Source organism: Streptomyces sp. NPDC050147 (assembly GCF_040660195.1).
Lineage (GTDB): Bacteria > Actinomycetota > Actinomycetes > Streptomycetales > Streptomycetaceae > Streptomyces.
Map to the genome: position 1 here is coordinate 168,528 of NZ_JBFALJ010000013.1, position 56,618 is coordinate 225,145.

General features: G+C 69.8%; 50 protein-coding genes (2 of these 50 cut by a window edge). 25 read left to right on the top strand and 25 right to left on the bottom strand.

Going from position 1 to position 56,618, the window contains the following annotated elements:
• From AB0I94_RS21510 to AB0I94_RS21520, 3 genes are all read right to left on the bottom strand, one after another.
• Positions 1-3,637 carry the 5' portion of a DUF6531 domain-containing protein gene (locus AB0I94_RS21510; protein WP_363311173.1) on the bottom strand. 935 nt of this gene lie to the left of the window's left edge, so 3,637 of the gene's 4,572 nt are visible here — the first part of the coding sequence; the start codon lies at positions 3,635-3,637; its stop codon lies off the left edge, out of view.
• Between the two features lie 117 nt (positions 3,638-3,754).
• A complete protein-coding gene (locus tag AB0I94_RS21515; RefSeq protein WP_363311174.1) occupies positions 3,755-4,396 on the bottom strand; it encodes a hypothetical protein in 642 nt (213 codons plus the stop codon).
• Positions 4,397-4,474: 78 nt separating this feature from the next.
• Positions 4,475-4,753 carry a GntR family transcriptional regulator gene (locus AB0I94_RS21520; protein ID WP_363311175.1) on the bottom strand — a complete coding sequence of 93 codons (279 nt, stop codon included), beginning with the start codon at positions 4,751-4,753 and terminating at the stop codon, positions 4,475-4,477.
• A gap of 158 nt (positions 4,754-4,911) precedes the next feature.
• Here AB0I94_RS21520 and AB0I94_RS21525 point away from each other — a divergent pair, with 158 nt between their 5' ends.
• Complete coding sequence (locus AB0I94_RS21525; protein ID WP_363311176.1) at positions 4,912-5,199, top strand: hypothetical protein; 288 nt, start codon at positions 4,912-4,914, stop codon at positions 5,197-5,199.
• A gap of 514 nt (positions 5,200-5,713) precedes the next feature.
• On the opposite strand, the gene AB0I94_RS21530 is transcribed toward AB0I94_RS21525, so the two are convergent.
• A complete protein-coding gene (locus AB0I94_RS21530) occupies positions 5,714-6,196 on the bottom strand; it encodes a hypothetical protein (RefSeq protein WP_363311177.1) in 483 nt (160 codons plus the stop codon).
• Between the two features lie 204 nt (positions 6,197-6,400).
• Between AB0I94_RS21530 and AB0I94_RS21535 the strand changes: the two genes are divergently transcribed.
• From AB0I94_RS21535 to AB0I94_RS21585, 11 genes are all read left to right on the top strand, one after another.
• The gene (locus AB0I94_RS21535) at positions 6,401-7,084 is read left to right on the top strand and encodes a hypothetical protein (RefSeq protein ID WP_363311178.1); all 684 of its coding nucleotides are present in this window, start codon (positions 6,401-6,403) and stop codon (positions 7,082-7,084) included.
• Positions 7,081-8,106 carry a hypothetical protein gene (locus tag AB0I94_RS21540; protein ID WP_363311179.1) on the top strand — a complete coding sequence of 342 codons (1,026 nt, stop codon included), beginning with the start codon at positions 7,081-7,083 and terminating at the stop codon, positions 8,104-8,106. The genes AB0I94_RS21535 and AB0I94_RS21540 overlap by 4 nt, the downstream gene beginning before the upstream one ends.
• Before the next feature lie 370 nt (positions 8,107-8,476).
• The gene (locus AB0I94_RS21545) at positions 8,477-8,791 is read left to right on the top strand and encodes a hypothetical protein (RefSeq protein ID WP_363311180.1); all 315 of its coding nucleotides are present in this window, start codon (positions 8,477-8,479) and stop codon (positions 8,789-8,791) included.
• 1 nt (position 8,792) lies between these two features.
• Entirely contained in the window at positions 8,793-9,977 is a 1,185-nt protein-coding gene (locus tag AB0I94_RS21550) for an enoyl-CoA hydratase/isomerase family protein (protein WP_363311181.1), read from the top strand.
• Between the two features lie 11 nt (positions 9,978-9,988).
• On the top strand, positions 9,989-10,741 hold the full coding sequence (locus tag AB0I94_RS21555; protein WP_363311182.1) for a hypothetical protein: 753 nt from the start codon (positions 9,989-9,991) through the stop codon (positions 10,739-10,741).
• Between the two features lie 71 nt (positions 10,742-10,812).
• Positions 10,813-11,703: a hypothetical protein gene (locus AB0I94_RS21560; RefSeq protein ID WP_363311183.1), complete on the top strand. Its 891-nt coding sequence runs from the start codon at positions 10,813-10,815 to the stop codon at positions 11,701-11,703.
• Between the two features lie 253 nt (positions 11,704-11,956).
• Positions 11,957-14,062, top strand: coding sequence for a hypothetical protein (locus AB0I94_RS21565; protein ID WP_363311184.1), 2,106 nt, complete (start codon positions 11,957-11,959; stop codon positions 14,060-14,062).
• Positions 14,052-15,449, top strand: coding sequence for a hypothetical protein (locus tag AB0I94_RS21570; protein WP_363311185.1), 1,398 nt, complete (start codon positions 14,052-14,054; stop codon positions 15,447-15,449). Before AB0I94_RS21565 ends, AB0I94_RS21570 begins: the two co-directional genes overlap by 11 nt.
• Positions 15,450-15,953: 504 nt before the next feature.
• Positions 15,954-16,718 (top strand): hypothetical protein, encoded by a 765-nt coding sequence (locus tag AB0I94_RS21575; RefSeq protein WP_363311186.1) that lies wholly within the window; start codon positions 15,954-15,956, stop codon positions 16,716-16,718.
• Between the two features lie 143 nt (positions 16,719-16,861).
• Entirely contained in the window at positions 16,862-17,536 is a 675-nt protein-coding gene (locus AB0I94_RS21580) for a hypothetical protein (protein ID WP_363311187.1), read from the top strand.
• A complete protein-coding gene (locus tag AB0I94_RS21585) occupies positions 17,527-18,600 on the top strand; it encodes a hypothetical protein (protein WP_363311188.1) in 1,074 nt (357 codons plus the stop codon). Before AB0I94_RS21580 ends, AB0I94_RS21585 begins: the two co-directional genes overlap by 10 nt.
• A gap of 32 nt (positions 18,601-18,632) precedes the next feature.
• Here AB0I94_RS21585 and AB0I94_RS21590 read toward each other — a convergent pair whose 3' ends face one another.
• The 6 genes from AB0I94_RS21590 to AB0I94_RS21615 all read right to left on the bottom strand — a co-directional run bounded on the left by AB0I94_RS21590 (position 18,633) and on the right by AB0I94_RS21615 (position 22,995).
• Positions 18,633-19,196, bottom strand: coding sequence for a hypothetical protein (locus AB0I94_RS21590; protein ID WP_363311189.1), 564 nt, complete (start codon positions 19,194-19,196; stop codon positions 18,633-18,635).
• Between the two features lie 122 nt (positions 19,197-19,318).
• Positions 19,319-20,230: a hypothetical protein gene (locus AB0I94_RS21595; protein ID WP_363311190.1), complete on the bottom strand. Its 912-nt coding sequence runs from the start codon at positions 20,228-20,230 to the stop codon at positions 19,319-19,321.
• Positions 20,227-20,967 carry a hypothetical protein gene (locus tag AB0I94_RS21600; protein ID WP_363311191.1) on the bottom strand — a complete coding sequence of 247 codons (741 nt, stop codon included), beginning with the start codon at positions 20,965-20,967 and terminating at the stop codon, positions 20,227-20,229. The genes AB0I94_RS21595 and AB0I94_RS21600 overlap by 4 nt, the downstream gene beginning before the upstream one ends.
• Positions 20,967-22,283, bottom strand: a complete 1,317-nt coding sequence (locus AB0I94_RS21605) for a putative T7SS-secreted protein (protein ID WP_363311192.1) — start codon at positions 22,281-22,283, stop codon at positions 20,967-20,969. Before AB0I94_RS21605 ends, AB0I94_RS21600 begins: the two co-directional genes overlap by 1 nt.
• Before the next feature lie 2 nt (positions 22,284-22,285).
• On the bottom strand, positions 22,286-22,594 hold the full coding sequence (locus tag AB0I94_RS21610; protein ID WP_363311193.1) for a hypothetical protein: 309 nt from the start codon (positions 22,592-22,594) through the stop codon (positions 22,286-22,288).
• A gap of 98 nt (positions 22,595-22,692) precedes the next feature.
• Positions 22,693-22,995 carry a WXG100 family type VII secretion target gene (locus AB0I94_RS21615; RefSeq protein ID WP_190085684.1) on the bottom strand — a complete coding sequence of 101 codons (303 nt, stop codon included), beginning with the start codon at positions 22,993-22,995 and terminating at the stop codon, positions 22,693-22,695.
• A 331-nt stretch (positions 22,996-23,326) separates the two neighbouring features.
• On the opposite strand from AB0I94_RS21615, the gene AB0I94_RS21620 reads away from it, so the two are divergent.
• The gene (locus AB0I94_RS21620) at positions 23,327-28,045 is read left to right on the top strand and encodes an FtsK/SpoIIIE domain-containing protein (RefSeq protein ID WP_363311194.1); all 4,719 of its coding nucleotides are present in this window, start codon (positions 23,327-23,329) and stop codon (positions 28,043-28,045) included.
• Between the two features lie 40 nt (positions 28,046-28,085).
• On the opposite strand, the gene AB0I94_RS21625 is transcribed toward AB0I94_RS21620, so the two are convergent.
• Both AB0I94_RS21625 and AB0I94_RS21630 read right to left on the bottom strand, forming a co-directional pair.
• Entirely contained in the window at positions 28,086-29,777 is a 1,692-nt protein-coding gene (locus AB0I94_RS21625; protein WP_363311195.1) for a protein kinase, read from the bottom strand.
• A 114-nt stretch (positions 29,778-29,891) separates the two neighbouring features.
• The gene (locus AB0I94_RS21630; RefSeq protein WP_363311231.1) at positions 29,892-30,776 is read right to left on the bottom strand and encodes a menaquinone biosynthesis protein; all 885 of its coding nucleotides are present in this window, start codon (positions 30,774-30,776) and stop codon (positions 29,892-29,894) included.
• A gap of 336 nt (positions 30,777-31,112) precedes the next feature.
• Between AB0I94_RS21630 and AB0I94_RS21635 the strand changes: the two genes are divergently transcribed.
• A complete protein-coding gene (locus AB0I94_RS21635) occupies positions 31,113-31,316 on the top strand; it encodes a cold-shock protein (RefSeq protein WP_018528239.1) in 204 nt (67 codons plus the stop codon).
• A gap of 245 nt (positions 31,317-31,561) precedes the next feature.
• Here the strand turns inward: AB0I94_RS21635 and AB0I94_RS21640 are convergent, their stop codons facing one another.
• On the bottom strand, positions 31,562-32,143 hold the full coding sequence (locus AB0I94_RS21640; RefSeq protein ID WP_363311196.1) for an XRE family transcriptional regulator: 582 nt from the start codon (positions 32,141-32,143) through the stop codon (positions 31,562-31,564).
• Between the two features lie 121 nt (positions 32,144-32,264).
• Here AB0I94_RS21640 and AB0I94_RS21645 point away from each other — a divergent pair, with 121 nt between their 5' ends.
• Positions 32,265-33,029: an AzlC family ABC transporter permease gene (locus AB0I94_RS21645; protein ID WP_363311197.1), complete on the top strand. Its 765-nt coding sequence runs from the start codon at positions 32,265-32,267 to the stop codon at positions 33,027-33,029.
• Positions 33,026-33,340 (top strand): AzlD domain-containing protein, encoded by a 315-nt coding sequence (locus AB0I94_RS21650; RefSeq protein WP_363311198.1) that lies wholly within the window; start codon positions 33,026-33,028, stop codon positions 33,338-33,340. The genes AB0I94_RS21645 and AB0I94_RS21650 overlap by 4 nt, the downstream gene beginning before the upstream one ends.
• On the opposite strand, the gene AB0I94_RS21655 is transcribed toward AB0I94_RS21650, so the two are convergent.
• Positions 33,306-35,102 carry an AMP-dependent synthetase/ligase gene (locus AB0I94_RS21655; protein ID WP_363311199.1) on the bottom strand — a complete coding sequence of 599 codons (1,797 nt, stop codon included), beginning with the start codon at positions 35,100-35,102 and terminating at the stop codon, positions 33,306-33,308. The two genes, AB0I94_RS21650 and AB0I94_RS21655, sit on opposite strands and share 35 nt — an antisense overlap.
• A 154-nt stretch (positions 35,103-35,256) precedes the next feature.
• Between AB0I94_RS21655 and AB0I94_RS21660 the strand changes: the two genes are divergently transcribed.
• Positions 35,257-36,273: an AraC family transcriptional regulator gene (locus AB0I94_RS21660; RefSeq protein ID WP_363311200.1), complete on the top strand. Its 1,017-nt coding sequence runs from the start codon at positions 35,257-35,259 to the stop codon at positions 36,271-36,273.
• An 87-nt stretch (positions 36,274-36,360) separates the two neighbouring features.
• Positions 36,361-37,521: a lipase family protein gene (locus tag AB0I94_RS21665; RefSeq protein ID WP_363311201.1), complete on the top strand. Its 1,161-nt coding sequence runs from the start codon at positions 36,361-36,363 to the stop codon at positions 37,519-37,521.
• Between the two features lie 57 nt (positions 37,522-37,578).
• Here the strand turns inward: AB0I94_RS21665 and AB0I94_RS21670 are convergent, their stop codons facing one another.
• From AB0I94_RS21670 to AB0I94_RS21690, 5 genes are all read right to left on the bottom strand, one after another.
• Positions 37,579-38,445, bottom strand: a complete 867-nt coding sequence (locus AB0I94_RS21670) for an AraC family transcriptional regulator (protein ID WP_363311232.1) — start codon at positions 38,443-38,445, stop codon at positions 37,579-37,581.
• Between the two features lie 105 nt (positions 38,446-38,550).
• The gene (locus AB0I94_RS21675; RefSeq protein ID WP_363311202.1) at positions 38,551-38,802 is read right to left on the bottom strand and encodes a type II toxin-antitoxin system RelE/ParE family toxin; all 252 of its coding nucleotides are present in this window, start codon (positions 38,800-38,802) and stop codon (positions 38,551-38,553) included.
• Complete coding sequence (locus tag AB0I94_RS21680; protein WP_363311203.1) at positions 38,799-39,053, bottom strand: type II toxin-antitoxin system Phd/YefM family antitoxin; 255 nt, start codon at positions 39,051-39,053, stop codon at positions 38,799-38,801. The genes AB0I94_RS21675 and AB0I94_RS21680 overlap by 4 nt, the downstream gene beginning before the upstream one ends.
• A 47-nt stretch (positions 39,054-39,100) precedes the next feature.
• Positions 39,101-40,009 carry a hypothetical protein gene (locus AB0I94_RS21685; protein WP_363311204.1) on the bottom strand — a complete coding sequence of 303 codons (909 nt, stop codon included), beginning with the start codon at positions 40,007-40,009 and terminating at the stop codon, positions 39,101-39,103.
• A gap of 221 nt (positions 40,010-40,230) precedes the next feature.
• Positions 40,231-40,692 (bottom strand): ATP-binding protein, encoded by a 462-nt coding sequence (locus AB0I94_RS21690; RefSeq protein ID WP_363311205.1) that lies wholly within the window; start codon positions 40,690-40,692, stop codon positions 40,231-40,233.
• Positions 40,693-40,825: 133 nt separating this feature from the next.
• On the opposite strand from AB0I94_RS21690, the gene AB0I94_RS21695 reads away from it, so the two are divergent.
• From AB0I94_RS21695 to AB0I94_RS21705, 3 genes are all read left to right on the top strand, one after another.
• Positions 40,826-41,695, top strand: a complete 870-nt coding sequence (locus tag AB0I94_RS21695; protein ID WP_363311206.1) for a helix-turn-helix transcriptional regulator — start codon at positions 40,826-40,828, stop codon at positions 41,693-41,695.
• The gene (locus AB0I94_RS21700) at positions 41,692-41,943 is read left to right on the top strand and encodes a DUF397 domain-containing protein (RefSeq protein WP_363311207.1); all 252 of its coding nucleotides are present in this window, start codon (positions 41,692-41,694) and stop codon (positions 41,941-41,943) included. Before AB0I94_RS21695 ends, AB0I94_RS21700 begins: the two co-directional genes overlap by 4 nt.
• Before the next feature lie 100 nt (positions 41,944-42,043).
• Positions 42,044-43,384, top strand: coding sequence for a fibronectin type III domain-containing protein (locus AB0I94_RS21705; protein WP_363311208.1), 1,341 nt, complete (start codon positions 42,044-42,046; stop codon positions 43,382-43,384).
• A 52-nt stretch (positions 43,385-43,436) separates the two neighbouring features.
• On the opposite strand, the gene AB0I94_RS21710 is transcribed toward AB0I94_RS21705, so the two are convergent.
• Together AB0I94_RS21710 and AB0I94_RS21715 are read right to left on the bottom strand one after the other, a co-directional pair.
• Positions 43,437-44,096, bottom strand: a complete 660-nt coding sequence (locus AB0I94_RS21710; protein WP_363311209.1) for a DinB family protein — start codon at positions 44,094-44,096, stop codon at positions 43,437-43,439.
• A 165-nt stretch (positions 44,097-44,261) separates the two neighbouring features.
• Entirely contained in the window at positions 44,262-45,686 is a 1,425-nt protein-coding gene (locus AB0I94_RS21715; RefSeq protein ID WP_363311210.1) for an MFS transporter, read from the bottom strand.
• A 288-nt stretch (positions 45,687-45,974) separates the two neighbouring features.
• Between AB0I94_RS21715 and AB0I94_RS21720 the strand changes: the two genes are divergently transcribed.
• Positions 45,975-46,829, top strand: a complete 855-nt coding sequence (locus AB0I94_RS21720; RefSeq protein WP_363311211.1) for a helix-turn-helix transcriptional regulator — start codon at positions 45,975-45,977, stop codon at positions 46,827-46,829.
• Positions 46,830-46,874: 45 nt separating this feature from the next.
• On the opposite strand, the gene AB0I94_RS21725 is transcribed toward AB0I94_RS21720, so the two are convergent.
• The 3 genes from AB0I94_RS21725 to AB0I94_RS21735 all read right to left on the bottom strand — a co-directional run bounded on the left by AB0I94_RS21725 (position 46,875) and on the right by AB0I94_RS21735 (position 52,177).
• Positions 46,875-48,461, bottom strand: a complete 1,587-nt coding sequence (locus tag AB0I94_RS21725; RefSeq protein WP_363311212.1) for an alpha/beta hydrolase — start codon at positions 48,459-48,461, stop codon at positions 46,875-46,877.
• Positions 48,462-48,556: 95 nt separating this feature from the next.
• Positions 48,557-50,464, bottom strand: coding sequence for an AMP-dependent synthetase/ligase (locus tag AB0I94_RS21730; RefSeq protein WP_363311213.1), 1,908 nt, complete (start codon positions 50,462-50,464; stop codon positions 48,557-48,559).
• Positions 50,465-50,827: 363 nt separating this feature from the next.
• On the bottom strand, positions 50,828-52,177 hold the full coding sequence (locus AB0I94_RS21735; protein ID WP_363311214.1) for an acetyl-CoA C-acetyltransferase: 1,350 nt from the start codon (positions 52,175-52,177) through the stop codon (positions 50,828-50,830).
• 72 nt (positions 52,178-52,249) lie between these two features.
• Here AB0I94_RS21735 and AB0I94_RS21740 point away from each other — a divergent pair, with 72 nt between their 5' ends.
• Together AB0I94_RS21740 and AB0I94_RS21745 are read left to right on the top strand one after the other, a co-directional pair.
• Positions 52,250-53,575, top strand: a complete 1,326-nt coding sequence (locus tag AB0I94_RS21740) for a 3-oxoacyl-ACP reductase (protein ID WP_363311215.1) — start codon at positions 52,250-52,252, stop codon at positions 53,573-53,575.
• 738 nt (positions 53,576-54,313) lie between these two features.
• Positions 54,314-55,162, top strand: a complete 849-nt coding sequence (locus tag AB0I94_RS21745; protein ID WP_363311216.1) for a MaoC/PaaZ C-terminal domain-containing protein — start codon at positions 54,314-54,316, stop codon at positions 55,160-55,162.
• 10 nt (positions 55,163-55,172) lie between these two features.
• Here the strand turns inward: AB0I94_RS21745 and AB0I94_RS21750 are convergent, their stop codons facing one another.
• Complete coding sequence (locus tag AB0I94_RS21750) at positions 55,173-55,784, bottom strand: TetR/AcrR family transcriptional regulator (protein ID WP_363311233.1); 612 nt, start codon at positions 55,782-55,784, stop codon at positions 55,173-55,175.
• 427 nt (positions 55,785-56,211) lie between these two features.
• On the opposite strand from AB0I94_RS21750, the gene AB0I94_RS21755 reads away from it, so the two are divergent.
• A protein-coding gene (locus AB0I94_RS21755; RefSeq protein ID WP_363311217.1) for a toxin-antitoxin system HicB family antitoxin crosses the window boundary here: on the top strand, positions 56,212-56,618 show its 5' portion. 115 nt of this gene lie beyond the right edge of the window; only the first 407 of its 522 coding nucleotides appear in the window; the start codon lies at positions 56,212-56,214; its stop codon lies beyond the right edge, outside the window.

Genomic DNA, 56,618 nt, shown 5'->3' on the forward strand with positions numbered 1-56,618 from the left:
GCCGCTTGGCGACCCGACGCCCAAGTGAGTCATACACGTAACGCCAGCGGGTGCCGTCCGGGGTGGTGACCCCGGTGAGCCGGTCCTCACCGTCCCAGCTGTAGCGCCAGATGTCCGGCTTGCGGGAGAGCCGGGTCTTGCGGCGCAGCACGACGCGCCCAGCGCTGTCGTACTCGTAATGGACGGATCCGGCACGTGTGACACGACTGCCGGAGTAGGCACGATCGCCTCGGGCCTCGGCCTCGGGGAGCCCCTGCGGCCAGGCGGCTCGAGTCTGGTTGCCTGCCGCGTCGTAGGCATACGACTCGGTCCAGTCACTGGCACGCACGGCCGTGACCTGCCCCACCGCGTCGAGATCGAATTCCCGACGGCCGTTGGTGAGATCGTCCAGCGAGGTGGCGTGGCCGTCAGCCCGGTAGGTGTATGCCCTCCGCAACAGCGGCTGCGAGTCGTGCGGGACGGTCAGCGCCTGGCCGATGAGGCGGCCCCCTGCGTCCCAATTCTGGCTGACCGTAAGGCCGGCGGCGTCAAACCCGCGAGTGGTCTCATGTCCGAGCTCGTCGTATGTGGAGGTCAGGACATGCCCCGAGGTGGTGAGCGTCGTCCGGCGTCCCGCTGCGTCATAGCGGTACCTGGTGGTGACTCCGGTGGGAGTGGTGCGCCGGGCAGGGCGGCCCAAAGCGTCGTAGGCCGTGATCAGCGTGCGCCCGTCGATGGCTTCGGCGGTGACTCGGCCCTCTTCGTCGTACTCGTACGTGAGCGTTGCGTCGGGGCCGACAGCCGTCAGGACGCGGCTCGCGGGGTCGTGCGTGTAGACGGTCGTCATGCCGTCCACGCACTTCTCCACTTGGTTGCCCACAACGTCGTACACAAAGGTTGTTGTCTGCCCCATCGCGTTGGTACGGCTGAGGAGCTGTCCGGCGGCGTCGTACGCATAGGTGATGACGCGGCCGTCGAAGTCAGACTCCGATATGAGCCTCCCCGCCGGGTCGTACGTGTAGTCCCAGGTGAGCCCGTCGGGCCCAGTGACCTGGGTGAGCCGCAGCTCGGCGTCGTGGGTGAAGACGTAGCGGGCGCCGTCCGGCGTGGTACGAGAAGTCAACAGGCCGAAGGCCCCGCAGGTGTGGCGGGTGACCTGGCCGAGGGCGTCCGTATGCGTGAGCCAGTTGCCCTCGCCGTCGTAAGTCCATGACTCGATGGAACCGTCGGGGCCTGTCCTGGCCGCCTTCCGTCCCTCGACAGTCCATACCAGGCTGACGGTCGCGCCCGACGGATCGGTGATGGCGCTTCTCCGGCCGAAGGGGTCGTACTCGCAACGGGTCACCCCACCCAGCGGGTCCGTCGCGGTCAGCTGTTGACCAGCCGCGTTGTTCGTGAAGCGTGACACCGCTCCCAGCGCGTCCGTCACCGATGTCACGGCGCCCGTCCCGTCATGCGTGAACCGCGTGACGGCACCGTCGGCCGACGTCAACGACGTGCAATTACCCCGCTCGTCCCACTCCTGCCGGATCACGGTGCCGTCGTAACCCACCTGCTCCACTGGAAGGTTGAGGTCGTTGTAACTGACAGTCGTGGTGGTTCCGTCGGGCAGACGGACACTCGTGACGTTGCCCATGACGTCCCGCTCCATGTGGAGCGTCCGGCCCAGCGCGTCGGTCCGGGACAGCATCTGGTCGCGGTGGTCCCACTCCTGGAACACCGTGTTTCCCACGGGATCAGTCTCGGCGATGAGCTGGTAGGCGTCGTTGAACTGAAAGCGCGTGCTGAATCCGAGGGCGTCCACGACGGTTGTGACGTGCGCCTCGTCGTCGTAGTCGAAGGTGTTGTCGAGGAAGCCGTCCATGCCGCGAGTTGCCACACACCGGCCGTCGGCGTCGTACTCGTACTGGTACCACGCGCCGTTACGGTCCTTCCAACCGTTGATGCGGTGCTCTTCGTCATGGAAGAGCTTCTGCGGCTGCCCGGAGGAGTCGTAGACCTCGACCAGGCGGCTGTGCTCGTCGTACCCGTAGCGAAGAAGTGTGGGCTGCTCGGGGTGGCTGCGCAGGGTCAGTTCACTTACGCGGCCGTCAGCGCACGTCACGCCGACGCGGTAGCCGCCGTGGTGGACGACCTCGTCGGGCAGGCCGTCGGCGTCGTACGTGACCGAAATGGTGTTGCCATTGCGATCGCTGATCACAGCCAGCTGAAGCTCCTCCGGATCTCCTCCCGCCATCGGCCGGAAGTGGAGACTTCGCCCAGTCTCGGGCTGATTCACGGTGAGCGCGCCCCCAGCGACGCCGTCCCAGCTCAGCGGCCAGGCAGGGCCTTCCACCGGCAGGACTGACATGCCCGGTTCCGGCACCGGATAGATCAGAGCCATCCCGTCGGCGGTGAAGAATCTCGCTCCCGTCGCGTCCAGCAGTAGTCGCTGATCGAGGGTGGAGCTCCAACTCCGCCCAAATAGCCGTCCGTTGTGGACGTTGGTGCGGTAGTGGCGTTCGAGCAGGAGAGGGAGAACGCCGTTCAGCTCGACATCCGTGGCCGACATCACCATCTCGCCGGTCGCCATGTCGATCGGATCGCCGCAGGTGAAGAGCTTCTTCACTTGCCGCCCCAGGGCGCGAGCGCCCTTCCCCATGCCCTTGACGCCCAGGGCCATGCCCTTGAGGCCGACCTTGCCCAGGCCCTTGAGGCCCTTGGCGAGGCCGCGGAGGCTGGTGAGGCCCTTCATGCCGGGGATGCAGTCCAGGGCGGCGAACGCGACGTCGAGTAGGCCTGCTTCTCCGTTGGCGTATTTATGGAGGGTGTCGGCCAGGACGACAAGCGCCGCGATGAGGACGATGGCACCTAGGATCGGGCCGCCGATGATCATCGCGATGACGCCCAGAACCGCGACGACGACCTTGCAGACGGCGACGATGGTGTCCCAGTTGTCGGTGACCCAGTCGCCGACCTCCTCCCACCACTTGCGGTTCTGAATACCGGCGTCGGAGGCCTCTTCCAGCTTCTTCTTCGCCGTCCCGGCCGCGTTCTCGCGCATCTTGCGCGCGTCCTCGGCCATCTTCTTCGCCGCGTCGAGGTTGCTCTTCGCCGCGGAGACGTCCGACTTGGCGGCGGTCTGGGCTTTTTCGGCGGCGGTGGCGTTGCGGGTGGCGGCCTTGACCTTGTCCGGGTCGGGCTTCGGAACGTCCTTCCCGGCCTTGGAACCGCCGTCGTCGTCCTTGTACTTGTCGGCTTCCTTGCCCGCCTTGTCCATCCAGGAGTCGGCGGACGTGAGGCGGGTCTGGGCGCTGCTCAAGTCGCCTTGCGCTTCACGGCCCTTGACCAGGGCCTTGTCGGCCAGGGCCTGGGCGCGCTCCAGTTCTGGCCAGTAGGCGGAGAGCGCGTCGCCAGCCATCTCGTAGCTCTTCTTGAGCTTCTTCAGCTTGCCGGGCGCGTCCTCGAACTCCGCCGTGAAGGACTCCGCCGTCTTGCCCGCCCACGTCAGGATCGCGTCCTCGCCCGCCATCCCCTTGATGTCACGCAGGACTTTCGACACGTCGTCGGCGAAGTCGTGCAGGTTCTTGGCAAGATTGCGGACCCGGTCCGGATCACCCGGAGTCGGATCCTTGTCCAGGTCCAGGACATGCCAATCCGCCGGACGATTCCCCGCCATCCCGCAACCCCCGCCTCTTCCGTCCCACAAGTACCCGTACGCGCATGCGAAGTTACTAGCTGCGTGCGGAGGACGGGAAGGCGGCAGGGCCGCAGGGCGTCAGGCTTGAGCGCCCGTCTACTCCGCGAAGCGGAAGGTGGACGTCACCGCGTCGAAGATGTCGAAGAAGGAGTCAGCCAGGTCCAGGACCTGGCTGCTGCCCGCCACCAGCGCGACCTTCCCCTCCTGGCCCGGAACCGGAATGAACGTCTGCATCAGTACGACGCGCATCGTGCGGTCGTCTCCGGGGACCGAGATGTCCTCGATGCCGTACGTGCGCGCCGCCATCCCCACGCCCGGGATCTCGACCGTCTTCACCTTGCGGTACGTGTCGCCCTCGCGCCTGGCCTCGCGCACGCCGAGCTGCGCCACGATCGCGGCGGGGTCGGTCGGCATCACCTCACCGCTCGACGTACGGGCGCCGACCAGGGAGACCGTGACCGAGCCGGTGATCGGCACGTCGCCGCCGAAGCTCTCCGCCATGCAGCCGCAGTACAGGGCGCCGGACTGCCACGCCTCCTTGGATGCCTTGCGCAGGAAGCCCTCGAAGGTGTTCCGGTGCGGCTCGAGCTCGGGGCGTTCCCGTATGCGGTCGTTGATCATCTGGCGGATGCTGGCGTCGCGCGACTCCGGGCGGACGTCGAACTCCCACCAGGTCTCGGGCACCTTGATGCTGAATCCGCCGCGGGCGATGGTCTGCGCTTCGGTGTAGCGGGCCATGCTGTTGTCCCCGTCCCCTTGTGTTGACTCTGGCTTGTCAGCGTACGAGGCGGCAGGTCGCGGGCCCACTTGGCGTCGCTAGCCCTCGGCGCCCGTGTGCGTGTCCGCGCGCGGCGCGACGTACGTACCCCGCTGCGGCACCGTGAAGACCAGGCCGTCTTCGACGAGCACGGCGATCGCCCTCCGGACCGTGGTCCGCGCCAGCCCATACTGCTGAACCAGCTGAGACTCGCTGGAGATGGGCCTGTTGGGCAACCAGTCCCCGCGTTCGATCCGAGCCCGCAGGATGCCCGCGAGCTGGCGGTACGGCGTAACCGGCCCCTCGTGATCAATTTCAGCGTCCGGCTGGAAGTTCATGATCAGGAAGCTACTCGTACAGAGAAGGCCTCTGTCATTGAGATACGTCTCTGTACGTAGCGATACAAGGCGAGCTAAGTTGGTTCCATTACGTCAGCACCCCCGCAGCCGCTGCAACGGCCCGGGGGCATGGCCAACGCTGCTGAAGGAGCGTCGACATGAGCGACCCTATCGTTCGATTTCTGGGACGGCTGCTTGCCGCCTTCGCCCCACCACCTCGCGGTCGGCACCGGCACGGAGCCGTCCCGAACCCACAGATCGCGCCGCCCCCACCCCGCTTCACCGAACGCCTCGACGGCCACGCCTCGCCCCTCGTCCGCCCCTACGTCCTCGCCCCGGGCGAACGCCGGCTCCAGCGTGAACGCCGCCGCGCCCTCTACCTCGCCACCCTCGGCATCGACTCCGGCCCGCGCCACATCCACGGCGTCGCGGTGGCCGCCCGGTGAACCCGCGCCCTCCGGTGCGCATGTGCGCCCGGTGCCAGCGCACCACTGACGCCCCCGTCCTCGTACACGAAGTGCACGCGGCGACCGGGCCCGGGTTCAACGTGTACGCGTGTGAGGGGTGTGCCGCGTCCTACCCCCCGGCCACCGACCCCCTGGAACTGCTCGATCCCGCTCCCGCTCGCCGTTCCCGTCTCACCCTCCGCGTCTACAGGGTCAATTCCGAGGGGGACGTCATCGAGGACCGGGGGTGGGTCGAGGTTCTCGCGGACGGCGATGCTCCTCGGCTGCTCTCCGGGGCGGGGACGACGGCGTGCCCGCCGTGCAGATGCGGAGACCGCCCGGCGCGGTGACGCCGTCGGCCGGGGCCTCGGATTCGTTGTCCGTGGGGTCGGTCGCCCCCTGAGCCGTGCGCTGTGCGCTGTGCGCTGTGCAGGAAAGTCCCGCCCGGCGGCCCTTATCGCGGCCTCCGGGCGAGGGCTTCTCCGCCTGACGGCGAACGGAGGCTGCGGCGGCCCTACTCGGCGGCGGCCTCCTCCCACGTCGCCGTCAAGTCCGCGCAGTGCACGGTGATCGTCGCGTCCGTCAGCTCCATCTCGTGCACCACTCCCCCGCCCTCCCCGTCGTACGGCAGGACTTCGTCCAGTAGCACCGTGATCGACTCCATCCAGTCGATCGACCTGGCGTATTCGATGGAGAAGCGCGTGACGGCTGCGTACTCGATGCGTAGGCCCTTTTTGTGTTTCCACGGGTTTGGGCTGAATGTGAGTGATGCCGTGCCCGATCCGCTTGTCGTCTTCGCGGGGAGGGAGATGTTCGCGAGCTCCAGGTCCTTTACGCAGCGGTCGCTCGCGAAGGCGTAATGGCCGGCGTCGGATGCAAAGGCCCAGGCCCCCTCGGGCAGGGTCCCTCTGAGGGCGGGCAGTGCTGCCAGGTATTCCTGGGCGTCGAGCCGGAACCCGTGGTCTTCCGGGTCCCAGTCGGTCTTCACGTACTTCATGTGCCGGAGCATTCCATTCCGGTGTCCGGGGCATCGGTATCCGGAGGACGCCATTCGTCCGTTCTGCAACCGAACTGGGCGATTTTGTACGGCCATTGGCCTCACGAGACATTCACTACTTGCCAAAGTGAAACCTGGCGAAGGCATGACCCCTTCAGTACCTTCGGATGGCTTGTAGAACTGTCGCCCCACCGGGAGTCACACGTGAACCGCAGTCGCACCCTGCCCGCCGCCGTCGTCTCGCTGACGGCTGCCACTGCTCTGCTCCTGACCGGATGCGGGGGTGGTGGGGATGACGAGGATTCGGGCAAGGACAAGATCGCGGGGGCGGATGAGGGGGGCGCGAAGAAGGGTGCGTCGCCGAGTGCGAGCAAGAGCGAAGTTCCTGGCATCGAGCGCCCAAAGATGCCGCTCCCCTCTGACGTCGACCTCGTTTTCGACAAAGTCAACGTGAGCCGCCCCGATCAGGCTGCCGCCGCGAGCGACGCCCAGAACTTCGTGCGGGCCATCCGGTACGGGATCACCAAGCAGGACGTGAACGACTCGGCGTACAAGTTCTACTCGGAATTCAAGAGTCCGGCTCAGGCGTACGCCAAGGACCAGATCAAGCAGCGCGTCGACAAGGGTCTGACCATCAGCGGAGAGATGCGCTTCTCCCGTACCAAGGTCACGCCTGCCGAGAACAAGAAGACGAGTGTCGTCTCCTTCTGCAGCGACAGCAGCAAGCTCTACAGCAAGGAAGTGAAGACCGAGAAGGTCCATCACACAGAGCCGAGCATCAGCGACTACTACTCCTGGCAGGTCCTCATGACCCCCTCCAAGAACGCCAAGGGGCTGTGGCGAGCCCAGAAGGTTCAGGTGCAGGACAAGGCTGAGGAGTGCAGGTGACCACTCGTCGCATACCGCTCGTCCTGGTGGCCGCGAGCGCGGCGCTGATGCTCGCTTCGGGAAGCTCGGCACTGGCCGGTGAGGACCCGGGGGTCACCGACAGCAATACGTCGGCCACGAAGAAGGACGACACCGTCGGCGCCATGGCACGCATCAGCTATACGCGGTCCGGGGGCGGCGGGCCGGGGTCGGGCTCCGTTACCTCCGTCGACCCCAACTGGACACCGCCGCCGTGCTGGTACGCCCCGGAGTGGAAAGCAGGCGAGTTCGCGAAGTTCCGTGACCGGCTGTATTTCACCGCAAGGCACGACCCCGATGCTCCACGGGACGCCTTGAAGGACATGTCGGACGAGAACCAGGGGTACGCCAAGGACAACTACAACATCGACAAGGAAAAGGAAGGCATGTGGTGGGGGGCCCAGTTCAGCCCGGATGCCACGCTTGAGGAACAGCAGAAGTGCAATAAGCCGCCGTTCTGGGTCGAGAACGGCGAAGACCCCGGTGTTCCCGAGGCCATCGACGCCGAAACCCTCGCGGGTCTCGCGTACGAACAGATCAAGGTCCCCGGCACCAAGGTGAGCCTCGCCCCCGACGGCCCCTCCAAGGTGAACCTCCCCACCTGGGCCTGGCTCGACAAGGGTGACTTCGAGCCCGTGTCCGTCACCGCCTCGCTCGATGCTCCCGGTCTGCACATCGAGGCGACGACCACCGCCAAGCCGGTCGCGCTCAGCATCAAGCCGGGCACCGAGGACGCCGTGCGCATCCCCGCCTCCGGAAAGTGCGAGCTCAACGACGACGGTTCGATCGGTGAGCCGTACGCCAAGGGCAAGGCGAAGCAGCAGCCGCCCTGCGGCGTCACGTACAAGCGCTCGTCGGGCGACGGCACCTTCAATCTTCAGGCCACTGCCACCTGGGAGATCACGTGGACCGGCACCGGTGGCGCGGGCGGTGAGCTCCCCAACGGCGAGTACGGGAACGACCAGCCGGTCGCTGTCGAGGAGATCCAGTCCATCAACCGGTGATCAGGCGCCGTTAGTTGGCGTTCCGTCGCGCAGCTGCGCCCTGGCGAACGCAAGCAGGCCCTCCAGTTCGATCTCTCGCGGGACCACCGCGTCGGGATCCTGCGGAGGGCCTGTTTCCGTGCGGGGAGGCCGACCCGGGCACCCAGAAAGTAAATGGAAGCAAAGCGGTAGGCAAAGGGAAGGTAAGGTGTCCTGGACCTGCTCAGGCCCCGTGTTCACCCCGTCTACACATACTTCCTACCGCCCCGAACCTCACGTAGGTTCGCTCTGGCGAATCCATGCATCTCCCAGCTATCGTCGGCCCCGGCGCCCTTGCCGTGCGCCTGTCAGCCGACGATGAGATGACCGCCGAGGGGAACACGCAGCGGACATGAGCGACCTACGCCTCGACGACACGATCTTCGAAGATCTGCGCAAGACCTTCTCCACGGTGAGCGATCGTATGGATGCCGCACGCCGCACCTTGCGCAACACCGACGGGTCGGCCGTCGGTGCGAGCAAACTCGTCGAGGACGTGCACGAGTTCGCCGACGAGTGGGGCTACGGCGTCAAGCAGCTCGGCAAGCACACGCACGGCGCCGTCAAGATGATCAACAAGATCGGCGAGAAGTTCAGCGAGCTGGACCAGGAGCTGGCCGAGTCGCTCAAATCGGCGAAGGCGGACTCCAAGAAGAAGGGCAAGTGACGTGGGGAAGCGACCTGCCTTCCCGCACATCGGCTGGGACCCCACCCCCGGGGACGTGACCGACACCCGCGAGCTCGCGAAGAAGCTGGGCGGGCTGGCGACGGAACTTGGCGCTGCCGTACGGGACTTGGAGCGGATCGAGTGCGGAGCCTGGAAGGGCAAGACCGCGCTCGCCTTCACCGAGTACATAGGCCAGGACGTCACTCCCCTCGTCCGCAAGAGTCACGAGTCGTTCGACAAGGCCTCCCGGGCGCTGCACAAGTGGGCCGGCGAGCTCCAGGACTTCCAGGACGAGGCCGACCGGCTTGAGAAGTCGGCCGGGCGGAAGCTGGAGGCCCGGGAAGAGGCCAAGCCCAACAGCGAGGAAGCCGCCAAGGCGTCGGGAGACGTCGACGGGGTCACCCAGCAGGTCCACGACCTGGAAGACCGCTACTCCCGCGCCGCCGGTGCCATCAGCAAGGAGCTCGACAAGGCGGGCGACATCGCCCCGGACGAGCCCGGCTTCTGGGACAAGCTCACCAAGGGCGTCGCTGAGGCGTGGGATGCAACAGGTCAGTGGATCAAGGACCACGCCGACATGATCAAGGAGATCGGCGATGTGCTGAGCCTGATCAGCAGCGCCCTGGGTGTGCTCGCCATCATCACTGCCCCTTTCGAGCCGATCGGCGCGATCTTCGCTGCTGCGGCGATGGTGACGAGCGGTGCGGCACTGCTGACTCATCTGGCGGCCAAAGCCGCGGGAGCCGACGTCACTTGGGTCGAGATCGGGTTCGACGCCTTCGGCGTCCTTCCGGGCGTCAAGGGCCTGACCGGCGGCGCGGCCCTCGCCAAGGGCACGAGCGCCGCCACCCGCGCCGCCGAGCTCGGCTCGGGCTATCGCGCGGTGACGAGCGTCGGCAAGTCGTTCAAACTCTTCGGTCCGTTGAAGGCCACGCCCATGGTGAAGCTCGGGGAGGGCGGCAGCCGTATGAAGCTGGCCGTCGAGAGCGGGCTGCAGAACTTCCGTGGGGGACAGTTGGTCGGCACCAAGTCGATCAACACGATCGGATCGAGGCTCCCCTTCGTCAAGAGCGACGAGCTGATCGCCCCGATGAGCAACGCCGGGCGCGCCTTGGACGGCGCCATCAAGACCGGGCTCACCGGCTACAAGGCTCACACCATCGCCCACAACGACTACGGGAACTGAAGGCACGCCGCGTGAACACCGCCGACAGCACAGGCACGGAGCATGAGAACCCCCTCCCTTCGGGCGTACAAGCGGCCGTGCTGCCCCCCATGTCCTTCAGCCTCCCCGAGGGCATGCATGCGATCGAAGTCTCCTTGGACCCCGCTGAACGTGCGCAAGCGGTGCGTAAGTTGGTCCGGGACATCTATCCCCGCGGCGAATTGCCGCTGTGGGAGATGATGGGCGCCCTCTATAGCGGTACGGCGGACGAAATGCTGGCGGAAGGTGTCTCCTTCTTCGGTATCGGGTTGTACGACATCGAGGACGGCGGCGGAGTAGCACATTGCTCACTGACCATGGCGGTCGTCGAGTCCGGTGAAACGGACCAGGACGTCGTCGCCCAGGGCACCCTGGCAGCGCTCAGGCCCGACCCCATGCTCGACGTGACCTGGCTCGATCTGCCCTGTGGGCCCGCGGTCTCGGCGATCTCCTTCCGACATCTTCTGATCGACGGCCGGTACACGAAGAGCGGCAACGACGAAGAGCTGGTGATGGGCCAGATCCAGGTACACATTCCGTTTTCGACCGGCCCGTATACAGCGGTCATCACCTTGGACACGGCCTCCGTGGAACAGTGGGAGGAGTTCACACATGCCATCGCGGGGATTGTCGGATCAGTGGAATTTCCCAAGTCCTTCGATGAAAACGTGCAGCACTCCGACGAAATCGCCCAGCCCTCCGAAGAAGCCGCGCAACCCTCCGAGGAGAACGCGCAGCCCGTATGAAACCCAAGTGGCTACACCGCTGAGCGGATGCCCGAGAAGACCGACTTCCTCAATCGAGAGACGACGTACTGATGGACTGGTACCCCAGCCCCGACGAGGACGTGCTCCTTCGCACAGCGGCCAAGTTCGCCACCGGCATGGCCCCGGCCGTCGCCGGCTCCCGCTGGTTCCGCGACCCCGAGCGCAGGGACATTCAGCAGGAGTTGCGGGGATGGCCCCCCGGCCCTTCCTACGAGCTGAACTCCACCGGTGTCAAGGCGGCCCGTCGCACAGGGCGTGCGCTCCTTGTCGGCATCCCCATGGTGGCGAACATCATCGCGAACCTCGGCGGAGCCTCAGGAACACCCCTGGGAGAGGTACCTGTCCGGGGCAAGCCCCAGGAACCGGAGAACGAGGTGCACGACTTCCCGGTCATGTGGGCTGCCCCCGGCACCCTCGCCCGCACCGTGCCCTGGCAGTTGGATCCCGCGCGCCGCCCCGAGGACTATGCGACCGACCTCGTCCTGACCGACCGTCGACTGCTCTTCGTCGGCACCCGCTGGGGCACTCTCGACAAGGCCGAAGAGCTTGGCGAATTTCCCCGCGAATCCATCGCCGAGGCGCGGCAGATGAAGTTCAGCGAGATCAACGCCGATGTCCGCATCACGTTCACGGACGGCTCCTGGGTGAGGCTGTTCACCGGCACCCCTGACAGCGCGGAGCGACTCGGCCAAGTGCTCAGTGGCACGGCGCGGGTTCTGACGCAGAGCGCACTTTCCGAGGGGCAGCGGGCCCGGGTGGATCAGTTCATGGCCGAACTGCCGAAGAAGGCGCATCCGCCCACCTTCACCGTGCTCCGCAGCGGCATCGTCCTGGTGGAGTCGCGTGTCCCGGTCAGGGCCGGCTCCGGGATCTTCGAAACGCACTCCATCCTGATGGACGACGCGGGCCGCCCGGCGGAGCCCGGACCCGACGACCTCTGAGCAGAACCGGGCCCGGCGATCTCTGCTCCCGCCGCCGGACTAGCGTTCCCCGTGGCACCACTCCCGTAGCGACAGTAAAGTGCGCCGAATGGATGAGGGGGCCAGTAGCACCGTGGGAACGAAGAGCATGGCACGCCACCATGCAGGCGTGGTTCGCAGCCGCTACGAGACCGGGCGGACGAGGCGCGCGGGGCGCGCGGCGCGGTGCCTCGCCAGCGCTGCGGGTGTCAGGAACAGGACTTCGGGCCGCGTCATGCACGGGCTTCCCCTCCCGCTCGCCCTCCTCACCGCTCTCCTCCTCGCCGCCCTGGCCCCCACCCCCGCAGCCGCCGCGGTCCCCGCCCCCACCCAACCCGCCGCCCTCGCCGCCCTCCTCCGCGCCGACCCCGTCTACGTCACCGACCAGCTCCCCCGCGACGTCCCCCGCTCCACCGCCCCGCAGTTCAAGAAGCTGGCCCAGCGGACCAAGGTCCCCACCTTCGTCCTCGTACTGCCCGAGCAGGGTGCCGGCAGCGATCGGCTGCTCGGGGCCGTGCACGATCGGCTCGGGCGGGATGGGCTCTACGTCCTCGTCGATGACATGGGCGTCGCCGACGCCGCCGCCTTCGGGGTGCGGGCGCCCGCCGATGACGCGTCGACCGTGGCTCTCTATGAACTTCCGTACGATGCCGGGCCCTTGCTCAGCTTCGAGCGGTTCACCGACGTCATCGCCCAGGGCAGCAAGAAGGCCGCTGAGCGCGCGGAAGCCGCCCGCAAGAAGTACGGCGGCGACACCGGTGAAGAAGTCGACAAGATGCACATCGATCCCGTCGACCGCGACAACCAGTCCTTCGTCACGGGGATCGCCCTCACCGGCGTACCGCTGCTGATCCTCGCCCTCAGTCCGTACGTACGTCGGTGGCGTCGAAGGCAGAGGAGTGCGAAGACAGGGGAGACGGGGGAGACTGACGTAAGCCCGCGCGAGCAACCAGGCGCTGCGCGCCGGCCCTTCACCCGCCTCCGCATCACCCCCCTCCGCCTCGAAGCCGGCGCCGCCCTCCTCACCGCCGGAGCCATCGCCCTCACCGCGTCCCTCGTCTTCCATCAGGACACCGCCGACGCCTCGCCGCCGCCCACCGCATCCGACCTTTCCAGCCGTGTCGAGCGCGTCGCCACCGGGCTGAAGCAGGACGGCCCCGTCTACAGCGACCCCGAGAGCCCGCATCCCCTCGACTCCGAGCAGCGCGAGCAACTCATCGAGCGCATCGCGAAGTTCGATCGCGGGCCCGTCCACATCGCCCTCGTGCCGCAGCTCACCGAGGACGAGTCCGGTGGTGAACCAGAGCTCTTCGTGGAAGCCGTGCGGCAGAAGATGCAAGAGCTGGGTGCCAAGGACGGTCACGGCGTGTACGTCGTCGCCGATCCGCTCGGCGGGTCCATCGACGTCGTCACGTACGACGTACGCATCGACGCCAACCTCATCGCCTTCGATCTCCCCGACTCCATCCGCTACGGCGATGACGACGACCGCTCCATCGACCACCAGCTCGGCGAGCGACTCGACGGCCTGATGAGGTTCCTCGACAAGGCGCCACGCACCGACCGACCCGAGACCTCCTCGCTCGGCATGGACGACGCCCCCGAGCCCGTCGAGGAGGACACGCTCTCTCCGCTCTTCTCCGGGGACTTCTGGCCGGGCCTCCTCGTCGGGGCGTTCGCCGCCGCACTGCTGTTCGGGGTCGGCGCCGCGTTGCTCGGGCTGTTGCGGCTCGCGGTGCCAGGCCTCAGGCGACCGTCGCATACCGTCGTGACGTCCACGGGCGGCCTTCTGTTCACCGCTCCGCCAGATCCGTCCTTCAGCTACTTGCGCAGCGCCGCCCGTGACGAAATCGACGCGCTGGGACGCGAGTTCGATCCGGATGCCGCCCTGCGGTCATCGATCCGCACCCGAGTATGGGACTGCCTCGACACCGCGACGCTCCTCGCCGACCGGGACCCGGACGGCCACGTGGACGACGACACCACGCCCGCCGATCTCGCCGCCGCGATCATCCTCGCCAGGGTTGGGCGCAGCGCACTCGCCGGTGTCGACAAGCCCTGTTGCGCGCTCAATCCGCTGCACGGCCCGGCGACGGGGTGGCGGGACGCTCAGTACGCGCCGGATGACCAGCGCCTGCGCACCATCCCGGTGTGCGCGGAGTGCCGCGTCCTGGTCGGCGCGCAGCCGCGACTCGCCTACACGCTCCGGCTCACGCTCCCGGGGGCGGCGCGCCGATCCGACCGCGTGCCGTACGAGGACGCGCCCGGGCCGCTGCCCGCCATAGTCGACGGAGTCCCTCAACTCATCCGCCAAGTACGGGAGTACGCCGGTGTTCAGTGACCTGAAGCGTCTCGCCGCGATGGCGGTCGCGTCCCTCGCCGCGATGGCGGTCGTGTTTCTCGCCACCCTGCTGGTGGCTGTCGCGCCCGCCGCGGCCCAGGTACCGGGCGCTCCCAGCCCCGGCCAGAAAATCGCCGACGCCCTGCGCGAGTCACCGGTCTACGTCGACGCCGCGTACGCCGACTCCGTACCCCCTGCCCGCCAGAAGCAGCTCGCCCGGCAGATCGAGAAGACCGGGCTCCCGATCAAGGTCGCCCTGGTGCCTCTGGTCCAGGGTGACGCGTACGACGGGGAGTCCGACGTCTTCGCTGAGGTCGTACATGACCGCCTCGACCAGCACGAGTTCATCCTCATCACCAGCGGCGACAAGTGGACCGGTGATCTGCACGGTTTCGAGTGGCCGGGCGAGAAGCAGCAGGCCCGCGACGCTGTGGGCACGGTCGGCTTCCTGGACGAGATGAAAGACGCGGGGCTCTCCGAGCAGACGGCCAAGGCGATCGAGCTGATCGCGCGGGGCGACGGCACGAAGGCGTACGAGGAAGCTACGGCCGATCTTGGTGACGGCAGCGACAGCGGGGGCGGGAGCTTGTCCCGCCCTGGCGCGGCGGAGAAGGAGGGCGGTCCCTCCTGGCTGCTGCCGGTCGTCGTCGCGGTGGCGGTGGCCGCCGCAGGTGTCCTCGCCTTCGTAGGCGTACGTCGGCGGGGGCGCCGTCGGTCCGGCCCGCACCGGTATCCGAGCGCGACCGGCTCGCCCTTCGCCTTCCCGCAGGCGGTGTTCGCGGCGGCGCGTACGGCGGACGAGGAGGCACTGCGGCGCCAGACCGAGGCGGAGGTCCTCGCGCTGGGCGAGGCGGTCCGGTCGGCGGACACGTCGACCGCCGGGCTGCAACGGGCACTTGACGCCTATGCCGCCGCGGGCACGGTGCTCGACTCGGCGCGCGGGCTGCCGGATCTGGCGGGCGTGCTGGCCCTCGTGGCGGAGGGCAGGGACGCGCTCGATCCGGGAGGCACCGCGACCCCGCCCCTCCCCCTCTGCTTCTTCAACCCCCTGCACGGCCGCGCCGACCTCCGCATCCGCTGGCGTCCGCTGGGCCGGCGCGATCAGTTGCACGTCGCGGCGTGCACGGAATGCGGGACGGCGGTACGGACCCGCCGGGCTCCGGAGGTACTCACCGATGACTTCGAGGGGCGCAGGGTGCCGTACTTCGAGGTCCCGAGCGACCGAAGCCTCTGGGCGGCCACGGGGTACGGGTCGCTGCTTCGGGGCGCGGAGGGCGAGGAGGGCGCGGGGGACGCGGGGGACGCGGGGGACGCGGGCGAGGGGCTTGCGGTTGACGGACTTGCGGTGCGGGTGGGGCGGGGGGAGTTTTCCCGGGGGCGGGGGTAGGGGTAGGGGGCGGCGGCCTGGAGGCCGGGGGCCACGGGGGCCCGGAGGCCGGGGGGGCCCGGAGGCCGGGGAGCCACGGGGGCCCGGAGGCCGGGGAGCCGCAAAGCCCGGGAAGCCGAGGCCGGGAAAGCCAGGAAGCAGCGCCCGGCGTCAGCCGATCGGCTTCCAGCCGTGGCGCAGGCGCGGTGGGTGTGCGGGGCGGGCTGCGTCGTACGACCGCCACCCCGGGTACGGCCCCGGCCAGGTGAGCGCAGCAACGCCCACAACCCCGCCACCCCACCCAAGACTGCCGCATACCTCGGCGTACCCGGCCCGCGACTGCCCGCACTGCGGCGGCGGATAGCGCCGCCCCCACCGGACACCCGGGGCCCCGCCCTCCGCATCACGACACGATGACAGTCCGCCAGGATGAGCCGTCTTGCCCGCTATCCACCCTGGCGGACCCGTCAGGCCCGCGATTAACGTCAGCCCGTTGGTGACCCCCCACCCCACCAGGAGCCGACCGTGAACCGCCGCACCATGCACGCCACCGCCGCGCTCGCCGCGACCGCAGCCCTGCTCCTGACGGCCTGCAGCAGCGGCGGCGGTGACGGCAGCGACGGCGACAAGGGAAGCAAGAGCGGCGACTCCGGCAAGGCCGCAGCCGACTCGTCCACGCCTCCCGCCAAGAAGAAGCGGGCAAAGTCAGCGGCCCAACTCGCCCTGGCCAAGACCGAAGTGCCCGGCCACGCCGTAGTAGAGCCCTCCGACGACTTCGTCTTCGCCAAGTCCCAGGACAACATCAAGCTCAGCAAGCCCGTATGCGCCCCGCTCGGGCATGCGATGAGCCAGTTCCCCGTCGGCGACGCGCAGGACAGTTACGTCCGCGTCGCCGAGATGAAGGAGTTCAACGGCGCCTTCACCTACATCACGCTCGCCACGTACGCGCCCGGCGAGGCGCAGAGCACCATGGCGGCCATGACCAAGGCGGTCAGCGCCTGCGCGGGCGGCTTCACGGCCAAGGGGGACAAGGCCTCCAACGTGTACGACTCCGTCACATCGGAGACCACCGGCACCGCGCCCACGCCAGGCGCCGACGAATCCCTGGCCTTCAGGGCCACGACCAAGTACCAGGGCGACACGCACACCGTCCGCACGCAGGCCACCCGCCACGGCGACACCATCGCCGTCTACTTCGCGATGGACGGCAGCGCGTTCGTGCAGTCCCGTTCCGGAAACGGGAAGATTTTCCCGGCTGTGGTCAAGTCGCAGGAGAAAAAGCTCGGTTGAGACCGAGGGGGTCTCCGCGTCACGACACGATGACAGTTCATCGAAATAGGACGCCTTGTCCCGCTATCAACTCTGGTCGAACCAACAACCCCACAGATAGCGTCGGCGCTTTGGAGACCCCCTCGCCCCACCGGGAGCCGACTGTGAACCGCCGCACGATGCCCGTCACCGCCGCGCTCGCCGCGACCGCTGCCCTGCTCCTGACGGCCTGCGGCAGCGGGGACGACGGCGAGTCCAAGGACAACGACAAGATCGCGGGCGCCGACCAGGGCGCTGACAACCCGAAGAAGTCGGCGGAGCCGTCGGCCACTCCGGCGGAGGACCAGCCGGACGGCGTGGATCTGACGCTGCCGAAGGACATCAACCTTGTCTTCGACTGGAAGAAGCCGAACGACAAGGACGAGGCCGCGGCACTGGATGATGCCCGGCACTTCGTGCAGTCGATCTATCGGGGAGTCGCGGAGCAGAAGGCCAACGACCCGGCCGTCGCCGCCTACGCGATGGACAAGGGGCTCAGTTACGCCCGCACGCAGGTCCAGGGCCGCATCGACGCAGGGCTGACCTCCACGGGCACTCGGCGCCACTTCCAGGAGAAGGTGCGGAAGTCACCGAACGGCAATGCGGTCGAGGTCTCGTTCTGCGTGGACTCCAGCAAGTTCTACTCGAAGGAAGTGAAGTCGAAGAAGGTGCGCAAGGGGGCACCCGGAGCAGCTTCGTACGACTTCTTCAAGATTATTATGTCCAAGTTTCCGGGGGATGATGACTTGTGGCGCGCTTCGGTCGTGTACGTGACGGAAAAGGCGGGCCAATGCGCCTGACCCGAGCCGCGATCGCCTGCCTCACTCTGTCCGTCGCCATCAGCGGGCTCCTGGCGAGCGGGGTCGCCCACGCCGACGAAGACTTCGGCAACGGCACGGGCGGCGAAAAGGAAGCGCAGGGCGGCAGCGACAAAACCGGCATCTTCGCGGCCGCCAAGGTCCAGTACTCCGGAGCCGTCACCAAGGACGGCAGCAGCGGAAACGTCACCTCCGCCGACGTCAACTGGGACCCGCCGCCCTGCTGGTACGCCCCGTACCTCGGTGCCAAGGACTTCAAGAAGAAGATGTCCGCGAACATCAAGGATCAGCTGGACACCCCCGGCCTGGGTTCGGGGGGAACCGCCCTGGGGCAACTCCAGCGCCACTACGAGGACAACTACGGCTGGACGGACACCCCCGGCTACAAGGACTACAACGTCGAGAAGGACGGCGAGGGGATGTTCTGGGCGGGCGTCGAGAACCCCAATGAGCAGGACGCCCTCGCGCGGATGTCGTGCTCCGACATTCCCTTCTGGGTCGACAACGGCGAGCCGCCACCGCCCCAGCACGAGGAGGCCATCACCCCGGAGATGCTCGCCGCCCTCGCCTACCAGCACATGGAGCTCCCGGGCACCAAGGTCACCCTCGCGCCCGAGGCCAACACCAAGGTGAATCTGCCCACGTGGGCCTGGCTCGACAAGGCCGTCTTCGATGACGTGAAGGCGACGGCGGCCATCAACGTCCCCGGCTTCAACCTCGAGGCGACCACGACCGCGACCCCGAAGTCCCTCACGCTCGACCCCGGTACCAAGGACGCCACCACCATCCCCGCCAACGGTGAATGCCCCATCGTCGACGGCAAGATCGGTGAGCCCTACGCCAAGGGCAAGTCCAAGGAGACCCCGACCTGCGGCATCATCTACCGCCGCTCGTCCGGCGGCGAGACGTTCCCTCTCAAGGCCTCCCTCACCTGGGAGATCAGCTGGACGGGCACGGGACAGGCGGGGGCGGTCGGCATGCCCGACGGCACCATCGAGGCCGTCCAGGACATCACGGTCGAGGAAATACAGTCCATCAACCGCTGAGCGGGCCGGGCGGCGGGCGGCGAAGCACGCGCCTAACTGGCCGCCCTGCTCTTCCCCTTGCCCCTCTTCCGCAGCTTTCGCAGCCGCGCCTGCTGTGCGGCGCGGTGTTGTTCCTGGCGGGTGGAGCGGATGCGGTGGGTGGTCCAGGCCAGGGCCGCGGTGGTGAGGACGTAGGCGAGGAGGGCCGGGAACGCGCCGTCGATCTCACGGCAAGTGGGCTGGGACGAGTCGCAGTTGCGGCCCCGGAGCGCCGAGAGGATGTACAGCGTCAGGAGCAGCGGCAGGGCCCAGCACACCGCTGTGGCCGTGCGGCGGGCGATGCGGTGCGGGGTTTTCGTTCCCTTGAGGGCTTCCGACGCCCACAGGCCTCCGCACGCTCCGGCTACCGCCACCACCCCGGCCATGAGGCCTAAGACCCACGCGCCACCCGGCCAGTCGGCGATCAGGTTCGGAGACTCGCGGATCACCGTGCGCCAGGCGCCCTTCGCCCAGAGGAAGCCCGCGGCCAGGGCCAGTAGTGCCAGTACGAGGGCCGCGATGGCGAAGCCGTCGCGGGTTCGGGAGCCCAATTGGGGAGTGTCGTCCTTGCGTGTCATCTCGTCAGTCCCAGTGCAGCGTTCCGGCCACTACGTCGAACGGCTCTACCACCTGGCCGGCCATCGGGCCCACGGGCGTGGAGGAACCCAGGATCAGCCAGCTCTTCGAGCTCCCTCCCGGCTCAATCGTGCGGGACCTCCTCGACCACGGTCTCCCCGAAGCGCCATGAGCCCCGGTTCCCCGATCCCTCCATCCGTGTTCCCTCTTCCCACGCGATCCGGGCGGCGCGGCGCTGTGGCACGTCGGGGTAAGACTCCGGGAAGACCTTGATGTAGCCGCGCCGGTCGGCGGGGAACGTGCGCAGGGCCTCGCGCAGTTGCTGCTCCTGCTCCTCCTGCGTGGCTTGGTTGCGGTTGATCACCTTGTACGCCTTTCGTAGCCGGTCGGGCGGATCGGCCTCCCGCCGCTTGCCCCTGTCCGACCCCTTCCAGGTCATCCAGCCGACGGAGCCGAGCGCTGCGAGGGCGAACGCGGAAGCTCCGAGGAGCTCGCCGGTGGCGTCGGCCTCGCCCGGCGTGCGCGGGGCGAGCTCGCCCTCGGGGTCCTCGATGACCGTGACGGTCTGGCCGACTTCGTAGAGGTCGGATGCGGTCTTCATCTCGGGCCCAGGTACGCGGGTGCCATCCCGGCGTTGCAGTGTGTAGTGGTAATCGCGGTTCTTGCGTCCTTGGCCCGGGTCTCTTCGTTCCTTCGTGACCGTCGCCGAGACCTCATCGCCCCGCTGCTGCAGTGTGAGGTCCTGACGGGCCATACCCGCGACGCCCGCCGACATGACAGAGGCGCCCACGATGAACAGTGCCGCGTACGTGCCGGCCTCACCTCCGGCCCCCAGCCTCCGGATCAGCACGATGAGCAGAACTCCGTGCACGATCCACAGGGGCACTTGGAGTCCGAGGCCGAAGTCGTCGGCGACGAGGTACATCCCGACGATCGCGGCGAGCGCGTAGCAGCCGACTGCGATCGCCAGCGGAATGCGGTAGCGCGTGTCCGGCGCCCCCTCCGCGTGCTTCTTACGCTTCCCGCCGAGACTCATGCCGCGACGCCCTCCTTGGTCGGCCCTTTTCCGGTCGGTCTCTTCTCGGCCGGCCCGTCATCGGTCGGCTCCTGCGTCGAGACCGACTTCATGATGCCGCCGAGCAGATCGAGGTACTCGGTCCAGTGCTCTCTGTCCTCGGTCATGAAGAGAAACAGAGCCGAACCGGGGCCGGTGCTCAGGGGCACGCAGAACTGGGCGTGCCGGATCGTCGTGGGGATGGGGTCATCGAGGCCGAAGAGCACGCCGGGCAGCTCAAGCTCCTGGTCTCGGATGCACAGGGCGGACGGACCGTACGGCAACATGATCAGGGCGACCTCGGCGTCCGGGTACTGTTCGCGCCATTGGAGGGCCGTGCGCCTGGCCGAGCCCTGCCTGTCCTGTTCCTGGGGTCCGACGTCCGGCCCTTCGACTAGTACGGACAGCGTGCCCTGCGACAGCTCACCGTCCGGCATGCGCAGGAGACAGGCCGACACGTGCTCGGCGCCCGCCGCGATCGCGGTCTGCAGCGCGTACTCACCGGAGATGACGAGGCTGAACTTCTGCAAGGGCGTGGCGGCACCGGCGAAGAGCGAGTCGACCGCCTCTGCCATCCGCAACACGCGCTCCTCAGGGACCTCCAGCAGGTCGAACTGCGTGAAACCGGGCGGGAGCTCGAACCAGAGGTCGGGAACATCCGTGGTGGCCGGGCCTGCCGCGGAAACGGTGGCCGCGTACCCCGGATCAGTAGACGCCATCAGTCCGTCAACTCCCATGCGCCCAGCCCTATCGCACTGCCGATGGCGACGGTCCCGCCGAACTTGCCGCCGCCGCTTCCCGTGGCGATGTTCCCCACACCCGTGCCCCAGGTCGCGGCGTCGTACTTGCCCGTGCTCGTCCCATAGGCGTTGATCGCGGTCGGCGCCGTCCAGGCGAGTTGGGCGGCGGCCTGGACACCTTCCGTGGCGGTCAGCGCGGCACCCCGGGGGACTCCGAGCTTCGCGGCAGCGGCCATGACGGGCCTGTCGATCACCTTGGCGACCGGGTCCGCCGCCTTCATCACGTTCTTCGCCGTGGTGCCCGCCGTCTTGATGCCGACCTTGGCGCCGGCGGCAACGCCACCGGCGCCACGCCCCGCCTTGAAGCCGGCCATGACTCCCGCCTTCGCCGCGCCGACTCCGGGCACCATGCCGAGGACGTCACCGCCGAGCGTGAGCCAGTTGCCGATCCGCTCACCGGTCGGTGGCCACAGTCCGTCCACGCCGTACGCCGTCGCGTGGGCCAAGAGCGCCACGGCACTCAGCCCGATCGCCAGCGGCGCGAGCACCGGACAGAAGATGGCGATGACGCCGACGACCGAGGCGACAACGGTGATCCAGTCGGCGTGTTCCTTGATCCAGTCGCCGACCGCGGAAAGGAGTTCCCCCACCTGTCCAGGAAGGTCCGCGAGCGCCTCGCCGAGGTCCTCGATGGCGTTTCCGAGCTTTTCCCACATCCCGGGTTCATTCGGGGCGATGTCCATGGCGGACTTGAGCCGGTCGGCTATCTCCTCGCCGTACGCGTTGTAGGCCTTCTGCATCCGGCGGCCTTTGCTGCGCAGCTCCTCCAGTTCGAGATCCTGCGTGTTCACCGCCCGATTGGCGTCTTTGACCTTGCCCTCGTGGTCCTTGGAGTCCTTCTTCTTGTCGTCCGCGTCGTTGAGCTTGTCGGCCTTGTCGTACGCGTCCTTCAGCGACTTGGCGACGACGGCGGCCTCGGCCTCCAGCTTCACGGCGGCCCGCTGCTTGCGCTCCATGTACTCCGCCCAGTCCTCCAGGGCGGAAGCGGCGTTACGGAACGAGTCGCGGGCGTCGTCCATGCGCGGGCGGAACTCGTCGTCGAACGTCTCCCGGAAGGCCTTCGCAGCCTTGCCCTCCCAGTCACCGACACCGGTGCCGTGCAGAACATGGCAGATCTCGACCAGCGCCTTCGCCGTCCTGCGGACGGTCTTGGCCACACTGTCGGCCACCACATGGTCACCGGGGCAGGGCACGAACCCCAGGGCCGGGAAGTCCTCCAACTGCGCCTCAGCCATCTCTACTTCCCCTGGCCTTCACTCTTGCCCTGCTTGTTCACCTTGGCGAGCTCGTCGTCCAGGTCCTCGAATGCCTTCTTTATCTTGAGCAGCGCGTCGGATGCCTTGCCCGAGAATTTGGTCAGCTGTTTGATCCCGTAAGACCACTCTTCGCCGAAGTCGTCCATACGCTCGGCGAGTTCGCGGGCGCCCATGGCGTCACCGGAGACCTTCTCCATGTCACGGCCCGGCTGCTTCATCAGGTGGGCGATGTGGTCGAGGTTGTGTTTCACCCTGTTCAATACGGCGTAGTCGACCGACAAATCACTCATACCGCTCCCCCATCCGCACATACGAGCGGTGCGATGGGCCGCAGAGAAAGCGGCCCACCGCACCGGGTTACTACCTCTTCAACGGACCGAGGGCATGACTACTTGCCCTTGACGCCCTTGGCGAGGTCGTCGTCCAGGTCCTCGTACGCCTTCGCGGCGCTGGTCAGGAACTTGCCCATGCCCGTGAGGCCCTCAATGGTGTCCTTGGCGCCCTTCTTGAACTCCTTGAAGGAGTCCTCGAAGGCCTGCGAACCCTTGCGAGTCGTGTAGCCGTTCTTCACCAGGTTCTCGACGTATCGCTCGAGGGCGTCGAGCTTCTCGTCGATCTTGTCCTTGGCGTCGTTCAGCTTGCCCGCCGCGGTCCGCATCTCCTCATAGGTGATATCGGCGTCTTTGGCCATGTGGCTTCACATCCAATCCAACTCGCCGCAGGGCCATCCCCCTTGGCTCCACCCGTGCGGGCCCGCTCGAACCCGTGCACCCCGCGTGCGAGGGCGCTCGGTTGCTCGTGCGATCTTCCGCTCTTCGGTCAGCAGCTTACGGGTGGGGCAGAAGTGAGCACAGCCCGGTTGAGTCACAGCTCTGCTATGAGCCCGCGCACGGCCCGTTGCCTGCGGGAAGGGTGGAGCGGCTATCGTCACAGGCACTGTGGAGAGCCTCACAGGCACTGTGGACCAGCCACTTCGACCGCGTTCCGGGAGCGGTCGATGCAGGCTCAAGGGGAGGACGATCGTGCGCCTGACTCTGACCGTCGTCGATCCGCTCGGCGGCGCGAACGCCGATGTCGTGCTCGACGCCGATCCTGAGTCCACCGTCGGGGACATCGCCAAGGAACTGGCCCAACAGGTGGGTTACGGCGGCGGTGACGCCCAGATCATCCCGATCGGCGGGCACCAGCTCCAGCCCGGCGGCGGCCAGGCCGGGGCGCCCGTCGTCTTCGTGGACGGCTACCCCATCGACGCCTCCGCGACCATCGGGACCTCCGCGCTGCGCGAGGGCGCCGTCGTCAGCCTGCACGACCCCGCGGGCTGCCTGCCCGGCGAACCCACCGGCCTGGTCGAACTGCGCGTCGCGGGCGGACCCGCGGCAGGCGCCGTGCACCGGCTCGGGATCGGGCGCTACGACATCGGCAGCGGACCCGCCTCGTACATCCGCATCGACGATCCGGAGCTGCCCGCCCGGGCCCTCACGTTGTCAGTTGCAACCGATGGCACCTGCCAAGTCGCCGTACATGGGGACATAGACGGCGTGACCCTTGACGGTAAGCCGTTCGGTGAGGCAGAGGAAAACGAGAAGAAGGGCGAGAAGAAGGGCGAGGCGAGCGACAAGCCGGAAAAGCGCAGAAAGCGCGAAAAGGGCAACAGGGCGGACAGCAGCGGGAAACAGCGCGACAAGGGCGAATGGCCGCTCGGCGCACAGATAGCTGTCGGAAACACCCTGCTCGAACTCGACAGGTACGTGCCGCCCAATGCCGCCCTGAAATGGTCCGAGGACGGCACGGGACTCGATTACAACCGGCCCCCGCGACTGCGTCCGCCCGAGCGGCAGACGAAATTCAGGCTGCCCAGTCCGGTACGTGATTTCGAGGCGCGCCCGCTGCCCTGGCTGATGGCGCTCACGCCGCTCGTGGGTGCCGTCGTATCCGTGATGATCTTCGGGCGCTGGTACTACATGATCATGGCGCTGCTCAGCCCGCTCATCCTTTTCGGAAACTACTTCATGGACAAGAAGCATGGTCGTAAATCCCATGCCAAACAGGTCAAGGAGTACAACGAACACAAAGAGCGGATCGAGAGGGACGCGCAGGAAGCCCTCGTCGCCGAGCGGATGGACAAGCGGCAGGCCATTCTCAGCCCGGCCGGCATCCTCTCCCTCAGCACCGGGCCCCGCACGCGGCTGTGGGAGCGGCGGCGCACCGACTCCGACCATCTCCTCATGCGCGTCGGCACCGGACGGCTCGACTCCGAGGTCGTGCTCGACGACCCCGAGCAGGACGACCACAAGCGCGAGGTCACCTGGAAGATCGAGGACGCGCCCGTCGCGCTCTCGCTGCGCGATCTCGGTGTGATCGGCATCGCGGGCCCCGGTGACTCGGCGAAGGCGCTCGGCCGCTGGGCCGTCGCGCAGTCGGCGGTCCTGCACAGCCCGCTGGACGTCCAGTTCTACGTTCTGACCGAGAACTCCGCGCGTGAGAGCTGGGACTGGACGCGCTGGCTGCCGCACGCGCGGCCCTCCGGCTCCCAGGACGTCAACATGCTGATCGGCACGGACGCCGAGACCGTCGGCGCCCGCATCGGTGAGCTGACCCAGATCCTCGCCGCCCGGCAGAAGGCCGCCAAGGAGAACAACCGCGGCGGCGCCGCTTCCTTCGGCGACCCCGACATCGTCGTGGTGTGGGACGGCTCGCGGCGACTGCGGTCCATGCCCGGCGTGGTGAAGCTGCTGCGCGAGGGTCCCGCCGTCTCCATGTACGCGCTCTGCCTCGACGACGAGGAGAGGTTCCTGCCCGGCGAGTGCCAGGCCATCGTGATCGCCGAGCCGAAAGCCGCGGAGACCGGCCTGCCCGCTCCCTCCACACCCGGCACGGCCACACCCGGCACGGCCACGCCCGCCTCCAACGCGCCCGGCGGTTTCCCCTCCTTCCAGGCCTGGCACACGGCCGCCGGGGACGACGGCGAGCAGGGCGCCGAGAAGCCCCTCGCACTGCGGCTGCGCGTCGAGAAGACCGACGCCGCCCGCATCCTTGACGTACGACCCGACTTCGTCTCCTCCGCCTGGTGCGGCCGCCTGGCCCGCGCGCTGTCCCCGCTGCGGGACATCAGCGGCGAGACCGAGGACTCGGCGCTGCCCGGGTCCAGCCGACTGCTCGACGTGCTGGAGCTTGAGCCGCCGACGGCCGACCAGATCACGGCGCGCTGGCGGATGGGCGGCCAGTCGACGATGGCCGTCATCGGCGAGTCGTACGACGGGCCCTTCGGCATCGACATGCGGCGTGACGGGCCGCACGGCCTGATCGCCGGTACGACCGGTTCCGGTAAGTCGGAGCTGCTCCAGACCATCGTGGCGGCGCTGGCCGTCGCCAATACGCCCGAGAACATGACCTTCGTCCTCGTGGACTACAAGGGCGGCTCCGCGTTCAAGGACTGCGTGAAGCTGCCGCACACGGTGGGTATGGTCACCGACCTCGACGCGCACCTCGTCGAGCGCGCACTGGAGTCGCTGGGCGCCGAGCTCAAGCGGCGCGAGCACATCCTGGCCGCCGCCGACGCCAAGGACATCGAGGACTACCAGGACCTGGTGCGCCGCGACCCCTCGCACCCGCCCGTGCCCCGGCTCCTCATCGTCATCGACGAGTTCGCCTCGATGGTGCGTGACCTGCCCGACTTCGTGACGGGCCTGGTCAACATCGCCCAGCGTGGCCGTTCGCTCGGCATCCACCTGCTCCTCGCCACGCAGCGGCCGAGCGGTGTCGTCTCCCCCGAGATCCGCGCCAACACCAACCTCCGCATCGCCCTGCGCGTGACGGACGGCGCCGAGTCCGCCGACGTCATCGACGACCCGGCGGCCGGCCACATCTCCAAGAGCACGCCCGGCCGCGCCTACGTCCGCCTCGGTCACGCCTCGCTCGTCCCCTTCCAGTCGGGGCGTGTCGGTGGCCGCAGGCCCGGCGCCGCCGACCCCGCGCTGCTCGCGCCCTGGGCGGGCTCGCTCGGCTGGGAGGACCTCGGCCGTGCGGCGCTCGTGAAGCCCAAGGCGCAGGCGCGCGAGGAGGAGGAGATCACCGACCTCAAGGTCCTCGTGGACGCCGTGCGCGACGCGAACGCGACCATGGGCATCCCCGCCCAGCACAGCCCGTGGCTGCCCGCGCTCTCCGAGACGCTCCAGCTCGACGAGATCCCGCTGCCCGCCGCGAGCGACAAGCCGGGCTCCCTCGCCCCCGCCCCGTACGGCTTGGAGGACATCCCCTCCGACCAGGCGCGCCGCCCGGTCGTGGTCGACTTCGAGACGTTCGGGCATCTGCTCATCGGCGGCGCACCGCGCAGTGGCCGCTCGCAGATCCTGCGTACGATCGCGGCCTCCCTCGCCCGTACGCACTCCTGTGCCGACGTCCACCTCTACGGCATCGACTGCGGCAACGGCGCGCTCAACGCGCTGACCCGGCTTCCGCACTGCGGAGCCGTCGTGAGCCGTAACCAGACCGAGCGTGCGGTGCGGCTCATCACCCGGCTCAAGGGTGAAGTCACCCGCCGCCAGGACCTCCTCGCCGACAAGGGCTTCGCCGACATCGGCGAGCAGCGGGCCGCGGTGCCCGAGGAGGAGCGGCTCGCGCACATCGTCGTGCTCCTCGACCGCTGGGAGGGCTGGCTGCCGACCCTCGGTGAGTACGACCACGGCGAGCTGACCGACGAACTGCAGGCGATGATGCGCGAGGGCGCGAGCGTCGGCATCCACCTGGTCATCACCGGTGACCGCCAGGTCCTCATCGGCCGCATGGCCTCGCTCACCGAGGACAAGTACGGCCTGCGGCTCGCCGACCGCTCCGACTTCTCGATGCTCGGCATGAACGCGCGCAAGGTGCCGGAGGAGATTCCGCCGGGCCGCGGCTTCAAGAACGAGCACGGCACGGAGACGCAGTTCGCCCTCCTCTCCGAGGACTCCACGGGCCAGGGTCAGGCCGCGGCGATCTCCGAGATCGGCGAGGCGGCGGCAGCGCGGGACGCGGATGTGCCGCGCGCCCGCAAGCCGTTCCGCGTGGACAGCCTGCCCAGCCGTATCAGCTTCGCGGACGCCTGGGAGATGCGGGACCCGGAGGCCTCGCGCTCCAAGCTCTGGGCGCTCGCCGGCATCGGCGGCGACGACATCATGGGCTTCGGGCCCGACCTCGCGCAGGGCGTGCCGACGTTCGTCGTCGCGGGCCCGGCCAAGTCGGGCCGCAGCACGACGCTGATGAACCTGGCCCGGTCCTACCTCACCCAGGGCGTACGCATCATCATCGCCGCCCCACGGCCTTCCCCGCTCCGTGAACTCGAGGGCCAGGAAGGCGTACTGAAGGTCTTCAAGGACGACGACATCGAGAGCGACGACTTCAAGGAGGCCGTGGAGTCCGCGTCCCCCGAAGACCCGATCGTGTGGATCGTCGACGACGGCGAGGTCCTTGAGGACTGCGACGCCGAACGCGAGTTCAAGCGCCTCGTGCAGCGCGGCTCCGAGCGGGGCCTCGGCCTCATCATCGGCGGCGACGAGGAGGAGGTCTGCGGCGGCTTCTCCGGCTGGCAGGTCGAGGCGAAGAAGGGCCGCCGCGGCATTCTGCTCTCGCCCCAGGACTCTTCGAGCGGCGAACTGATCGGCATCCGCACGACCCGGAGCATGGTCGGCGGCCCGATCGCCCCGGGCAAGGGCCTGCTGTACACGGGCAGCGGGGAGCCGGTCACTGTCACCACGCCGATGTGACGGGGCGGCCGGGCGCCGGCGGGCGTGGGCCGCGGGGTTGTCAGTCCACGCGGCTGAGGGTGGCTTCCGGGTTGCCCGACTCCGCGTTCTTCGAGAGGTAGAGGAGGGTGTCGCCCTTGGGGCGCAGGTGCACCGTGTGGGTGTTCTTGGTGCACTGGGCGGCGCTCTTCGCCTGGCCCTTGCCCTCGGCCACGATCTCCTTGCCCGACACCGACCTCAGAGTCAGGTCCACCGCGCAGACGCCGCCCAGTTGGTCGGTCTGCGTCATGACGGCGAAGCGCTCGCCGACCTTGCCCCGCTCGACCTTCAGCCGGAACGTCCCCATCGGGACCGCGCCGTTCGCCGCCACCGCCTGGCCTTCCCAGGTGCCGCGGTAGGAGGCGGGGACCTCGTCACCGCTCTGGTCCGCGTCGCCGTCGTCGTCGCCGGGCTGCTCGCTCGCGGTCGCGGCCGGGGGGTGCCCTCCCGTGTCGCTCGGCTTGTCGTTGTCGTTCCCCGGAAGCAGTCCGAAGACGAAGACCGACCCGACCGTCACCGCGGCGAGCGCGCCCGCCACGCTCAGGACCAGCGTGCAACTGACCTTGCGGCCACGCCCGTCGGCACCGCTCGGCGTGGACGTCGCGGCGACCGAGACGCTCACCCGGCCGGGCGTCCCCGAGGGCGCTGACGTCTGTGTGGGGACGTACGTGGGAGGGGAGGGCGCGGGGATCTGTGCGTACGACGGGTCCGGCGGGCCGAAAGCGTTGCCGCTCTGCGGCGTGTCCCACACCGGGGCGTGCGCGCTCGACGACCCGAACGGCACCGGGCCCGACGGCTGTTCCGCGCTCCCGTCCCCCTCCGTCTCCAGGTCGAGGAGGCGCACCGCGCTCCGGCTGACCCGCTCCACCAGCGGACCCGGCAGCCACCCGGCCGCCACCAGGGCGTCCGCACCGGAGGGCGCGAGCCGCCGCGCGATCTCCCGCGGGGTGGGGCGTGCGCCCGGGTCCTTGGACAGGCAGGCCCGCGCCAGGTCCCGCAGCTCCCCGTCCAGCGGGCCGAGTTCCGGCTCCTCGTGTACGACCTTGTAGAGCAGCGAGGCGGACGAGTCACCCGGGAAGGGCGCCGACCCCGTCGCAGCGAACACCAGGACGGCCCCCAGCGAGAAGACGTCCGCCGCCCCGGCCACCTTCTTGCCGAGGATCTGCTCCGGCGACATGTAGCCGGGCGAACCGACGGAGACCCCGGTCGACGTGAGCGAGGCCGTGCCGTCCGTCGCCCGTGCGATGCCGAAGTCGATGAGACGCGGTCCGTCCATCGTGAGCATGACGTTGGACGGCTTGACGTCGCGGTGCACGAGCCCGAGCCCGTGCACATGGGCGAGCGCCTCGGCGAGGCCCGCCACGAGTACCCGTACGGAGTGGGCGGGAAGCGGCGACTGGTCGCGTACCGCGTCGGCCAGCGAGGGGCCCGCCGCGTACCCCGTGGCCACCCACGGAACCGCCCCTTCCGGATCGGCGTCGAGGACCGGCGCGGTCCAGTCGCCGCCCACCCGCCGCGCCGCCTCCACCTCACGCCTGAAGCGCGCGCGGAACTCCTCGTCGAGCGCGAAGTGCGGATGGACGACCTTCACCGCGACCGTACGGCCGCCCGAGCTGCGCCCCAGGTAGACCCGGCCCATGCCGCCCGAACCGAGGCGGCCGAGCAGCCGGTAGGGTCCGATGACGGTCGGTTCGCCGGGATCGAGCGGGTGCATGACGAAGACCTCCCCCGGACGCGCCGCACGGCCGCGGCCACCGAGCCGCGCGCACTGTCTGCAGCTCAGGGTAGTCCGCGGGCCCGCCCGGCGGCCCCGGCATGCCACCTCGTACTACGGCTGTGCCCCCAGCAGCTCCACCCGCACGTCAGCGGGGAACCCGGTCGTCTCGCCCACCCGGCGCGCGAACTCCGCGACGCCCTCCAACTGAGCGCTCCCGAAACGGAAGTCGAGCGTCGTGAAGTACTGCTCCAGGACCTCCGCGTCGAAGGCCTCCCAACGCGCCGCCTGCTCCGCGACCTTGCCGACCTCTTCGAGGGAGACGTCGCGCGAGGCGAGGAACGCCTTGTGCACCGCGCTCACCACGGCCGGCTCGCGCGCCGCGTAGTCCTTGCGCGCCGCCCAGACCGCGAAGACGAACGGCAGGCCCGTCCAGTCCTTCCACATCTGGCCCAGGTCGTACACGTCGAGACCGAGCCGAGGCCCGTCGATCAGGTTGGCCCGCAGCGCGGCGTCCCCGATGAGCACGGCGGCGTCCGCCTCCCGCATCATCAGGCCGAGGTCGGGCGGGCACGTGTAGTAGTCGGGCTGTACGCCGTGGCACTCGGCGAGCAGCAGCTGCGCCAGACGCACGGAGGTGCGGGAGGTCGAGCCGAGCGCGACCCTGGCGCCGTCCAGCTGGTCGAGCGGCACCTGCGAGACGATCACGCAGGACATCACGGGGCCGTCGCAGCCGACCGCGAGATCGGGGAAGGCGACGAGGTCGTCGGCGTTCTTGAGGAACTCGACGAGAGTGACGGGCGCGATATCGAGATCGCCCCGCACCAACTGCTCGCTGAGCTTCTCCGGGGTGTCCTTCGTGAGCTCGAAGTCGAGCAGCGTGCCGGTCCGCGCGAGCCCCCAGTACAGCGGCATGCAGTTCAGGAACTGAATGTGACCGACGCGGGGCCGGGGGGTGCGGCTGTGACCGGGGAGCTGATCTGAGCCCTCCCCGGCGATGGCGTCAACGGGAGAATTGTCCACATCGGGGAGGCTAGCCCCCTTGCGGTACGGTGCAGAAAGCGGGGCCCCGATCCCGCCCTTGTCAAGACCTTTCGACCTGGCCCGTCAACCCCTCTGGGGGGTCCGTCAAACATCCGGGTGACGTGATCTAGCCCCCTATTGCATTCGGCTGCCTGCGTGCTAAGCTCGCCGCAAGTTGCAGTTTGGTTTCCCTTGCAGTACAGAGCCTGCGGAGCATGTAACCCGCAGGCTCTCGTCGTTTTCAGACTTATGCAGTTGTTTCAACAATCGCAGGTTCTGGAGCAGGGCAACCCTTTGGCCCAAGGAGGGCTTATGGCTACCGGAACCGTGAAGTGGTTCAACGCCGAAAAGGGCTTTGGATTCATCGCCCAGGAAGGCGGAGGCCCCGACGTCTTCGTCCACTACTCCGCGATCAACGCGAACGGCTTCCGCTCCCTTGAGGAGAACCAGGCCGTGAGCTTCGACGTCACGCAGGGCCCGAAGGGTCCGCAGGCGGAGAACGTCACCCCCCAGTAGTGGGGGCGCCCCATGCGAATGGGGCGTGTGACAGTTCCGGTGACTTGATCCGGACATGGATAGCAGTACCCAAGGAGCCCTTCCTTTCCGCGTGAGCGGATCGGCGGGGCTCCTGCCTTTCTCTGGCTCCTGGGCCTTCAGCGGCTCCTGGGCCTTCAGCGGGACGGGGTGCTCTGTACGCTGCGGGGCCGTCGTGGCTGGGCGCGCAGTTCCCCGCGCCCCTGGCGGGGCCGGGGCGCCGCTTCTCAGACGTGTTGCATGACCAGTACGAATGCCGTGCCCGGCTCCAGGGCCTCGTACAGGTGGGGGACGTCTCCCCGGTACGACATGTAGTCGCCTGCGGCCAACTCCACCGTCTCGCCGCGCGGGCCGGCCAGCAGCCGCCCCGTACTGACGACCAAGTGCTCCACGGAGCCGGGAATGTGCGGGTCGGACTCCCGCGCGGAGCCCGGCTCCATCGCCCCGTGGTAGATGTCGCGCCGCACACCGGCGGGGCCCGCCGAGAGCAACGTCCCCGCGTACGAGGCGCGCTCGGCATGCATCGTCGGGCCCTGCCCGGCCCGGATCACCGTCACCTCGGGCGCCGGCGACTCCACCAGCACGCTGAAGGGCACGCCCAGCGCCACCGCCAGGGCCCACAGCGTCTCGATGCCGGGGTTGCCCGTGGCCGCCTCCAGTTGGGAAAGCGTCGACTTCGCGACGCCCGCGCGCTTGGCCAGCTCGGAGAGGGAGAGCCCCGCCTTGACCCGCTCCCGGCGCAACGCGGCCGCGACCCATTCGCGGGGCAGGCGGGATCGGGCGGCGCCGCCGTCCTTGCCGTCAGTCATGCCGTTCCGCTCCCTCGCCTCTGAGCTTCTGAGCTTCTGAGTTCTGAAACCTTGCCGTTCGCTACAGCGGACGAATCGTTCGCCTTGACGAACATCACCCTCTCCGCCCATCCTACGACGTATGCGTTCGCCACACCGAACAGATGACCCACCCCGCCGAACGAACGATGGTTTCGTTCGCCTCTCCCACCTCCCCCGCGGCGTCCTGCGCGACATCGCCCTCGTCTGGCTGGCCGACGCCGTCGTCGGTGTCTCCTTCGGCGCGATCGCCGTCGCGGGCGGCCTGCCCGTCTGGGTGCCGGTCCTCATGTCGCTGCTCGTGTACGCGGGCTCCGCCCAGTTCAGCGCGGTCGGCATCCTCGCGGCGGGCGGCGGCGCGGTGGCCGCGACCGCCACCGGGCTGCTGCTCAACTCCCGTACGGCGGCGTTCAGCCTGGCCGTCGCCGACAGCCTGGGCCGCTCCTGGGCCGCGCGGCTCCTCGGCGCGCACCTGATCACCGACGAGACGGCTGCCTTCGTCCTGGCCCAGCCCGACCAGAAGCGACGCAAGGCCGCGTTCTGGATATCCGGGCTCGGCCTGTTCGCCGTGTGGAACGTCAGCGTCCTCGGGGGCGCGCTCGCCGGTTCCGCGCTGGGCGACACCGCCCGGTTCGGACTCGACGCCGCGTTCCCCGCGGTGCTCCTCGCCCTGGTGCTGCCCGCGCTGCGCGGCGACAGCGCGACGCGGCGGGCCGCGGCCGCCGGTGCCGTCATCGCCGTCGCCGCGGCTCCGTGGCTGCCCGCCGGGGTGCCGGTTCTGCTCGCGCTGCTCGGGCTCCTAGCGGCGCGGCGCGGACCGGGCCGTCCCGCACGTCCTTCCCGCCTCCCCGAGAGGAGCGCCTCGTGAACGCCTACCTCGCCTGCGTCCTCGTCCTCGCCGCCGGAACGTACGCCTTCCGCCTCGCAGGCCCCCTGCTGCACGGGCGCGTCGAACTGCCGGTCCGCGTCCAGGAGTTGCTGACCGTAGGCGCGACGGTCCTGCTCGTCGCGCTGCTCGCCACCGGTGCGCTCACCGAGGGGCACGGTTTCGCCGGGTGGGCGCGGCCCCTCGGCGTGCTGGCCGGCGGGGTGCTCGCCTGGCGGAAGGCTCCCTTCGCCGTGGTCGTGGTCGGCGCGGCGGCGACTACGGCGCTGCTGCGTCTGGCCGGGGTGGCGTAGCCGCACCCCTCGCGTACAGCCCCTCCACCACGCCCGCGTACCGCTCCGTGACCGCACGCCTGCGCACCTTCAGGCTTGGGGTCAGCAGTCCACTCTCCACCGTGAAGTCCTCGTCCAGCAGGGCGAAGTCGCGGATGCGGGCCGGACGGGAGACCGTAGCGTTCGCCGCGTCCACCACCTCCTGGACGAGGGCGCGGACGCGAGGGTCCCGTGACGGCGGTTCGGTCAGTTTCACGTCCTCCCGGGCCGCCCAGCCGCCTATCTCCTCCCCGTCCAACGTGATCAGGGCCACCGGGTAGGGGCGCTTGTCGCCCACCATCACCGCGCGTGACACGAAACGCGAGCGCTGGACGGCGAGTTCGCTGAGGGACGGGGTGAGGTTCTTGCCGCCGGAGGTGATGATCAGGTCCTTCTTGCGGCCGGTGATGCTGAGGTAGCCGTCGGCGTCGATCGCACCCAGGTCGCCCGTGTGGAGCCAGCCTTCCTCGTCCAGGGTGGCGCGGGTGGCGGCCGGGTCCGCGTGGTAGCCGGGGAAGACCATCTCGCCGCGGGCAAGGACCTCCCCGTCATCGGCGATGCGGACCTCACAGCCCTCCACGGGGCGGCCGACCGTTCCGTACCGCACCGCGCCGGGATGGTTGAGGCTGATGACACCGGCCGATTCCGTCATCCCGTAGCCCTCGTAGACCTCGATCCCGCAGGCCCGCAGAAAGTCGATGACGTGCGGCGCGATGGGGGCGCCGCCGGTCAGCGCCCATCGGACGCGCCCTCCGAGCGCCTGCCGGACCAGGCCGTAGAGGGCCTTGTCGGCGGCTTCGTACGCTTCCTGGAGTTCGGGCGGCAGGACGCCGTCCGCCGCGAGAACCCCGATGCGTACCGCCTCCTCGAACCGCTCGCGGCCCCCTTCCTGGGACTCCGCGAGGGAGAGGACCACGGAGTACACCTTCTCGAACAGGCGCGGCACGGACGGCAGATGCGTGGGCTTCGCCTCGGCCAGCTCGGCGACGACGTTCTCGATCTTCCCGCCGAAGAAGCAGAGCTCCCCGCCCTGGATGAGGGTGGTGAACTCGATGAGCTGGGCGAGGAGATGGGCGAGCGGGAGATAGAGGTACGTGGAGTCGCCGGGGCCGCCCTCAAGCAGCGGGAGGGTGGCGGACTGGACGGCGCCCAGGTTGCCGTGGGTGAGGAGACAGCCCTTGGGCAGGCCGGTGGTGCCGGAGGTGTAGATGATGGTGGCGAGGTCGGCGGGGGTACGGGACCGGGCCCGGCCCAACAGGGTGTCAGGGGACCCCCCGGACTCTCCTTCGGGCCCCTGCTCCCCCTCCCCTTCCCCCTCCGTCATGAGCAGCACGTGCCGCACGCCGGGCAGCCTGGGCCGCAGACGCTCGATCTTCTCCGCCTGCGTGGCGTTCTCGCAGGTCACCACCGAGGCGTCGGAGTCTGTGACGACCCACTCGACCTCCTCGTCACCCGCCGTCGGGTAGACGGGGACGACCACCGCGCCCGCCGCGAAGACGGCGAAGTGGGCGTAGGTCCACTCGGGGCGGGTCTCGGCGAGGATCGCGACACGGTCGTCCGGGCGGACACCGAGGCTCATCAGGCGCAGACCGACCTCCCGTACGCGTGCGCGTAGTTGCTCGTACGAGACCTCCTCCCACGCCCCGCCATCCGACTTGAAGCGGAGGGCGGGAAGCTCGCCGTGGCGGTCCGCCGCCCACTCGGTGAGGACGGCCAGGGTCTCGGGACGCTCCGTCGGCTGCATGTGTACGACGCTAGGGACAGTGCGGGCCGTCAGGGGATGACGGGAAGCGTCAGCGGAGTTGGCCGCGGAGCTCAACCACCGTGCACGAAGATCCTCAGAAGACCCTCCTTGTCGTGTCGGCATGGGGCCGGGCGGGACGGGGGAAGGAACTCCCATGCCCAGCCGGACCATCACCGTCCACCACGTCCGCGCCATGCTGCACGGCGCCGAGCGCCACGGAATCGACACCGTCCCGCTGCTGCGCACCGCCCAGATTCCCCCGCTGCTCCTCGGCGACGACCGGGCCCGCATCACCGAGCTCCAGTTCGCCCGCCTCTTCCGGGAGCTGTATCGCGCCACCGGCGACGAGTTCCTCGGCCTCGGCTCGGCGGTCAGCAGGCCCGGCACGTTCGCGATGATGTGCCACGCGTCCCTCGGGTGCCGTGACCTCGGCGCCGCGATGGAGCGGGGCGTCACCTTCTACGGGCTGTTTCCGGGCGGACCTGACCTCACGCTGGAGCACCGCGGGACAGGCGGCGCCGTTCTCGCCGTACGCAATGATCTCGAACGGGACTTCTTCCTCGCCGAGTGCCTCGTCATCATCTGGCACCGCCTGTGCAGCTGGCTGATCGGGCGCCGCATTCCGCTCCACTGGGCGGAGTTCGGGCACCCCCCTCCCCCGCACAAGGACGAGTACGGGCTCCTCTTCGGCTGCCCGGTCCGCTTCGGCGCGCCACGCACCGGTGCCGGATTCGACGAGCGCTGGCTGGCCGCGCCGCTGATCCGGGACGAGGCGGCGCTGGAGGGGATGCTGAACCGCGCGCCGTTCGACCTCCTCTCGCGGCGCGAGTACGGGACGACGGTCGCCGAGCAGGTACGGCGTGCCCTGGCCCGCGCGCTGCGCACCTCGCCCCGGCTGCCCTCCCTGGGCGAGGTCGCCGCCCGCCTGGCGGTGAGCCCCGCGACGCTGCGCCGCCGTCTCGCCCAGGAGTCCACCTCGTACCAGCAGTTGAAGGACGCCGTACGGCGTGACGCGGCGATCGCCGGGCTCGCCGAGGGCACGGAGCCCATCGCCGATCTGGCCGCGCGCCTCGGCTTCTCCGAGGACACGGCCTTCCACCGTGCGTTCCGCCGGTGGACGGGGACGACGCCCGGCGCCTATCGCTATGAGAACCGGGGTCAACAAAGCTGAGCGCTCCCGCCAGCGCCGGACCTACCCGTCAGTCACTACGTTCGTCGCCTGCACACCCCAGCCACTGAGGACTGTTGGGAGAGCCGCATGCACGTTCGTACCAGCGCAAGAGCCCTGGCCGTGGTGGCCGCGCTCGGTCTTTCGGCCGTCACCCCGGTGACGGCGCAGGCCGCCCCGGCCCCGGACACCGCCGCCCCCGGAGACGTCGTCAGCTCCGCACCGAGCAGTTTCCACCCGCTGCCGGGCCAGCCGACCCACACCAAGGCGTGGAAGATCAACTACCGCTCGACGACGGCGACGGGAGAGCCGAACACCGTCTCCGGCACGGTCATCGTCCCGCAGGACGGCAGGAAGGGGCCCCGCCCCCTGATCACGTACGCCGTCGGAACGATCGGCATGGGCGACCACTGCGCCCCGAGCGCGGGCTTTCCCCGGGGGACGACTCTCGAAGCCAACCTCATCCAGCAGCTCACCCTGCGGGGCTGGGCGGTGGCCGTGACGGACTACGAAGGGCTCGGCACCCCCGGCGACCACACCTACACGGTCGGCAGGGCCGAGGGCCAGGCCATGCTCGACGCCGCACGGGCCGCGATCCGCCTCCCGGAGGCGGGGCTCGGCGAGGACACCCCGGTCGGCGTCATGGGCTACTCGCAGGGCGGGCAGGCGGCCAGCTGGGCGGCCGAACTGCACGGGTCGTACGCCCCCGACCTGAAGGTCAAGGGCACGGCGACCGGTGGCGTACCCGGCGACCTGATGAAGGTGGCGGACTTCAACGACGGTTCGTACGGCTCGGGCCTGATCTTCATGGCGGCGATCGGCCAGAACGCGGCCTTCCCCGAACTGAACCTGGAGTCGTATCTGAACCCCGCGGGCAAGAAGCTGCTCGGCGCGCTGCGCAACAGCTGTGTGGCGGACGGCGCGGTGCTCGGCGCTTTCAAGAAGATCGACGACATGACGGTGAAGAACCCCCTCGACCAGCCCGACTGGCAGCAGCGCCTTCGCGAGTCGCAGGTCGGCACGCGGGCTCCGGACGCGCCGGTGTACCAGTACCACGTGCTCGCCGATGAGCTGATCCCGTACGGCGTCGGCAAGCAGGTGCGCAAGGACTGGTGCGCCAAGGGCGCGAACGTGGAGTGGCACACCGTCCCGCTGGGCGAGCACGTCTCCGGAGTGATCACCCAGTCACCTCTGGCGGCGAACTGGCTGGCGGACCGCTTCGCGGGGAAGCCGGCGCGGGGGAACTGCTGACCGGCTCCGAGGGCTGACGGCGCGCGGCGGCTTCGGGAGGCCGCCGCGCGCCACTGCTCAGCCGGCCGTCCGCTCCACCGGAATCCACAGCTCCGCGTCCGCCTGCGTCCCGTCGTCCGAGAGGCGGGTCCGCAGGATCTCGGGCCCCGGCCTGCTCTGGTACGGATTCGACGGGAACCACTGCGTGAACACGTCCCGCCACATGTACTGGAGCGTCTGCGGAAACGGCCCCGAGCTCTCGAACACGGCCCAGTTCCCGGCGGGCACGGTGAGGGCGTCCATGTCGTCAGGCACCGCGGCACTGCTCACCACACCGTGCCAGTAGTCGAGTTCGGTCCCCTCGGCGCGGCTCTCGTCCAGCTTGTCGCTCACCGAGATGATCCCCCGCGGCTCCTGGTCCGACAGGCTCTCGATGCGTTGCAGCGTCTCCCGGCCGAGCCCCCGGATGAACGCGGCGATGTCCGGGTTCACGCCCTCGTGCACGAGCGGAACGCGCGCCTTCCTGCCGACGACACGGAACTCGTCCTTCTCCACGACCTTGTACTGCATGCTGCTGCTCCCTTCCACGGTGAGACGGAAGGACATCCGTGGCTGGGACCGCAGCGTCGCGCCGCCCCGCCTTGCCTCACCGGGGCCCACCCCGTGCATCCCGCGGAACGCCCGCGCGAACGCCTCGCCCGACGAGTAGCCGTAGCGCACGGCGACCTCAAGGAGCGTCCGCTCCCCGCCGAGCACCTCGGCACCCGCGACGGTCAGCCGCCTGCGCCGGATGTACTCCGACAGCGGCATCCCCGCCAGAGCGGAGAACAGCCGCCGGAAGTGGTACTCCGACGTCACGGCCGTCCGCGCCAGGTCGGCCACGTCGATCTGCCCGTCGAGGTGGGCCTCGATGTGCTCCATGGCCTGGTTCAACCGCTCCAGCACCCGGATCTCCTTCCCTTTCGTCACTCACGTTAGGAAGGACCCACCCTGCCGGACCCGACATCTTGTGCCCGGTCCGGTCGGGATCACATGGCGGCCCGGGTCTGATCAAGCCGTCCGTCCGACGTGAATCACCACGATGGTGACCGTCTCCTGGGTGATCTCGTACATCACCCGGTACCGGCCGACATGCATGCGCCGCAGATCAGGGGACCCGTACGCAGCCGTGCCGGCCGGGCGTGGGTCGTCGGCCAGCAGGTCCACCGCGTCGAAGAGCTGCCGCAGCCCGTCCGGATCGTCCTTCAGGAATCGCGTGGCGGTATCGATCACTTGCGTGCGCCAGATGATCTGGTAGCTCACTCACGCTCCAGACCGAGCCGGGCGCGCGCCTCTTCGTGAGGGATTCCGGCAGGGGTACCGGCGGCCTGCTCCGCCCGGTACTCCGCCAACGCCAACGCGTCTTCCAGGTCGGCCAGTTCCTGCGGATTGATCAGCACAGCCGCCGGCTGCCCGTGATCAGTGATGGTGATCCGCTCCCTTGCATGCGCGGTCCGCCGGACCAGCGAGCCGAAACGAGCGCGGGCTTCAGTCATGGGCAGCGTCTCACTCATGCACTGAACTGTACACTTCTCGCCACTTCTGTACTCGGTGTTCCGAGTCACCCGAGGCCCCTGGGGGCAATACCCGCCGCCAGCCGCACCGCGTCCGCGTACGCGGCGACGTCCGTCGGGCCCGGTGCCGGGCGGAAGGTGTCCGGGACGTCCGTCTCCTCCTCGGCGGCGCAGGCCGCGCACAAGCCGTGGCGCCGGACCAGGGGGTCCTCATCGCCCGTGGTCTCGCAGAACAGGCAGACCATCACGCGCCGCAGCACGGTCTCGCGGCCGTGGGCCTCGCTGATCTCGGGTGGCATCTTGTCCTCCAGGCGTCGTTTCGCGATACCGGCCGGGTTGTGGAGCGGTTCCGGGAGCCCGGCGGTCAGGGCGTGGTTCAGGTGGGTCACTGTCGCGCCGCGCGCGAGCCAGGCCGCGGCGAGGGGTTCGAGGCGGTCGCAGTCCGCCGCCGAGAGCGTCAAGCGGGGTTCGGTACGGCCAAGCTCGGCGAGGGTGCGGTACGCGGCGGAACGCGGCGGGGGCCCGTCGCCGACCGGCGGCTCGCCCTCGCCGCCGTCGCCCTCGCCGTACGGGTCGTCCAGCATCACGCCCCGCACGCTGCGGCAGAACTCCCACCACCAGGCGGCCGTACGCGGCGTGCGCGACCAGTAGGTGCGAGTCACCCAGCGGCGCGCGCCGCCCTCGCGGACGACCTGCTCTTTGATGCGGCGCAGATACCCGGCGTGGGACAGGGCCTTCAACGCACTGCGGACAGCGGCCTGCCCGTACCCGGCCATGTGCTTGGCGAGCGTCTTGTGGTCCATCGCCGCGCCTTCGGGCAAACGGTCGATGAACCCGGCGATCGACGCTTCACGCTTGGGCAGCAGTTCGAAGTCGGCGCGGCGGGCCCGCTCTTGCTCGGGCGCCAGGCGTTTCCCGTACCCCGGGTTGGCCATGGGGTGTGCGGGGGCGGGCAAGGGGGAGCTAGGCTCATTGGAAGCCATCGGATCGTGCCTCAGCTTTGCGATCTCGTTGGATAGACCCCGGACCCGGTGTTCCCGCACCGACCGGGGTCGTTTGACGTTTGTCGTCGCGAACCTAGAGCACATCTACGCTCGGTCGCAACCTGATCACAAATTGTCATCTCCCCTGGTGCGGCGGGAAGTTGAGCCGCCTCAGCAAGGGCGGGAGGGTGGGTTCAAGCCTTCCAACCACTCCTTGCAAAAGAGAGCTCGGGGCTCGGAGCTCGGAGCTCGGCCCAGACCGTCTTGCCGATCAGGCGCTCCGTGACGCCCCACGTTGCGGCGATCGCCTCGACGAGACGCAGCCCCCGGCCGGTCTCCGCTTCGGGGTCCGGCGGGCGCAGCTCCGGGGCGCGGTCGCCCCGGGCGTCCGACACCTCGATACGGAGCGTGCGCGTCGACTCCACGTAAGAGAGGCGGAGTTCGAAGTCCCTTCCGGGTACGTGGCCGTGCGTGACGGCGTTGGCGGCCAGCTCGGCGGTGATGTGCGCTGCCGCGTCGGAGAGGTCGCTGCCGTGCGGGATGCCCCAGGCTTCCAGCTGGTGGGCGGCGAGGCGCCGGGCGAGGCGGGCACCTCTGCGGGTGGGGCTGAGCCGCTGCGCGAACTGCATTTGGGGGGTGGAGATTTGGGATTCCATGTCACGGAGCGTGGTCGTTGCGCTCTACGCTGACCAGGTACGACGCCGCGACGGAGCGTAGCTGTACGGCTGCCCTGTGCTGTCTGTCGGGTCGTCGGCCGTGACCATTGGACGCACGCGAAGGCGGTACGGCATGGCGAACACGGAACCTGAAGAGCGGCGCCCGGAGCGGCCCGCCGAGGAGGACGGCACGGCCCATCTCTTCCGGGCCATCGGCAAGCAGATCAAGGTGCTGCGGGTCGGCGCGGGCTTGAGCCAGAAGGAACTGGGGGCGCGGGCGCACTGCGGGGAGGACCTGGTCTCGGCGATGGAGCGGGGGGTGCGGACGCCGCAGCCCGAGTTCTTGGAGCTGGCAGATCCGTTGCTGGGGGCGGGTGGGGTACTGCTGGCCGCCATTGATGACGTACGGGAGGCGCAGAAGAAGGCGCGGACGCGGCACCCGGAGTGGTACCGGGGGTACGCCAGCTTGGAGGCCTTGGCCGTTCAGCTGTACGTCTACACCAACCAGTCCGTTCCGGGCCTGCTCCAGACCGAGGCGTACGCACACGCCATGTTCACCCAGTGGAAGCCCCTGCTGAGCGAGGAGACCATCGAGAAGCGGGTGGCGGACCGGCTCGCTCGTCAGCAGATCTTCGACCCCTGGCCCTCACCTACGTTCAGCTTCATCCTGGACGAGAGCGTGCTGCTGAGGCCCATCGGCGGGAAGACAGTCCACAAGGAGCAACTGCGGAAACTCCTGCGCATCGGAAGCATGCGGACTGTCCAACTACAGGTGATGCCACTCGCTCGGGAGGAACAGCCCAGCTTGGACGGTCCGTTCACCCTGCTGACGCCCAAGAAGCAGCAGCAGGTGGCGTACATGGAGATCCATACGTACCCGCGCTTGATCACCGTTCTAGAGGAAGTCCGTGTACTGGCCGTCCGCTATGGGATCCTGCAATCGGAGGCCCTCACGCCCCGTGACTCGCTGGCCCTGATCGAGAAGATGCTGGGAGAACTATGAGCACCGAGAAACTCACCTGGTTCAAGTCCAGCCACAGCAGCGGCGGCGGCGGCGAATGCCTCGAAGTCGCTTACGCCTGGGCCAAGTCCAGCCACAGCAGTGGCGAAGGCGGCGAATGCGTAGAGGTAGCCCCCTGCCCCCACGCCATCCACGTACGCGACTCGAAGAACCCCGAGGGTCCCACCTTCGCGGTGAAGTCCACGGCGTGGACCACGTTCATCGCCCACGCGGCCGACTCCGGCATCTGACGAGTACGACCAGCTACAGTTTCTTGCCCCCACAGCACCACCACCTCACCACCTCCCCCCACGACTGCATCCCCATTTCCACCGAAAGGGAACGCCAGCCGTGAACCACCGCACCCGTCTCAGACCCGCAGCCGTCGCCTCCGCGGCAACCGTCGTCATCCTCGCCCTCGGATTAACCGGCACCGCGCACGCCACCGCGCCCGCCACGGCCGCCAGTTCCGTCAAGGCCGTCGGTGACGATCCGGACCAGCCCGAGAACCCCCTGTACGACGCCCCCGAGAGTTTCCACGTCACGTCCGGGCGTGAGTCCGTCTCCCTGTCCTGGAGTTCGCTCTCCGCGGCCACCGGCTACGAGGTCTACCGGGCCGAGGCGGAGGGCACCGAACCGGACGAGGTCGGGCCCTACGAACTGCTCGACACCGTCTCCGCGAGCTCGTACAGCGACACCGCGGGCGACGCCGACGTCTCGTACGCCTACAAGATCCGCGCCCTGGACGACGCGGGCCACTTCTCGCCCTACACCGAGCCCCTTCGCGGCACCCGGGACACCGTCTCCCCCTTCGCGCCGCGAGACCTCACCCGTGCACGCGAGGACGAGCGCGGTGTGACGCTGACCTGGCGCACCGGAGACTCGGACTCGGTGAAGTACGTGCTGTACCGTGCCGAATCCCCCAACGCCCAGCGGACGAAGGTCGGTTCCACTACGTCGCTGACCTTCCGTGACACGAAGGGCGAGGCGGGACGCACGTACCTGTACGAGGTGCGGGGCGTCGATGCCGTCGGGAACGAGTCCGAGGCGTCGAACGCCGTGAACGGCACCAAGACCGTCGGCTCCAGCACCGCTCCCAAGGCGCCCACCCTGGGCAACGCCCAGCTCGTGGGCAACCGGCTCAGCCTGTCGTGGACGCAGAGCCCGTACGTACCGGTCTCCTCCTACACCGTCTACCGCTCCAAGACCTCGCCGGTCGACATCACCGACCCGGCCAACCGCGTGGCCACCACGACGAGCCCCGGGTACACCGCCACGGTGGGCGAGGACGAGGGCGAGCGGGACTACTACTACGCCGTCGTCGCCACCTCCTCGTACTCCGTCGCCTCGCCCGCCTCCGCATCGGTCAAGCCGACGTACACGGAGCCGCGACCGCCGGGTGCCACGCAGGTCTACGAGATCACGCCGGGTGCGGGCAGTGTGCGCCTCAACTGGTTCGGTGTCCCCTCCGGCGGCAACGAGGCACCCGTGACCGGCTACCGCGTCTACCGCTCCACCAGTCCCGGCATCACCAAGGACAACGCCGAGTTCACCCACTCCACCAGCAGCACGGAGTACGTGGACCGCGGTCTGACGGGCGGCACGAAGTACTACTACGCCGTCGCCACCGTCAACGCGGACGGCCTGGAGTCCGCCCTCTCCCCCGAGGTGTCGGCCACGCCGACCGGCTGACGTGAGCCGGGGCCGGGTGGTTCGCCACCTCCCGGCCCCGGAGCAGCCCGCTCTAGCCCCGGGGCTCCCCGTACCAACGCCACGACGCACGACGTGCCTGTCCCGGCAGCTCGCCCCGGCCCGTCGCCCAGAGCAGCGTCGGCCAGGGCTCATCGCCCGAGGGGGCGTCCGGGAACAGGCGGTGGAGGACGCGGGCGCACACGTCGGCGGGCGGGGTCCATTCCAGCCCGAGGCCCGCGGCCAAGTCGTACGTGTGGACCAGGGTCTCCACGACCCCCATCGCCGCGAAGCCCTCCGGATCGGAGACCCCGAAGCCGTGGTACGAGCGGGTCGCCGGCGGTGTCGTGCGCACCATGGCGATCAGCAGCGCCCCACTGGCCTCCAGCACCTGGAGCAGCCCGGCGGGGCCCGCGTTCCGGTCCGCGTGGATGGCGTTGGACGGGCCGCCCGGCCTGCGCGGCTCCCAGACGAAGGGCACCTCGCCCTCCATCGGCGGCTGCCTCGGGCCGAGTTGAGCGGCGTACGCGAACAGGTCGTCGGCGAGGTGCTCCACCGTCTCCCAGCAGTCCCACTCCAAGGACCCCGCCTTGCCGTCCCATGCGGTGGGAGGTGCCTCGCGGAGTGTGGCGAGGGCGAGCTGGACGGCCTGGTCGAGGTCGTCGGGGGTGACGGGTCCGGGCGTGGGGGCGTCTTGTTCGGCTTGTCGGCGCATGCGGGAACGGTAGCCGCGCGTCAGGGGCAGGGGCAGGGCCGGGGCACTGCGGGCGTTGCAGCAAAATCCCGGTTCGGGAGGGTATCTCGGGGGCCTGAGCGGGACTTTTCTGCAATCGGTGGCTCTCACGGGCCGGCCCATGACTGGCCCCCGACTGGCCCCCGCTCAGCCGCGGGCGTCCCTCGGCAGGAGCCATGCCGCCAGCGCGGTCGTCGCGCACAGGAGCAGGCCCACGGCCAGGAGCGCCTCCCGCATTCCCGTGACCGAGAAGCCCGTCCCGCCGTCGGCTGCGAGGAGCGCGCCGAACAGCGCCACCGCCATCGCGCCGCCCGTCTGGCGCAGGGCGTTGAGCAGGCCGGATGCCGTGCCCGCGCGGTGGGCGGGCACCGCGTCCATCAGCAGGGCGGTCAGCGCGGGGACCGCGAACGCGCCGCCCATGCCCGTGGGGACGAGCAGGACGAGCACCAGCCAGAGCGGGGTGTCCGCGGCCAGCGGCAGGAGCACGAACATCGCGAGCGCGAGCACCGCCTGGCCCGCCACGATGACCCGGCGGCGGCCGATGCGCTCGGCCATGCGCGGCGAGACGAGGTTCGTCGACGTAATGATGACCGCGAGGGGCACGAACATCAGGCCTGCCGCGATCGCCGACATCCCGCGCAGCTGCTGGAAGTAGAGGCCGAGCAGGAAGACGATTCCGTAGAAGCCCGCGTTGATGGCGAAGCCGACCGCAAGCGAGACGCCGACCTTCCGCTCGCGCAGCAGCCCGAGCGGGACCATGGGCGCGTGGTGCCGCTTCTCGGCGGCGTAGAAGCCGAAGCCCGCCGCGACGGCGAGGGCGGCGGCGCCGAGCACCGGCACGCTGGTCCACCCCAGGTGACCGCCCTCGATGGCGGCGAACGCGAGCCCCGCGAGGGCGAGTACGGCGGTGGCCTGACCAGCGAGGTCGATGGGCGCGGGGCGCCGCACGGAGGGAGCGGTGCGGGCGAGGAGCGCCAGGATCACGGCCCCTATCGGCAAGTTGAGGAGGAAGACGGCACGCCAGCCCGCCGCCTCGGTGAGTACGCCACCGAGTACGGGCCCGGCGGCCATGGCCACGGAGCCGCCCACCGTCCACAGCGCGATGGCGCGGGCACGGCGGCGCGGGTCGTCGTACGCCTGCCGGATCAGCGCGAGCGATGCGGGCATGACGACAGCCGCGGCCCCGCCCTGCGCCACGCGGGCGGCGATGAGGGTGCCGATGCCGGGGGCGAGGGCGCAGGCGAGTGAGGCGAGGGTGAAGAGGCCGACGCCCCAGGTGTACGCACGCCGAGCCCCCGCCCGGTCGGCGAGGGCCCCCGCGGAGAGCATGAGGGCGGCGAACATCAGCGTGTACGCGTCCACGACCCACTGGAGCCCTGCCATGCCGCCGTGCAGGGAGGTGCGGATGGCGGGCAGGGCGATGTTCACGGCGGACACGTCGACGGTGATGACGGTGAAACCGAGGAGAGAGGCGAGGAGGGGGGCGAGGGTCGGGGCGGGGCGGGGGGTGGTGGGGGGCATGGTGCTGAGGGGTGCGGGGGTGGAGGCGGGGGCGACGAGGGAGGACGGCATGACTGATGACTCCGAGGCAATCGGGCGGACGGGCGAAAGGCCTGTTCGGCAAGGTGGCATTCCGGGCAAACGAGCGGGTGGGCGGGAAAGGCCTGTTCGGCAAGAAGGCGTTGCGGGGCGATCGAGCGGCGGGAAAGGCCCTGGGTGCAACCAGGGCTACGGGCTGCCCGCGCCCTCAGCCCGGCGGCAACCCAAGCCTCCGCCCAGGCCCGCCGCCCAGGCAGACCGCGACGTTCCTGGCCCTGGCACGGCCCCCCACAACCCGCCCCCACCGGGGACAATGGACAGATGGCAAAGGCAGAGGGCACGGAACTGGGCAGATACCTGCGGGCGCGGCGCGCGCAGATCAGCCCCGCGGACGCGGGTCTCCCGGCCGGCACAGGCCTGCGCCGCACCCCCGGCCTCCGCCGCGAGGAACTCGCCACCCTCGCCGGGGTCAGCGTCGACTACTACACCCGCCTGGAGCGGGGCCGTGAGAAGAACCCCTCCCCCTCCGTCATAGACGCCCTGGCCCGCGCCCTGCGCCTCGGCGGCGACGCCCACGAGCGCCTGCACGACCTGGCCGAGCTGGCATCGGGCCGCCTCACGGAGCCGCACCCCACCCCCGGGGACACGGTCCGCCCGAGCATCCAGCGCATGCTGGAGAACCTCAGCCCGTCGCCCGCGTACGTGGTCAGCCGCCACAGCTACATGCTGGCCGCGAACCCGGCCGGACGCCGCCTCCTGCCGGGCCTGTGGGACTGGCCCGCGGAGAAGCGCAACCTCACGCGCTATCTGTTCCTCCACCCCGTGGGCCGCGTGCTCTACCAGCCCTGGGAGGAGACCGTCGCCAAGTCCGTCGCGCACCTGCGCGCGGTCGGCGGCGTCGACGTGGACTCGCCCCAACTGGCCGCCCTGGTCGGCGAGCTCCTCCTGAAATCACCGGACTTCGCCCGCCTCTGGGAGCGCTACGAAGTCAAGGAGCGCGGCGGCGGCACCAAGTCCTTCGAGCACCCGAAGGTGGGCGCTATGACGCTCACGTACGAGGTGATGAGGCTGGCGAGGACGGACGGCCAGCGCCTGGTGGTCTACCAGGCCGAGCCGGGCAGCGCGGACGAGGAAGCGATGCTGCGCCTCGACCCGGCGGCCCGCACCACCAGCTGACCACGAGCTGCGTACGCGCCGCCGTCACTCCGCACTCCGCACCTCTTACTCCTCCTCGTCCACCCCGCACGAGCTGCCGGTCCTCGGCATCTCGCCGTACAGCAGGAAGCCGTCCACCTTCTCGCGCACGCACTTCGAACCGGCGTAACCCGTGTGTCCGTCGCCCTTGTTGTCCAGGACTATCGCCGACGAGCCGAGGCGCTTCGCGGTCTCCTCGGTCCAGCGGTACGGCGTGGCAGGGTCGCCACGGGTGCCGACGAGGAGGAAGTCGGGGCTCTTGACGTCGCGTACGTCGTCGCGGATGTAGTCCGTGCCCGGGGGCCTGCCGAAGCAGAAGAGGACCGGCGTCAGCATCGACTGTCCGAAGATCGCGGAGGTCGATTCGAACTCGGCCTGGAGCCTGCCGACCTCCTTTTCGAGGCTGTCCGCGTCCGGCCGGTCCGGGTCGTCCGCGCAGTTCACGGCCATGAGCGCGGCAGCCATGTTGTCGGCGGGAACGTCCTGGGGTGCCCGCACCTGATGCTCAAGGGACCCGCTCATCCGCAGCAGCGCCCTGGGGTCCCCGTCGGCCAGCAGCGCGCCGAGCGCCTGGGAGAGCGCGGGCCACGACTGCCTGCTGTAGAGCGCCTGCCCGAGTACGTCCACCACGTCCTGGCCGGTGAACTCCGTGCCGTCCGACGACTGGAGGGGATACATGTCGAGCCCCTTGATCAGCTCGACCATGTTGGCGCGGGCCGCACGGGAGTCGGTCCCAAGGACACAACCCGCGTTGTCCGTGCACCACTCGACGAAGTTGTCGAGGGCGGTCTGCCGTCCCTCCGCGCTCGCCAGGGCCTGCTCGGTGACGTCCTCGGTCAGCGTGTCCACGCCGTCGAGGACCATCCGTCCGACGTTCTTCGGGAACTGGGCGGTGTACACGGCGCCGAGCCGCGTCCCGTACGAGAATCCCAGGTAGTTGAGTTTCTTGTCGCCGAGCACCTGCCGCATGACGTCCATGTCGCGCGAGACGTTGACGGTCCCGACGTGCGGAAGGACGGGCCCCGACTTCTCCTTGCACGCCTCGGACATCTTGCGCATCTCGTCGAGTACGGCGCCGGGGTCGTCGGAGTCCTGCCCCATCTCCGGCTCCTGCGCGCCGAAGTCCCCGCAGCTGACGGGTGAGCTCTCGCCCACACCGCGGGGGTCGAAGGAGACGACGTCGTACCCCTTGCCGAGGTACTCGAACTCCTTCTGCGAGCCGAGGAGCCCGGAGACACCGGCGCCGCCGGGGCCTCCGAAGTTCAGCAGGAGGGAGCCGCGGGAGTCGCCGCTGGACTTGACGCGGATCATGGCGACCTTGACCGTGCCCTGCCCCGGTTTCGCGTAGTCGAGGGGAACGGTGATCGTGCCGCACTGGACGTTCTTGTCCTTGGACACGGGGGTGGCGTCGAGGTCGGCCATGAGGCCCGACCCGCCATCCTCGCAGGCACCCCATTTGATCTTCTGCGTGTAGAAGCGGGAAAGGTCGGGCGAGGGCTCGGACGACGCGCGCTCGGCGGTCGCGCCCGCACCCGTGCCCGTGCCCGGCAGCCAGGCCCCTGTCCCCATGACGGCCAGCGCTGTCACGCCGGCGAGTACAACAGCTCCACGCACGGCAACCTCCCTGGGTCTGCCCCTCGATCACCCTAAGCGCGGGGCCGCGCCCCCGCCCGTTCAGGTGACAGTGAGTGACGATCGAGCGGCGGGCGCTACCGTGCGTGTCCGTAGAGCCCCTCGATCTCCTGCGCGAAGTCCCGCTCGACGGCGTCCCGCCTCAGCTTCAGGGACGGGGTCAGATGGCCGCTCTCCTCGGTGAGATCCACGGGCAGCACGGCGAAGCGCCGGATGGACTCGGCGCGCGACACGAGCTTGTTGGCCTCGTCGACGGCGCGCTGCAGGGTCTCGCGCAGGTCGGCGTCGTCCACCAGACCGGCCAGATCCGTGTGGTCCTTCTTCTTCATGCGGCACCAGTGCGCGATGCCGTCCGTCTCCAGCGTGAGCAGCGCGGTGATGTAGGGCCGGGCGTCGCCGACGACCATGCACTGGCCGACCAGCGGGTGGGCGCGCAGCCAGTCCTCCAGCGGGGCGGGGGCCACGTTCTTGCCGCCGGTGGTGATGAGGATGTCCTTCTTGCGCCCGATGATGGAGAGGTACCCGTCGGCGTCGAGGGCGCCGATGTCCCCCGTCGCGAACCACTCCCCCTTCGCGGGCACCGCACGCCCCGCCTGCCCGTCCCAGTACCCGCCGAATACCTGCCCCCCGGCCAGCAGCACTTCACCGTCGTCCGCGATCCGCACGCGGGTGCCGGGCAGCGGCCACCCCACTGTGCCGAGCCTCGGTTTCAGCGGAGGTGTCACGGTGGCCGCGGCGGTGGTCTCGGTCAGCCCGTAGCCCTCGAAGATCTCGATGCCCGCGCCCGCGTAGAACGCGGCGAGGCGGCGTCCCAGCGGTGAACCGCCGCAGATCGCGTACCGCACCTTGCCGCCGAGCGCCGCGCGGATCCGCCGGTAGACGAGCGGGTCGTACAGCGCGCGGGCCAGCCTCAGCCCGAAGGCCGGTCCGGGGCCCGTGCCGTGCTGCTGCGCCTCGACCGCCTCGCCGTAGCGGACGGCGATACGGGCCGCGCGGTCGAAGGAAGAGGCTCGGCCCATCTTCTCGGCGGTGGCGCGCCCCGTATTGAAGACCTTCTCCAGGACGTACGGGATCGCGAGCAGGAAGGTGGGCCGGAAACCGCTCAGATCGGCCAGCAGCTCGTCGGTCTGGATGCTGGGCGCGTGCCCGAGCCGCACCCGCGCGCGCAGACAGCCGACGGCGACCATGCGCCCGAAGACGTGGGACAGCGGCAGAAAGAGCAGCGTGGAGGCAGGCTCCTTGCTCACGGACTTGAAGACGGGATGGAGCAGTTCGATCGCGTTGTCGACTTCGGCGAAGAAGTTGCCGTGGGTCAGGACGCAGCCCTTGGGACGCCCGGTGGTGCCGGAGGTGTAGATGAGCGTGGCCACGGAGTCGGGCCCCAACTCGGCGCGCCTACCCGCGACTTCCGTGTCGGAGATCTCCGCCTGCCGCCCCAGCTCGGCGAGCCGCCGCACGTCCCCCTTCTCGAAGGTCCACAGATGTTCCAGATCGGGCATCCGGTCCCGCTCGGGCCCGAGCGACGCGGCGAGCGCCGACGTCTCGACGGCGAGCGCGACGGCGCCCGAGTCCTGGAGTATCCAGCGGGTCTGATAGGCGGACGAGGTCGGATAGACCGGCACGGTGACGAGCCCGGCCGCCCAGGCCGCGAAGTCGAGCAGCGTCCACTCGTACGTCGTACGCGCCATGATGGCGAGCCGGTCCCCCGGGGCGAGCCCTTCGGCGATCAATCCCTTGGCGACGGCGAGGACTTCATCGGCGAACTCGGCGGCGCTCACGTCCCGCCACCGCCCGTCGCCGCTCTTACGGGAGAGCACGGCTTCGGCGGGGGCCTCGCGGGCGTTGTCGAAGGGGATGTCGGCGAGGGACCCGCTGCTCACGGGGGAGGCGAAGGGCGGTACGGAGACTTCGCGTACGACGCCGTCGAGGTGACGGAGGTGGGGTTCTACGAGGGCGGGCTGGGGGGTGACGGGGGTGGGGGACATGGGGGCGGCTCCGGGGTGGGTGTGGGCGGGGGGAGGGGACGCTGCCCTTCCGGTGCGTGAGGAGGGGGCCGGGGGGGGCGGGGCCGGGCGGGGGCTTGCACTGACGGAGGGGTGGGGGCACTGGTTGCGGATGGGGCGGGCTCAGGGAGCCCGGAAGGCGGCGGGCTGCGGGCTGCGGGCTGCGGGCTTCGAGGAGGGGCGGGCTGCGGGCTTCGAGGAGGGGCAGGCTGGTGGGCGGACCGGACGGGACGGGCGTCGGTTTCGGGAAGGGACAAGCTTGAGGAGTCCGGAAGGCGGCGGGCCCTCGGCGGGCGGGCTGGGGAGCCCGGAAGGGATGAGCTCCGGGGGCGGGGCGGCGGAGAGTCACCCGCGCTCCAGGATCGCCGTCACCCCCTGCCCGCCCGCCGCGCAGATCGAGATCAACCCGCGCCCCGGAGCGCCCCGTTCGGCCAGCAGCTTCGCCAAGGTGGCGACGATCCGCGCACCGGTGGCCGCGAAAGGGTGCCCCGTGGCGAGCGAGGACCCGGCGACGTTGAGCCGGTCCCGGTCCACGACACCGAGGCCGCGCTTCTCCCAGGCGGCCAGCGTGGCGAGCACCTGCGAGGCGAACGCCTCGTGGATCTCGACGAAGTCGAAGTCCGCGAGCCCGAGCCCTACCCCCTCCAGCATCCGCGGCACGGCGTACGCGGGCGCCATCAGCAGTCCGTCTTCACCGTCCGCGACATCACCCCCGACGAAGTCGACGGCGGCGGTCTCGTACGCGGTCAGGTAGGCCAGCGGTTCGAGCCCGCGCTCTGCCGCCCACTCCTCGCTCGCGAGCAGGGCGACGGCGGCGCCGTCGGTCAGCGGGGTGGAATTCCCGGCGGTCATGGTGGGACCGGGATCGTCCGCGGCCTCCTTCACAGCCCCCTTCACCGAACCCTCCACCGAACGCTTCACCGCAGCCTCCGCCGAACCCTGCACTCCAAAGACGGGCCGCAGCTTCGCCAACTTCTCGACGGTCGACCCGGGCCGCAGGTTCTGATCCCGCTCAAGCCCCCGGAACGGTACGACGAGGCCGTCCAGGAAGCCCCTGTCGTACGCGGCGGCGAGCCGCTGATGGCTGGTGGCGGCCAGTTCGTCCTGTGCCTCGCGCGTGACGCCCCACGCCCGGGCGGTCACGGCGGCGTGCTCACCCATCGAAAGCCCTGTGCGGGGCTCCGCGTTGCGCGGGATGTCGGGCACGAGATGCGAGGGCCGCACGCGGGTGAGCGCCTTGACCCGGCCCCCCGCCGTCCTGGCGCGACGGGCGGACAGGAGGATCTTCCGCAGGGAGTCGTTGACGCCGAGCGGGGCGTCGCTCGCGGTGTCCGCGCCGCCCGCCACGGCGGACTCCGTCTGCCCCAGCATGATCTTGTTGGCGGCGGCGATGACGGCCTGCAGCCCGGTGCCACAGGCCTGCTGGATGTCGTACGCGGGTGTGGTCGCCGCGAGACGCGACCCGAGGACGGTCTCGCGGGCGAGGTTGAAGTCCCGGCTGTGCTTGAGCACGGCGCCGGCGACGAACTCGCCCACGACTCCGTCGCCCTCGAGCCGATACCGCTCCACGAGCCCGTCCAGCGCGGCGGTCAGCATCTCCTGGTTGGACGCGGTCGCGTACGGGCCGTCGGAGCGCGCGAAGGGGATGCGGCTGCCGCCGACGACCGCCACGCGGCGGGTGGTGGGCAGTTTCATGTCTCGACCAGCTCCTGACCCTTGAGTAACCTTACTCTGAAGTAAATTTACGACCGAGCTGGGAGTTGGACAATGGCCGACCGCTATCTGAACTTCACGGGCACCGCTCCCGGCCGCTTCCTCACTCGAAGGCTCGGCCTGCCACAGCCGTCGACGCTGCGCCGCTGGGCGCCAGAACGCCCGAGCTTGGAGGGCGAGTTGCTGCATCTGACGGCGGGGAAAACGCCCTCCGCCCTGACGGACCTCTCATCGGTCCTGGCGCGAACGCACCCCCTGAAGCTCGCACACGACTCCTCCCGCCCGACGGCGGTGGTACTGGACGCAACGGGCATCAGCGACGCACCTGACCTCGCTCTCGTGCACGCGGCGCTGCACCCGGTGGTGCGCTCGGTGGCGGAGAACGGCCGCGTGGTGGTGCTCGGCGCCCCGGTCTCGCCGTCGGACCACCACCAGGCGGCGGCACAACAGGCGTTGGAGGGTTTCGTACGCTCCCTCGGCAAGGAGCTGGGCGGGGGCCGCACGGCGACGCTGGTCCGCGTGCGCTCGGCGGTGGCCGCGGAGTCGACGCTGCGTTTCCTGCTCTCGCCGAGGTCGGCGTATGTGAGCGGCCAGGTGATCGAGGTGGGCGAGACGGAAGGGGAGCGGCCCGCCCTCGACTGGGACCGCCCCCTCTCCGGTCGTACGGCGCTCGTCACCGGGGCGGCGCGGGGGATCGGCGAGGCGGTGGCGGAGGTTCTCGCGCGGGACGGCGCGCGGGTGGTCGTACTCGATGTGCCGTCCGCGCAGGCGGATTTGGTACGGGTCGCGGACCGGCTGGGTGGTACGGCGCTGCCGCTGGACATCACGGCGGACGACGCCGGGGAACGCATGGCGTCGGCACTGGCCCCCGGCGGCCTGGACATCCTCGTGCACAACGCGGGGATCACGAGGGACCGCAAGCTGGCCAACATGCCGGCGGACCGCTGGAACGCGGTCCTGGACGTGAACCTGACGAGCGTGCTGCGCACGACGGACGCGTTGCTGAAGTCCGGGACGCTGAACCGGGGCGGGAGTGTCGTGGCCACGGCGTCGATCGCGGGCATCGCGGGGAACGCCGGCCAGACGAACTACGCCGCCGGCAAGGCGGGGATCATCGGCCTGGTGCGGGCTCTGGCGCCGGGGGCGCTTGCGGAGTACGGGGTGAACGTGAACGCGGTGGCCCCCGGCTTCATCGAGACGAAGATGACGGCGGCGGTCCCTCCCCTCATCCGTGAGGCGGGCCGCAGGATGAACTCCCTCGCCCAGGGCGGCCTGCCGGTAGACGTCGCGGAAACCACGGCCTGGCTCTCGTCCCCGGCTTCGGGGGGCGTGAACGGTCAGGTTGTGCGGGTCTGCGGCCAAAGCTTGCTCGGGTCGTAGCCCTCGTACGAACAGACCTCTTCCACCCACCCGCCCGATTACCCCGCATCCACCCATGACCGAACGAGCTCACCCCGCAGCCCGGTCACCCCGCATCCCGACCGGACCGAACAGGCCTCCCCCGCCCACCCGCCGGATTGCCCCGCGGCGATGGGTGGGTGGCAAACATTGCCCGGGCAGCAGCTCGCAACGAGCCGCGGTCGGCAGCGCGCGCGAGGGGACGTGTCGGTATTTCCGCCCGGAGCACGGCTCGCGGCGCTCCGGCGCCGAAGCAACCCGACGGCCACCGGCGGATGGCGAGGACGGACATACCGGCGCGGCCCCGCACCCACAGACGAACAGACGCCGCCACGGCCCACACGTACCCGCACCCGGCGATGCACCCAAGGGGACGTGCCGGTTTGTCCGCCCGGAGCACAGCTCGCAACACTCCAGAGCCGAAGCAACCCCACGGCCACCGGACGATAGCGAGGACGGACACACCGGCGCGGCCCCGCACCCACAGACGAACAGACGCCGCCACGGCCCACACGTACCCGCACCCGGCGACGCACCCAAGGGGACGTGCCGGTTTGTCCGCCCGGAGCACAGCTCGCGGCACTCCAGAGCCGAAGCAACCCGACGGCCACCGGACGATAGCGAGGACGGACACACCGGTGCGGCCCCGTACCCGGCGACGGGAGGCTCCGCAGCCCTGCACGCACCCGCACCGCCCCGACTCAACCCGAAAGGCCCCCCATGCTCACGCCACTGCTCCTCCGCGGCGCGCTCCTCTCCCCCTTCAAGCGGCCCCGCCCCAACGCCCCCCTCACCGGCGACCACCTCACCCTCACCGGTGTTCGCCCCAGCCCCACGCACCTCGACGCCTACTCCCGCCTCTGCGGGTACCCCAACGCCTCACACGCCCCGCACACCCTGCCCCTCACCTACCCCCACGTCCTCAGCTTCCCCCTGGCCATGCGCCTCATGAGCGCCCCCCGCTTCCCGCTCCCGCTCCTCGGTCTCGTGCACACGTCCATCGAGATCACCCAGCATCGCGCCCTGACGACCGAGGACACCCTCGAACTCTCCGTACACGCGGCCCGCCTGACCCCCCACCACCGCGGAACCGAAGCCACCCTCGTCACCGAAGCCCACGTCGACGGCAACCCCGTATGGACCTCCAGCAGCACCTACCTGGCCCGCCACCGCACCAGCACCAGCACCACCCCCGGCGAAGCCGCCGGCAACACCCCCCGCGAAAGCGCCCCGCTCCCCGCCCTCGCCGACTGGCCCCTCCCCCGCGACCTCGGCCGCCGCTACGGCGCCGTCTCAGGTGACCGCAACCCCATCCACCTGCACCCCCTCACCGCACGCCTCTTCGGTTTCCCCCGAGCCATCGCCCACGGCATGTGGACCGTGGCCCGCTGCCTGGCGGAGTACGGAGCGCCCGAAGCCGCCCAGGTGCACGTGGACTTCAGGGCACCCGTCCTGCTTCCCGGCACAGTCACCTACGCGGCCGACGGACCAGCCTTCGAACTCCGCGGCAGCGGCAGCAACGACAGCGGCGGCAGCAGCAAGATCCACCTCGTCGGAACCATCCGCTAGGCGCCCTGTGTCAAGGCGCCCACCGCCGCCCCTCCATCAGCTGCCCAAGACCCGCCCACGCGAAGTTCATCAGCGTCGCAGCGGCCTCCTTCGCGGAAACCGACGCGTCCGCGTTCGCCCAGCCTGCGAGCGACTCCGCCGCTCCCACCAACGCCTGCGCGAGCCCGGCGACTTCACGCTCCACCAGCTCTGGATTCCGGTGCGCCTCCCGTGCCGCCTCCGCGATCAGTGACGTCACGAACGCCACGATCTCCTCGCGCATCACGGTGACCTCGGCGGCGAAAGGCTCTCCCTGCGTGCGCGCCTGGTGGTGCAGGATCACCCACGCGTCGGGCCGCTCCGCGGTATGCGTGAAGAAGGCTTGCAGGCCGGCCCAGAGCTGCCGGTCGGCGGGCCCGCCCCCGCTCACCCCGCCCCGCACCGCCGCGACCAACGCCGCGGCCTCCCGCCGGATGCACGCGGTGAACAGCTCTTCCTTGGAGTTCAGGTACAGGTACACCAGCGGCTTTGAAACCCCCGCCACCTCAGCGATCTCGTCCATGGAAGCCGCCCGGTACCCCCGCTGCCCGAAGATCCGCACGGCGGCGTCCAGCATCTGCTGCTCCCGCTCGGCGCGAGGCATCCGCTTCCGCCGCTTGACCGCCGCACGGTCCGCGCCCCCACCGACCGCACCGGCCACCCCGGCCACCCCGACCGCACCGGCCTTCATGTCGCCCACCCCGGCGCCTACCTTCCACACAAGCCACCTACGCACAGAAGGGCCAAGCCTACGGTCAGCCCCAGACCGGCACCGCACCACCTGACGCCGGATGGCACCTCCTGGCGCCGACTGGCACCACCTGACGCCACCCGGCACCACCACAGCCTCCGCCAGAATCCCCGCCCCACCCTGGCGCCACAATGACTCACCCCCGCAGCCGCCCGCTCCCTCCCACGCCCCCCGATTTACGCAGGTCAGCACCGCACCCGTACAGCAAGCATCACACTCAACCACCCCAAGGTGCCATGGAGGGTTGCGCATGGTGCCACGATGGTGCCATCATGACGTCATGGACCTCACCCCGTATGTCGACACCCTCCGCCGCGAGCTGGCGGTGGCCGCCGAAGCCGGCGGGGAAGACGCTCGCGCCCTGGCCGACCGGCTCACCGCTCCCCTGGAGTCGGCGACCCGGCTGACGATGCTGAACGTGCTCTCGGCCGCGATGGACGAGATCACCCGCGAACTCGCCCCGGGCTCGGTCGACGTACGGCTGCGCGGACTCGACCCCGACTTCGTGGTGACGCTGCCGCCCACCGACAGCGGCGCCTCCACAGAGCCGGTCGCACCCGTCGAACCGCTCAAGGCACAGGCACCCGCAGACGGCGACGAGGGCGGCACGGCCCGAGTCAACCTGCGTCTGCCCGCCCACCTCAAGGCCCGCGCCGAGGAGGCCGCGACCCGCGAGGGCCTCTCGGT

What these genes read in the sequence shown, in the direction of transcription:
- AB0I94_RS21615 (WP_190085684.1), bottom strand. Translation starts at nt 22,995, where the DNA reads ATGGCCAAAGACGCCGATATCACCTATGAGGAGATGCGGACCGCGGCG.
- AB0I94_RS21565 (WP_363311184.1), top strand. Translation starts at nt 11,957, where the DNA reads ATGCACGGGCTTCCCCTCCCGCTCGCCCTCCTCACCGCTCTCCTCCTC.
- AB0I94_RS21605 (WP_363311192.1), bottom strand. Translation starts at nt 22,283, where the DNA reads ATGGCTGAGGCGCAGTTGGAGGACTTCCCGGCCCTGGGGTTCGTGCCC.
- AB0I94_RS21740 (WP_363311215.1), top strand. Translation starts at nt 52,250, where the DNA reads ATGGCCGACCGCTATCTGAACTTCACGGGCACCGCTCCCGGCCGCTTC.
- AB0I94_RS21560 (WP_363311183.1), top strand. Translation starts at nt 10,813, where the DNA reads ATGGACTGGTACCCCAGCCCCGACGAGGACGTGCTCCTTCGCACAGCG.
- AB0I94_RS21720 (WP_363311211.1), top strand. Translation starts at nt 45,975, where the DNA reads ATGGCAAAGGCAGAGGGCACGGAACTGGGCAGATACCTGCGGGCGCGG.
- AB0I94_RS21655 (WP_363311199.1), bottom strand. Translation starts at nt 35,102, where the DNA reads ATGCAGCCGACGGAGCGTCCCGAGACCCTGGCCGTCCTCACCGAGTGG.
- AB0I94_RS21590 (WP_363311189.1), bottom strand. Translation starts at nt 19,196, where the DNA reads ATGACACGCAAGGACGACACTCCCCAATTGGGCTCCCGAACCCGCGAC.
- AB0I94_RS21640 (WP_363311196.1), bottom strand. Translation starts at nt 32,143, where the DNA reads ATGACTGACGGCAAGGACGGCGGCGCCGCCCGATCCCGCCTGCCCCGC.
- AB0I94_RS21715 (WP_363311210.1), bottom strand. Translation starts at nt 45,686, where the DNA reads ATGCCGTCCTCCCTCGTCGCCCCCGCCTCCACCCCCGCACCCCTCAGC.
- AB0I94_RS21525 (WP_363311176.1), top strand. Translation starts at nt 4,912, where the DNA reads ATGAGCGACCCTATCGTTCGATTTCTGGGACGGCTGCTTGCCGCCTTC.
- AB0I94_RS21520 (WP_363311175.1), bottom strand. Translation starts at nt 4,753, where the DNA reads ATGAACTTCCAGCCGGACGCTGAAATTGATCACGAGGGGCCGGTTACG.
- AB0I94_RS21710 (WP_363311209.1), bottom strand. Translation starts at nt 44,096, where the DNA reads ATGCGCCGACAAGCCGAACAAGACGCCCCCACGCCCGGACCCGTCACC.
- AB0I94_RS21645 (WP_363311197.1), top strand. Translation starts at nt 32,265, where the DNA reads ATGCGTTCGCCACACCGAACAGATGACCCACCCCGCCGAACGAACGAT.
- AB0I94_RS21750 (WP_363311233.1), bottom strand. Translation starts at nt 55,784, where the DNA reads ATGCCTCGCGCCGAGCGGGAGCAGCAGATGCTGGACGCCGCCGTGCGG.
- AB0I94_RS21700 (WP_363311207.1), top strand. Translation starts at nt 41,692, where the DNA reads ATGAGCACCGAGAAACTCACCTGGTTCAAGTCCAGCCACAGCAGCGGC.
- AB0I94_RS21515 (WP_363311174.1), bottom strand. Translation starts at nt 4,396, where the DNA reads ATGGCCCGCTACACCGAAGCGCAGACCATCGCCCGCGGCGGATTCAGC.
- AB0I94_RS21635 (WP_018528239.1), top strand. Translation starts at nt 31,113, where the DNA reads ATGGCTACCGGAACCGTGAAGTGGTTCAACGCCGAAAAGGGCTTTGGA.
- AB0I94_RS21680 (WP_363311203.1), bottom strand. Translation starts at nt 39,053, where the DNA reads ATGAGTGAGACGCTGCCCATGACTGAAGCCCGCGCTCGTTTCGGCTCG.
- AB0I94_RS21625 (WP_363311195.1), bottom strand. Translation starts at nt 29,777, where the DNA reads ATGCACCCGCTCGATCCCGGCGAACCGACCGTCATCGGACCCTACCGG.
- AB0I94_RS21695 (WP_363311206.1), top strand. Translation starts at nt 40,826, where the DNA reads ATGGCGAACACGGAACCTGAAGAGCGGCGCCCGGAGCGGCCCGCCGAG.
- AB0I94_RS21665 (WP_363311201.1), top strand. Translation starts at nt 36,361, where the DNA reads ATGCACGTTCGTACCAGCGCAAGAGCCCTGGCCGTGGTGGCCGCGCTC.
- AB0I94_RS21585 (WP_363311188.1), top strand. Translation starts at nt 17,527, where the DNA reads ATGCGCCTGACCCGAGCCGCGATCGCCTGCCTCACTCTGTCCGTCGCC.
- AB0I94_RS21600 (WP_363311191.1), bottom strand. Translation starts at nt 20,967, where the DNA reads ATGGCGTCTACTGATCCGGGGTACGCGGCCACCGTTTCCGCGGCAGGC.
- AB0I94_RS21595 (WP_363311190.1), bottom strand. Translation starts at nt 20,230, where the DNA reads ATGAGTCTCGGCGGGAAGCGTAAGAAGCACGCGGAGGGGGCGCCGGAC.
- AB0I94_RS21730 (WP_363311213.1), bottom strand. Translation starts at nt 50,464, where the DNA reads ATGTCCCCCACCCCCGTCACCCCCCAGCCCGCCCTCGTAGAACCCCAC.
- AB0I94_RS21545 (WP_363311180.1), top strand. Translation starts at nt 8,477, where the DNA reads ATGAGCGACCTACGCCTCGACGACACGATCTTCGAAGATCTGCGCAAG.
- AB0I94_RS21745 (WP_363311216.1), top strand. Translation starts at nt 54,314, where the DNA reads ATGCTCACGCCACTGCTCCTCCGCGGCGCGCTCCTCTCCCCCTTCAAG.
- AB0I94_RS21735 (WP_363311214.1), bottom strand. Translation starts at nt 52,177, where the DNA reads ATGAAACTGCCCACCACCCGCCGCGTGGCGGTCGTCGGCGGCAGCCGC.
- AB0I94_RS21530 (WP_363311177.1), bottom strand. Translation starts at nt 6,196, where the DNA reads ATGAAGTACGTGAAGACCGACTGGGACCCGGAAGACCACGGGTTCCGG.
- AB0I94_RS21660 (WP_363311200.1), top strand. Translation starts at nt 35,257, where the DNA reads ATGCCCAGCCGGACCATCACCGTCCACCACGTCCGCGCCATGCTGCAC.
- AB0I94_RS21690 (WP_363311205.1), bottom strand. Translation starts at nt 40,692, where the DNA reads ATGGAATCCCAAATCTCCACCCCCCAAATGCAGTTCGCGCAGCGGCTC.
- AB0I94_RS21610 (WP_363311193.1), bottom strand. Translation starts at nt 22,594, where the DNA reads ATGAGTGATTTGTCGGTCGACTACGCCGTATTGAACAGGGTGAAACAC.